This window comes from Gilvimarinus polysaccharolyticus, from assembly GCF_001187555.1.
In the GTDB taxonomy this organism is placed as follows: Bacteria; Pseudomonadota; Gammaproteobacteria; order Pseudomonadales; family Cellvibrionaceae; genus Gilvimarinus; species Gilvimarinus polysaccharolyticus.
In genome coordinates this window covers 37,666-93,353 of the sequence record NZ_LFIJ01000003.1, presented here as the reverse complement: position 1 = coordinate 93,353, position 55,688 = coordinate 37,666, and the positions used below count along the sequence as shown (strand labels likewise).

The 55,688-nt window shown below is 49.5% G+C and carries 60 protein-coding genes (1 of these 60 running past the window's edge); 49 read left to right on the top strand and 11 right to left on the bottom strand.

Annotation, left to right across the window (positions count from 1 at the left end):
• The 11 genes from GILYN3_RS16190 to GILYN3_RS16140 all read left to right on the top strand — a co-directional run.
• Positions 1-1,637, top strand: partial view of an ATPase, T2SS/T4P/T4SS family gene (locus tag GILYN3_RS16190; RefSeq protein ID WP_084005591.1) — the 3' portion only. 37 nt of this gene lie to the left of the window's left edge; 1,637 of the gene's 1,674 nt are visible here — the last part of the coding sequence; its start codon lies beyond the left edge, outside the window; the stop codon is at positions 1,635-1,637.
• A gap of 8 nt (positions 1,638-1,645) precedes the next feature.
• Complete coding sequence (locus GILYN3_RS16185; protein WP_198147399.1) at positions 1,646-2,506, top strand: type II secretion system F family protein; 861 nt, start codon at positions 1,646-1,648, stop codon at positions 2,504-2,506.
• Positions 2,507-2,515: 9 nt separating this feature from the next.
• Positions 2,516-3,400, top strand: coding sequence for a type II secretion system F family protein (locus tag GILYN3_RS16180; RefSeq protein ID WP_049724073.1), 885 nt, complete (start codon positions 2,516-2,518; stop codon positions 3,398-3,400).
• On the top strand, positions 3,397-3,747 hold the full coding sequence (locus tag GILYN3_RS16175; RefSeq protein WP_198147398.1) for a DUF192 domain-containing protein: 351 nt from the start codon (positions 3,397-3,399) through the stop codon (positions 3,745-3,747). The genes GILYN3_RS16180 and GILYN3_RS16175 overlap by 4 nt, the downstream gene beginning before the upstream one ends.
• Positions 3,732-4,241: a tetratricopeptide repeat protein gene (locus GILYN3_RS16170; protein WP_049724072.1), complete on the top strand. Its 510-nt coding sequence runs from the start codon at positions 3,732-3,734 to the stop codon at positions 4,239-4,241. The genes GILYN3_RS16175 and GILYN3_RS16170 overlap by 16 nt, the downstream gene beginning before the upstream one ends.
• Complete coding sequence (locus GILYN3_RS16165; protein ID WP_049724071.1) at positions 4,228-5,055, top strand: TadE/TadG family type IV pilus assembly protein; 828 nt, start codon at positions 4,228-4,230, stop codon at positions 5,053-5,055. Before GILYN3_RS16170 ends, GILYN3_RS16165 begins: the two co-directional genes overlap by 14 nt.
• Before the next feature lie 413 nt (positions 5,056-5,468).
• Positions 5,469-6,446: a TRAP transporter substrate-binding protein gene (locus tag GILYN3_RS16160; RefSeq protein WP_049724070.1), complete on the top strand. Its 978-nt coding sequence runs from the start codon at positions 5,469-5,471 to the stop codon at positions 6,444-6,446.
• 15 nt (positions 6,447-6,461) lie between these two features.
• Positions 6,462-6,956 (top strand): TRAP transporter small permease, encoded by a 495-nt coding sequence (locus GILYN3_RS16155; RefSeq protein ID WP_049724069.1) that lies wholly within the window; start codon positions 6,462-6,464, stop codon positions 6,954-6,956.
• Positions 6,957-7,003: 47 nt separating this feature from the next.
• Complete coding sequence (locus GILYN3_RS16150; RefSeq protein ID WP_049724068.1) at positions 7,004-8,308, top strand: TRAP transporter large permease; 1,305 nt, start codon at positions 7,004-7,006, stop codon at positions 8,306-8,308.
• Between the two features lie 16 nt (positions 8,309-8,324).
• Positions 8,325-8,708: a VOC family protein gene (locus GILYN3_RS16145; RefSeq protein WP_049724067.1), complete on the top strand. Its 384-nt coding sequence runs from the start codon at positions 8,325-8,327 to the stop codon at positions 8,706-8,708.
• Between the two features lie 58 nt (positions 8,709-8,766).
• The gene (locus tag GILYN3_RS16140) at positions 8,767-10,023 is read left to right on the top strand and encodes a pectate lyase (RefSeq protein WP_049724106.1); all 1,257 of its coding nucleotides are present in this window, start codon (positions 8,767-8,769) and stop codon (positions 10,021-10,023) included.
• Between the two features lie 58 nt (positions 10,024-10,081).
• On the opposite strand, the gene GILYN3_RS16135 is transcribed toward GILYN3_RS16140, so the two are convergent.
• Positions 10,082-11,029: a sugar kinase gene (locus GILYN3_RS16135; protein ID WP_049724066.1), complete on the bottom strand. Its 948-nt coding sequence runs from the start codon at positions 11,027-11,029 to the stop codon at positions 10,082-10,084.
• A gap of 375 nt (positions 11,030-11,404) precedes the next feature.
• Between GILYN3_RS16135 and uxaC the strand changes: the two genes are divergently transcribed.
• From uxaC to GILYN3_RS16115, 4 genes are all read left to right on the top strand, one after another.
• Positions 11,405-12,820: a glucuronate isomerase gene (uxaC, locus tag GILYN3_RS16130; RefSeq protein ID WP_049724065.1), complete on the top strand. Its 1,416-nt coding sequence runs from the start codon at positions 11,405-11,407 to the stop codon at positions 12,818-12,820.
• 10 nt (positions 12,821-12,830) lie between these two features.
• The gene (locus tag GILYN3_RS16125; protein WP_049724064.1) at positions 12,831-14,303 is read left to right on the top strand and encodes a mannitol dehydrogenase family protein; all 1,473 of its coding nucleotides are present in this window, start codon (positions 12,831-12,833) and stop codon (positions 14,301-14,303) included.
• Positions 14,303-15,511 (top strand): pectinesterase family protein, encoded by a 1,209-nt coding sequence (locus GILYN3_RS16120; RefSeq protein WP_049724063.1) that lies wholly within the window; start codon positions 14,303-14,305, stop codon positions 15,509-15,511. The genes GILYN3_RS16125 and GILYN3_RS16120 overlap by 1 nt, the downstream gene beginning before the upstream one ends.
• 259 nt (positions 15,512-15,770) lie before the next feature.
• Positions 15,771-16,388 carry an energy transducer TonB gene (locus tag GILYN3_RS16115; protein ID WP_049724062.1) on the top strand — a complete coding sequence of 206 codons (618 nt, stop codon included), beginning with the start codon at positions 15,771-15,773 and terminating at the stop codon, positions 16,386-16,388.
• 102 nt (positions 16,389-16,490) lie between these two features.
• On the opposite strand, the gene GILYN3_RS16110 is transcribed toward GILYN3_RS16115, so the two are convergent.
• Complete coding sequence (locus tag GILYN3_RS16110; protein WP_049724061.1) at positions 16,491-18,179, bottom strand: carbohydrate-binding protein; 1,689 nt, start codon at positions 18,177-18,179, stop codon at positions 16,491-16,493.
• A 302-nt stretch (positions 18,180-18,481) separates the two neighbouring features.
• On the opposite strand from GILYN3_RS16110, the gene GILYN3_RS16105 reads away from it, so the two are divergent.
• Positions 18,482-19,345, top strand: a complete 864-nt coding sequence (locus GILYN3_RS16105) for a type 2 periplasmic-binding domain-containing protein (protein WP_049724060.1) — start codon at positions 18,482-18,484, stop codon at positions 19,343-19,345.
• A 131-nt stretch (positions 19,346-19,476) separates the two neighbouring features.
• Here GILYN3_RS16105 and GILYN3_RS16100 read toward each other — a convergent pair whose 3' ends face one another.
• The 6 genes from GILYN3_RS16100 to GILYN3_RS16075 all read right to left on the bottom strand — a co-directional run bounded on the left by GILYN3_RS16100 (position 19,477) and on the right by GILYN3_RS16075 (position 29,149).
• On the bottom strand, positions 19,477-20,274 hold the full coding sequence (locus GILYN3_RS16100) for a gluconate 5-dehydrogenase (protein ID WP_049724059.1): 798 nt from the start codon (positions 20,272-20,274) through the stop codon (positions 19,477-19,479).
• A 28-nt stretch (positions 20,275-20,302) separates the two neighbouring features.
• Positions 20,303-21,142 (bottom strand): 5-dehydro-4-deoxy-D-glucuronate isomerase, encoded by an 840-nt coding sequence (gene kduI, locus GILYN3_RS16095; protein WP_049724058.1) that lies wholly within the window; start codon positions 21,140-21,142, stop codon positions 20,303-20,305.
• Positions 21,143-21,154: 12 nt separating this feature from the next.
• A complete protein-coding gene (locus tag GILYN3_RS16090) occupies positions 21,155-23,653 on the bottom strand; it encodes a glycoside hydrolase family 88 protein (RefSeq protein WP_049724057.1) in 2,499 nt (832 codons plus the stop codon).
• 162 nt (positions 23,654-23,815) lie between these two features.
• Complete coding sequence (locus GILYN3_RS16085; protein ID WP_049724056.1) at positions 23,816-26,524, bottom strand: TonB-dependent receptor; 2,709 nt, start codon at positions 26,522-26,524, stop codon at positions 23,816-23,818.
• Between the two features lie 309 nt (positions 26,525-26,833).
• On the bottom strand, positions 26,834-28,243 hold the full coding sequence (locus tag GILYN3_RS16080; RefSeq protein ID WP_049724055.1) for a glycoside hydrolase family 28 protein: 1,410 nt from the start codon (positions 28,241-28,243) through the stop codon (positions 26,834-26,836).
• 138 nt (positions 28,244-28,381) lie between these two features.
• The gene (locus tag GILYN3_RS16075) at positions 28,382-29,149 is read right to left on the bottom strand and encodes a FadR/GntR family transcriptional regulator (RefSeq protein WP_049724054.1); all 768 of its coding nucleotides are present in this window, start codon (positions 29,147-29,149) and stop codon (positions 28,382-28,384) included.
• 207 nt (positions 29,150-29,356) lie between these two features.
• Between GILYN3_RS16075 and GILYN3_RS16070 the strand changes: the two genes are divergently transcribed.
• The 32 genes from GILYN3_RS16070 to rplQ all read left to right on the top strand — a co-directional run bounded on the left by GILYN3_RS16070 (position 29,357) and on the right by rplQ (position 48,122).
• Entirely contained in the window at positions 29,357-30,883 is a 1,527-nt protein-coding gene (locus tag GILYN3_RS16070; protein ID WP_049724053.1) for a UxaA family hydrolase, read from the top strand.
• Positions 30,884-30,968: 85 nt separating this feature from the next.
• Positions 30,969-32,144, top strand: coding sequence for a Re/Si-specific NAD(P)(+) transhydrogenase subunit alpha (locus tag GILYN3_RS16065; RefSeq protein ID WP_049724052.1), 1,176 nt, complete (start codon positions 30,969-30,971; stop codon positions 32,142-32,144).
• Positions 32,145-32,153: 9 nt separating this feature from the next.
• Complete coding sequence (locus tag GILYN3_RS16060) at positions 32,154-32,438, top strand: proton-translocating transhydrogenase family protein (RefSeq protein ID WP_049724051.1); 285 nt, start codon at positions 32,154-32,156, stop codon at positions 32,436-32,438.
• A gap of 8 nt (positions 32,439-32,446) precedes the next feature.
• The gene (locus GILYN3_RS16055; protein ID WP_049724050.1) at positions 32,447-33,847 is read left to right on the top strand and encodes an NAD(P)(+) transhydrogenase (Re/Si-specific) subunit beta; all 1,401 of its coding nucleotides are present in this window, start codon (positions 32,447-32,449) and stop codon (positions 33,845-33,847) included.
• A 393-nt stretch (positions 33,848-34,240) separates the two neighbouring features.
• Positions 34,241-34,552 carry a 30S ribosomal protein S10 gene (gene rpsJ / locus GILYN3_RS16045; RefSeq protein ID WP_049724048.1) on the top strand — a complete coding sequence of 104 codons (312 nt, stop codon included), beginning with the start codon at positions 34,241-34,243 and terminating at the stop codon, positions 34,550-34,552.
• 102 nt (positions 34,553-34,654) lie between these two features.
• On the top strand, positions 34,655-35,299 hold the full coding sequence (gene rplC, locus GILYN3_RS16040; protein WP_049724047.1) for a 50S ribosomal protein L3: 645 nt from the start codon (positions 34,655-34,657) through the stop codon (positions 35,297-35,299).
• Positions 35,300-35,319: 20 nt separating this feature from the next.
• Positions 35,320-35,934 carry a 50S ribosomal protein L4 gene (gene rplD / locus GILYN3_RS16035; RefSeq protein ID WP_049724046.1) on the top strand — a complete coding sequence of 205 codons (615 nt, stop codon included), beginning with the start codon at positions 35,320-35,322 and terminating at the stop codon, positions 35,932-35,934.
• Positions 35,931-36,227 carry a 50S ribosomal protein L23 gene (gene rplW, locus GILYN3_RS16030; protein WP_049724045.1) on the top strand — a complete coding sequence of 99 codons (297 nt, stop codon included), beginning with the start codon at positions 35,931-35,933 and terminating at the stop codon, positions 36,225-36,227. Before rplD ends, rplW begins: the two co-directional genes overlap by 4 nt.
• A gap of 13 nt (positions 36,228-36,240) precedes the next feature.
• Positions 36,241-37,068 carry a 50S ribosomal protein L2 gene (gene rplB / locus GILYN3_RS16025; RefSeq protein WP_049724044.1) on the top strand — a complete coding sequence of 276 codons (828 nt, stop codon included), beginning with the start codon at positions 36,241-36,243 and terminating at the stop codon, positions 37,066-37,068.
• A 33-nt stretch (positions 37,069-37,101) separates the two neighbouring features.
• Positions 37,102-37,380, top strand: a complete 279-nt coding sequence (rpsS, locus tag GILYN3_RS16020; protein WP_049724043.1) for a 30S ribosomal protein S19 — start codon at positions 37,102-37,104, stop codon at positions 37,378-37,380.
• Positions 37,381-37,407: 27 nt separating this feature from the next.
• Entirely contained in the window at positions 37,408-37,740 is a 333-nt protein-coding gene (rplV, locus tag GILYN3_RS16015) for a 50S ribosomal protein L22 (RefSeq protein WP_049724042.1), read from the top strand.
• A 13-nt stretch (positions 37,741-37,753) separates the two neighbouring features.
• Positions 37,754-38,431 (top strand): 30S ribosomal protein S3, encoded by a 678-nt coding sequence (rpsC, locus tag GILYN3_RS16010; RefSeq protein WP_049724041.1) that lies wholly within the window; start codon positions 37,754-37,756, stop codon positions 38,429-38,431.
• Between the two features lie 12 nt (positions 38,432-38,443).
• Positions 38,444-38,857, top strand: a complete 414-nt coding sequence (gene rplP / locus GILYN3_RS16005; RefSeq protein WP_049724040.1) for a 50S ribosomal protein L16 — start codon at positions 38,444-38,446, stop codon at positions 38,855-38,857.
• Positions 38,857-39,048 carry a 50S ribosomal protein L29 gene (gene rpmC, locus GILYN3_RS16000; protein WP_049724039.1) on the top strand — a complete coding sequence of 64 codons (192 nt, stop codon included), beginning with the start codon at positions 38,857-38,859 and terminating at the stop codon, positions 39,046-39,048. The genes rplP and rpmC overlap by 1 nt, the downstream gene beginning before the upstream one ends.
• A 2-nt stretch (positions 39,049-39,050) precedes the next feature.
• The gene (gene rpsQ, locus GILYN3_RS15995) at positions 39,051-39,317 is read left to right on the top strand and encodes a 30S ribosomal protein S17 (protein ID WP_049724038.1); all 267 of its coding nucleotides are present in this window, start codon (positions 39,051-39,053) and stop codon (positions 39,315-39,317) included.
• Positions 39,318-39,354: 37 nt separating this feature from the next.
• Complete coding sequence (gene rplN / locus GILYN3_RS15990; protein WP_041522380.1) at positions 39,355-39,723, top strand: 50S ribosomal protein L14; 369 nt, start codon at positions 39,355-39,357, stop codon at positions 39,721-39,723.
• 36 nt (positions 39,724-39,759) lie between these two features.
• Positions 39,760-40,074 carry a 50S ribosomal protein L24 gene (gene rplX, locus GILYN3_RS15985; protein ID WP_049724037.1) on the top strand — a complete coding sequence of 105 codons (315 nt, stop codon included), beginning with the start codon at positions 39,760-39,762 and terminating at the stop codon, positions 40,072-40,074.
• A gap of 5 nt (positions 40,075-40,079) precedes the next feature.
• On the top strand, positions 40,080-40,619 hold the full coding sequence (rplE, locus tag GILYN3_RS15980) for a 50S ribosomal protein L5 (RefSeq protein ID WP_049724036.1): 540 nt from the start codon (positions 40,080-40,082) through the stop codon (positions 40,617-40,619).
• Between the two features lie 10 nt (positions 40,620-40,629).
• A complete protein-coding gene (rpsN, locus tag GILYN3_RS15975; protein ID WP_049724035.1) occupies positions 40,630-40,935 on the top strand; it encodes a 30S ribosomal protein S14 in 306 nt (101 codons plus the stop codon).
• 31 nt (positions 40,936-40,966) lie between these two features.
• The gene (gene rpsH / locus GILYN3_RS15970; RefSeq protein ID WP_049724034.1) at positions 40,967-41,359 is read left to right on the top strand and encodes a 30S ribosomal protein S8; all 393 of its coding nucleotides are present in this window, start codon (positions 40,967-40,969) and stop codon (positions 41,357-41,359) included.
• Positions 41,360-41,370: 11 nt separating this feature from the next.
• Positions 41,371-41,904, top strand: a complete 534-nt coding sequence (gene rplF, locus GILYN3_RS15965) for a 50S ribosomal protein L6 (protein ID WP_049724033.1) — start codon at positions 41,371-41,373, stop codon at positions 41,902-41,904.
• 9 nt (positions 41,905-41,913) lie between these two features.
• Entirely contained in the window at positions 41,914-42,264 is a 351-nt protein-coding gene (rplR, locus tag GILYN3_RS15960) for a 50S ribosomal protein L18 (RefSeq protein WP_049724032.1), read from the top strand.
• 10 nt (positions 42,265-42,274) lie between these two features.
• Entirely contained in the window at positions 42,275-42,784 is a 510-nt protein-coding gene (gene rpsE, locus GILYN3_RS15955; protein WP_049724031.1) for a 30S ribosomal protein S5, read from the top strand.
• 37 nt (positions 42,785-42,821) lie between these two features.
• Complete coding sequence (gene rpmD / locus GILYN3_RS15950) at positions 42,822-43,007, top strand: 50S ribosomal protein L30 (protein WP_049724030.1); 186 nt, start codon at positions 42,822-42,824, stop codon at positions 43,005-43,007.
• Between the two features lies 1 nt (position 43,008).
• Positions 43,009-43,443, top strand: coding sequence for a 50S ribosomal protein L15 (rplO, locus tag GILYN3_RS15945; protein ID WP_049724029.1), 435 nt, complete (start codon positions 43,009-43,011; stop codon positions 43,441-43,443).
• Positions 43,444-43,452: 9 nt separating this feature from the next.
• Entirely contained in the window at positions 43,453-44,790 is a 1,338-nt protein-coding gene (gene secY / locus GILYN3_RS15940; RefSeq protein WP_049724028.1) for a preprotein translocase subunit SecY, read from the top strand.
• A 22-nt stretch (positions 44,791-44,812) separates the two neighbouring features.
• Positions 44,813-44,929 carry a 50S ribosomal protein L36 gene (gene rpmJ / locus GILYN3_RS15935; RefSeq protein ID WP_049724027.1) on the top strand — a complete coding sequence of 39 codons (117 nt, stop codon included), beginning with the start codon at positions 44,813-44,815 and terminating at the stop codon, positions 44,927-44,929.
• A 263-nt stretch (positions 44,930-45,192) separates the two neighbouring features.
• Positions 45,193-45,549 (top strand): 30S ribosomal protein S13, encoded by a 357-nt coding sequence (rpsM, locus tag GILYN3_RS15930; RefSeq protein ID WP_049724026.1) that lies wholly within the window; start codon positions 45,193-45,195, stop codon positions 45,547-45,549.
• A 57-nt stretch (positions 45,550-45,606) separates the two neighbouring features.
• On the top strand, positions 45,607-46,002 hold the full coding sequence (gene rpsK, locus GILYN3_RS15925) for a 30S ribosomal protein S11 (protein WP_049724025.1): 396 nt from the start codon (positions 45,607-45,609) through the stop codon (positions 46,000-46,002).
• Positions 46,003-46,014: 12 nt separating this feature from the next.
• A complete protein-coding gene (rpsD, locus tag GILYN3_RS15920) occupies positions 46,015-46,635 on the top strand; it encodes a 30S ribosomal protein S4 (protein WP_049724024.1) in 621 nt (206 codons plus the stop codon).
• A 26-nt stretch (positions 46,636-46,661) separates the two neighbouring features.
• Complete coding sequence (locus GILYN3_RS15915) at positions 46,662-47,651, top strand: DNA-directed RNA polymerase subunit alpha (protein WP_049724023.1); 990 nt, start codon at positions 46,662-46,664, stop codon at positions 47,649-47,651.
• A 75-nt stretch (positions 47,652-47,726) separates the two neighbouring features.
• A complete protein-coding gene (gene rplQ, locus GILYN3_RS15910; protein ID WP_049724022.1) occupies positions 47,727-48,122 on the top strand; it encodes a 50S ribosomal protein L17 in 396 nt (131 codons plus the stop codon).
• A gap of 83 nt (positions 48,123-48,205) precedes the next feature.
• Here the strand turns inward: rplQ and GILYN3_RS15905 are convergent, their stop codons facing one another.
• From GILYN3_RS15905 to uvrA, 3 genes are all read right to left on the bottom strand, one after another.
• The gene (locus GILYN3_RS15905; protein WP_049724021.1) at positions 48,206-49,183 is read right to left on the bottom strand and encodes a glutathione S-transferase family protein; all 978 of its coding nucleotides are present in this window, start codon (positions 49,181-49,183) and stop codon (positions 48,206-48,208) included.
• 202 nt (positions 49,184-49,385) lie between these two features.
• Positions 49,386-51,614: an NADP-dependent isocitrate dehydrogenase gene (locus tag GILYN3_RS15900; protein WP_049724020.1), complete on the bottom strand. Its 2,229-nt coding sequence runs from the start codon at positions 51,612-51,614 to the stop codon at positions 49,386-49,388.
• 291 nt (positions 51,615-51,905) lie between these two features.
• A complete protein-coding gene (gene uvrA / locus GILYN3_RS15895) occupies positions 51,906-54,761 on the bottom strand; it encodes an excinuclease ABC subunit UvrA (protein ID WP_049724019.1) in 2,856 nt (951 codons plus the stop codon).
• A gap of 171 nt (positions 54,762-54,932) precedes the next feature.
• Between uvrA and GILYN3_RS16945 the strand changes: the two genes are divergently transcribed.
• A partial coding sequence (locus tag GILYN3_RS16945; RefSeq protein WP_232305629.1) for an MFS transporter occupies positions 54,933-55,688 on the top strand: 756 nt, incomplete at its 3' end.

Below are 55,688 nucleotides of genomic sequence, written 5' to 3'. Positions count from 1 at the left end.
GGCAAGATTCAGTTCGTTGCGGTGCCGATAGCTGTGAGTTAGGTCGCTCTCGCGATGTTATTTTGCGTGTGCGTGGCTGGAAAGTGGCGCCAAAACATTTGCGCTTTGAAAAAGAGTTGTCAGGCGTGTTTGTGCTGGATATTAGTCGCGGCTCAGGTGTGACCGTAAACGGTAAAACCATTGAGCGGCACGGACCCTTGGCCGAAGGTGATGAAATTGGTTTTGGCGGTTTTATCGCTACGGTAACGGATCACAGCCCTGCCGAAGGTGCCGACGGCTTGCGCGACGATCTAGATTTAGAGCCGGATATCTCTGAGACTACAGTGCTAGGAACGCTCGCCGCTGGGGCCGATCAGCAAGAGCGACTGCGCAGCGAATACATGACGTGGGCCAAATACGTTCATAAAGAGCTGGTTAGGCAGATGGACCTAAAGCGTATGCACACAGATACGCTAAGTGATGAAGATGTTCGCAGTCAGTTGGGCGACATTATTGAAACCGTGCTGCAGAGCATTGGTCACAAATTACCGCAGGGGATGGATAAGTCGCGGTTGAAAAAAATTGTCTTGGATGAAACTGTCGGTTTAGGCGCGCTAGAGCAACTATTGGATGATCCGTCAGTCACCGAAGTGATGGTGAATGCTTTTGACGATATTTATATCGAGCGCGACGGCCAGCTGATTCGCTCTCCTGTTACTTTTACAAGTGATGAAGCGGTCATGGCGACTATTGAGAGAATCGTCTCGCCTTTGGGGCGACGTATCGATGAAAGTTCTCCGATGGTAGATGCTAGGCTGCGAGATGGTTCGCGGGTAAACGCTATTATTCCACCGCTGGCACTACGCGGGCCGTGCATAACTATTCGTAAGTTTTCAGAAAAGAAACTTACAGATCGAGATCTAATACGTTACGGGTCAGCCAATGAGGCGATGGTTACCTTTATGCGCATGTGTGTTGAGCAGCGCTCTAACATTATCGTTTCCGGCGGTACTGGCTCGGGCAAAACGACACTGCTAAATATTTTATCTAACTTTATTCCTATGGAAGATCGTGTCATTACTGTAGAGGATGCCGCCGAATTGCGCTTAGTGCAACCGCATGTGGTTTCGCTTGAGGCACGGCCAGCTAATATGGAGGGTAAAGGTCAGGTCACTATTCGGGAGTTGGTAAAAAACTGTTTGCGGATGCGGCCCGATCGAATTGTAGTGGGCGAGTGCCGGGGTGGCGAAGCGCTTGATATGCTGCAGGCGATGAACACCGGCCATGACGGCTCATTGACAACTGCGCACGCTAACTCGCCAAGAGATATGCTGCGTCGCCTTGAGGTGATGGTACTGATGGCGGGAATGGACTTACCGGTATCCGCGATTCGTGAACAGGTGGCTTCAGCGGTTGATATCGTTATTCAGCAAACTCGTTTTGGTGATGGTTCTCGTCGTGTTAGTTGTGTCTCTGAAGTGACCGGCATAGAAAGTAACACTATTCAGTTAACCGATATTTTTCGCTATCAACAAACCGGATTTGACGAAAACGGTAAGGTGGTTGGTCACTATGCAGCGACGGGTGTAGTACCGGCTTTTTATGAAGAGCTTCGCAGTCGGGGAGTCACAGTCGATATGAGCATCTTTCAATCATGAAGGCTGAAATGTCTGACCTAGGTATATTGGCGTTAGTGGTGGTGTTGGCGTTTGTCGCAGCTATGTGTTTGGCCGTTGCTGTAACACGTGGGGCTGGTGATTTTATGGGCTTTTATCGCCAAAAATTCACCTCTAATGCCAATCAAGAGCTGTCGGAGATGTTTATCTTTATGGACTCCTCGCAGCTATTTTTACTCAATCTGCTTGTTTTGATCTTGGTGCCTATAGGTGTACATGCCCTGTTTCAATTATGGGTAATAACCGCTGGAGTTTTTGTGGTGTTATTGATTGTCCCAGGCGCCATATGGGGACGCATGCGCAAAAAACGCTTGAGTAAATTTGAAGATCAGCTGCCCGATATTTTTATGATGCTATCGAGCAGTTTACAGGCTGGCGCGAGCCTAAATATGGCATTGGCCGATGTGGTTAAGCAGTCACCTGTGCCGGCCAGCCAAGAGTTTGGTATGTTAGTAAAAAGAATGCAGTTAGGCGTAACGCTAGAAGATAGCTTAATCGAGCTGGAAAAACGTATCCCACTACAAAGTTTTATTATGGCCAGCTCTGCAGTGCGCATCAGCCGTGAAGTGGGCGGAAATTTGGTTGAGACGATTCAAAGTATGGCAGAAACACTTCGCCGTAAAAAAACCATGGAAGGTAAGATCGACTCACTTACCGCGCAGGGCCGAGCACAGGGTACTTTTATGGCCATGCTGCCGGTAGCGCTGGCGGTACTGTTAAGTTTTATCGAGCCCGAAGCTATGCGCAAACTCTACACCACACGTGAAGGGCTGATGGTGCTAACAGTCATGGTGTTTATGCAAATTATGGGTTTTGTGTTTATTCGCAAAATCACCAGTATCGACAGTTGAGGTGAGATTATGATGAGTAACATTGTCGCACTCTCGGCCGGTGCTGCCGTGGCTGGTGCGGTTATAGCCTGTATTTATTTCTTTGCCGCATTAGCTTATTTGCTAACCGACGAAGAGCGGGCTTATATGGATGAGCCGCCAGCTTTTATGCGCCCGATCTGGCCACTGGTTCGTTTAGCAACTTATGTATTAGGAAGTAATTTGCCAAGCTCCTATTTAACCAAGGTCGATAATCAGCTGCAAAAAAATGGCGTAAGTTTTATGGTGACCGCTGAAGAGTATATCTCAGCGCGTTTTGTCATTGCTTTATTATTACCCTGTTTAGGTTGGATGGCGCTGGCGAGCTCTGGCGAGGTGGATCCACTGCTGTTAGTTTTGTTAGCTCTGGGTGGTTATTTTTTGCCGGTAGCTTGGGTTAAGGATACTCGTCGTAAACGTGATGCCGAATTAATTCGCTCGTTGCCAGTATATTTAGAGTACCTGACCATGTGTGTTGATGCGGGTCTTAACTTTGCCGGCGCTTTAAAACAGGCCGTAGAGAAAGGCCCGCGCGGCGCAATGCGTAATGAGTTTCGTATTGTTTTACGTGATATAAGCTCTGGCCAAACCCGAGGTGATGCACTTAACCGTTTAGCCGACAGGGTGGATCTTAAAGACATCTCGGTGTTTGTACGTGCTGTAGTCCAAGCCGAGAAAATGGGCTCAAGCATGAAAAACACGCTGCTTATTCAAGCTAAACAGCGGCTTAATGAGCGCTTTCAGCGTGCCGAAAAAATGGCAATGGAGGCGCCGGTAAAGTTAGTTATTCCGCTGGTGATTTTTATTTTCCCGTTAACGTTTATTATCTTATTGTTTCCGATTGTCGTTAAGTATATTGAGCAGGGCACCTTTTGATCGAGCGCTCAGTCGTGTGGCGGCGTAATAATCTGACGCTGGGGCAGACGCGAACTTATTTTGCCAATACCTATTGGCAAAGATTGCGTGGTTTGTTGGCGCGTCCGGCGCCACTGCCGGGCACAGCTTTATGCATACAACCGTGTAATAGCGTACATACATTTTTTATGGGTTACGCACTAGATGTTGTGTATGTCAGTCGTACGGGTAGTGTGATTAAAGTTGTTAGCAACGTTAGGCCTTGGCGTGTCAGCCAAGCCTTAGGGGCACGCAAAGTGTTTGAGTTTTGCGCCGGTGAACTCGAACGATTAGGTTTACAAGTGGGGGATCTATGTATCGTGGAATAATAGTAGCTCTGATATTCTTGCTCAGCGCGTGCAGTACTCAGCAGTACAGTGCCGAAGATGTTTTTGCGAACCAAGAGCGCGCCGAGCGATTCTATCAGCAAAGCAATTATCAGCCAGCGTTAACCGAGTATCGCAAAGTGATAGAGGCATTACCGCTACACATTCACAGCTGGCTAAGGGTAGGTAATTGCCTTGCTCAGCTTGGGCGATACCCAGAAGCGGTAGCGGCGTATGAGCGGGCTTTGAGGATTGACCCACAATTTACCAGCGCTTGGATTAACCTTAGCTATGTTCAGGCCCAAATCTTGACTCAAACGGTTGCCAGCATGCATGAACAAGTGCCTAAAACAGACCCACAAATAGAGCGTGTGCAAGTGTTGGTAAATTCGGTGTTAACGCCTTTTGGGCTTGCCCAGCAAAAAGCAAACAATAGCACGCCAGAGCTTCCAGACGATGGCGCCATAGATGTGATGAATGCTGATGAGCCACAGTAACCGCAGTCGTGGCCAAGCGATGGTTGAGTTCATCATCATTATTCCCGTGCTGTTGCTGCTGATTTTTGGTGCGATACAAATAGCGTTTATCTACTCGGCTAAAACCACACTAAATTACGCGACTTTCCAGGCCGCTCGAGTTGCAGCAACCAACAATGGGACCTACAGTTCTTTGCGCCGTGGACTTATCCGTGGCATGGCGCCATTGTTTACCAGTAATGCATCGCTGGGTGATATGCGTGATGACATATCGGCGGGCGTTGAGAGTGGGGGTACACGGCGTGATGCGATTTATGAGGTAGATAATTTCACGCGTTTTATTCGTATTAACCCAACCTCGGCTATGATTAATGCCGGTGGCTTTGGTGAGCCGACGGCCGATGGCATCATCGCCTTACCCAACGATAACCTAATGTATCGGCCTTCAAATGTCACTGTCGATGATGTCAATATTCAGGATGCCAACCTGCTTAAAATTCGTGTCCAATATTGCTATAAGCTAATGGTGCCGTTGGTGAATCGTATTATTGGCTCATTAAGCGAGCTGAATAATCGCAAAGACCCAGGCAGCTACCATGAGCATCACACGGTGGATGACCCTCGTTTTGCTGATGCGAACCGTGGGGAGGTTAACCAAGCCGCCGGGGTGACCGCGAGCTATGAAGAGTTGTGTGGCAGTCGTGCAAATGGCAAGGAAGGTTTTGTGATCTTTGCCGAGGCGACGGTGCGGATGCAGTCACCCACCTACAACGAAGATACCGATGATGTGTTTGAGGCCTTCATGTGTGACGGCACTAAAATGGCTTGTCTGTAGCAGCTAGGCCGCCAGATCGTTCCTTTCTGCTATCCCCCCTCATGCTGAATTGTTATGTCTCTATATACGGCTAATCTGCCGCAAGTCATTCAATGACTATAGAATTGGTCAGCCGCCCCTTGTTTTTGGTAGTCCAATATGCAATTATTACCTCAATTGGTCAGGCAGGTTGCTTGTTGTTAACTGTGTTGATGGTCTAGTCGCTCGGTAAATGACAGCCAATGATTACCGCTCCGATCAATTAATGTGGCTCTCCTAAGTCTCTGCTTGGGTTGTGCGGGTGGTTCAGGGCAGAATAATAGGCGCTCCTCATGGTTTAATAGCGCTGGCAATTTTTCTGATCGCCCGCTCTTTTTATACGCTGTATGACTTAGAATTTACGTAAATAAATATAAAAATCTGTGAGATGTAAGATGGGTAAGAGCTCGTTCAAGTCACTACTATTATTGATTTTATGTGTTTTGACTGCCGCTTGCGGTAAAGAGGCTGACGTTAAAACCCTAAAAATGGCTCACAGCCTTGATCAAACCCACCCGGTACACCAAGCCATCGTATTTATGTCTGATCGGCTTGAGATTATATCGGGGGGCAAGATGAAAATTGATATCTACCCCGGTGGTCAGCTTGGCGATGAGCGCGAGTTGATGGAGCTATTGCAGATTGGCTCGCTCGCTATGACCAAGGTTTCCTCCAGTCCCATGGAAGGTTTTGTGCCGGCCATGAAGGTTTTCAATATTCCCTACGTGTTTCGCGATAACGAGCATTTTTGGCGTGTTTTAAACAGTGCCGAAGGCGAGAGGCTGCTGTTGTCGGGCGACTCAGTTAACTTGCGCGGTCTAGGATATTTTGATGCGGGAAGCCGCAGTTTTTATACCACGGACACACCCGTATATTCACCCGAGGATCTTAAAGGGTTAAAAGTTCGTGTGCAGCAAAGCCAGACTGCGCTGCGTATGGTGCAGGCATTGGGTGGCTCTGGCACGCCGATTTCTTGGGGTGAGTTGTATACGGCATTGTCGCAAGGGGTGGTCGATGGTGCCGAAAACAACCCGCCAAGTTTTTACACTTCAAAGCATTATGAGGTCAGCAAGTTTTATATCCTCAATGAACATACCTATGTGCCGGATATCGTGTTGATCTCGAGCTATATCTGGAATCACCTGAGTGCTCAGCAACAGTTGTGGTTACAGCAAGCGATGGATGAAGCTGTGGTTTATGAGCGCAAGTTGTGGGCTGAATCTACCGCAGAAGCGTTAGCAGCCGTTACCGCGGCAGGTGTTACTGTTATCCGTCCAGATAAACAGCCTTTTATGGCGCGGGTCGAGTCAATGCATGAGTCGTATAAAGGCACCGAACTGTACGACTTGATTCAAACTTTTAAAGCTATGTAAGTGAAGACTCATCCCATGAAGCAACTAACCGCAATGATCGAAAAAATTCTTGGCGTCTTTCTAGGCCTACTAATGGCCGCTATGGTGCTGGATGTTACCTGGCAAGTGGCGACTCGTTTTGTGTTGCAAGAGCCAAGCTCTTACACCGAAGAGCTTGCCCGCTTTTTATTGGTGTGGATTGGTATTTTGGGGGCCGCATACGCTTACCGTAAAAAAGCGCATTTAGGACTAGATATTCTATCGCAACAACTCGAAGGTCTGGCTAAACGCAAGCTGGATATTTTTATCAGCTTGGTTTGCTCTTTATTTGCCTGCGTTATTATGATTTATGGCGGAGCTAAATTGGTGTTGTTGACACTCGATCTGGGGCAGATGTCTGCGGCACTGCAAATAAAAATTGGTTATCTCTACAGTGTTATTCCCCTCAGTGGTGTGCTGATTGTGCTGTTTTCAATCGATCGGATTCTTTATGGTGATCCAGCGCCGGATCACGTCGAGTTTTACGAATAAGCCGCGAATACAGCTCATTACAATAAACATAATTTGAGGTTAAAAAGATGGATGGCTCCGTTATTGTCTTGCTGGTGACCTTTGTGGTTCTGCTGGTACTGAATGTGCCGATCTCTATCGGTATTGGTATCGCAACATTTGCAGCCATGCTGTTTACCATTGATTTTGGTCCGGCGGCAGTGACTGTCGCGCAGCGCATGGTTGGAGGAATTAATAGTTTTGCACTTCTGGCAATTCCTTTCTTTGTGTTGTCTGGCCTGCTAATGGGGCGTGGCGGTATTGCTCACCGTTTAATCGAGTTTGCCAAAGTTTTAATCGGTATGTTGCCCGGCGGTTTGGCGTTTGTGAATATCATCAGCTGTACGTTGTTTGGCGCAATATCTGGCTCTGCAGTGGCAGCCACATCAGCCATTGGTGGTTTTATGATCCCCACTATGGAAAAAGAAGGTTACGATAAAAACTTTACCGCGGCCGTTACGGTTGCTTCATCGACTACCGGACTTTTGATTCCTCCCAGTAACATTTTAATTGTCTATTCCCTGGCCAGTGGCGGTGTTTCAATCGCTGCGCTGTTTATTGCCGGCTACTTGCCCGGTATTTTGGTGGCGCTGAGTTTGATGGCTGTGTGTGCTGTCTATGCCAAAAAGCACGGCTACCCTGTAGGTAAAGTACCTACGGTTAAAGAGGTGGCAAAGAAAACACTAGATGCCGTACCGAGCTTGTTTCTTATTGTTTTAGTGATTGGCGGTATTGTCGGTGGCTTTTTTACCGCGACCGAGGCTAGTGTTATTGCGGTGTTGTACTCGTTATTGCTATCGGTCTTTGTGTATAAAGAGGTTAAGCTGCCAGAGTTGCCAGAAATTTTTGTTAAAGCGGTGGAGACCACGGCAATCGTTATGTTGTTGATTGCCACCTCCACGGCAATGAGTTGGATGTTAAGTTACGAGAATATTCCACAAAATATTAGTGCAGCTTTAATGGGGCTCAGTGATAATCCTTTTATTATCTTATTAACGATTAATTTGATCTTATTGTTGGTGGGTATCTTTATGGATATGACGCCAGCAGTTCTTATTTTTACACCTATTTTCTTGCCTGTAGCCATGGAACTTGGCATGTCGCCACTGCACTTTGGCATTATGATGGTGCTTAATCTTTGTATCGGTTTGTGTACGCCACCTGTAGGCGCTGTATTATTTGTCGGCTGTGGTATTGCTAAAACCACCATTGCTAAATTAATAAAACCTTTGATGCCGATGTATGCGGCGATGGTCGTGGTGCTTATGTTGGTGGCTTATATCCCAGCTATTAGTGAGTTTTTACCGACCTTCTTTGGTCTCTATGAAAAATAAGTGGGGTTAAGTAACGATGCGAATTGAGCACTTTGCCTTTAATGTTAAAGATCCTATTGCGGTTGCCCAGTGGTACTGTGAGCACTTGGGCTTTACGGTTAAGCACAAATTTAGCAAACCACCACACACCCACTTTCTGGCTGACAGCAGTGATAAGGTGATGATTGAAATTTATAATAATCCGCCCGACGATGTGCCCGATTATCCGTTGATGAATCCGTTAACGTTACATTTAGCCTTCGTGTCTGAAAATTCTGACGTTGATGCGAAGCGGTTGTGTACAGCAGGTTGTAACGTTGTTGATGATGTTCGACTTAAGGATGGATCGGTATTGTTGATGCTGAAAGATCCCTGGGGTTTTGCGCTTCAGTTATGTAAACGCGGGGTCCCGATGGTTTAGCGCCGTAATGATTTTTCGTGTGGCGCCGGGTATCGCTCAATCTGTTGAGAGGTTTATTATGATTCGGCATTTTAGTTTATTAATATTGCTCCTCCTTACCTTTAACGTGCACGCTATAAACCTTAACTCTGTAACAGGCTTTGGTGTCGATACCACTGCGGGACTGGGCGGTGAAGTAATTAAAGTTACCAGCTTGGCCGCCGCAGGCCCGGGTAGTTTGCGTGCGGCGTTAAATCAATCGGGTAAGCGAGTGGTGGTTTTTGAGGTGGGTGGCATTATTAATCTAGCCGGCACCAATATTGATATTGTTGAGCCCTTTCTTACGCTTGCGGGTGAAACCGCTCCTGAGCCTGGCATTACACTGATTCGCGGCGGCTTAAGTGTGCGGACCCACGATGTTCGTATTAGTCATATTGCGGTGCGTCCCGGCACTAATGATATGCAGGCGTTGTCAGGTTGGGAGCCTGATGGTATTGGTGTGTCTCGCGCACAAGCGCGTAATGTTCATGTTGACCATGTCTCAACCAGTTGGGCCGTAGATGAAAATATGTCTGCCTCTGGTGAACGTTATGAGGGACCGGAGGCAACCTCTGGTAGAGTCACTTTTAGTAATTCTATTATTGCCGAGGCATTGGATTACGCAACTCATAAAAAAGGTAAACACTCTAAGGGGATTTTAATCCACGATTACGTGCAAGAGGTGGCGGTTGTGGGCAATTTATTTGCTCACAATGATCGGCGCAACCCTTATTTTAAAGCGCATGCTACAGGTGTGGTGGTTAACAACTTGATGTATAACTTAGGTAATGCTGCAGTACAGCTAGGGTATATTGCGCACGAGTGGGTCGGCCATAAATTTAAACCCGGCAACCCCAAAGTGGCGGTGGTGGGTAATGAGTTGCGCTACGGTCGAGATACCTATTCTGATTTGGCGTTGGTGTCTTATCAGGGGGATGTGTACCTGAGCGACAACCAAGTTTTGAATTTAACTGGCGGCGAAATGGCGCAGGTTCAAGGAGACATTCATTTTCTGGACAAAGCCCCAGTGTGGCCTACAGGTTTACAGCCGATCTCGTTGAGCGATGTCTATGAGCATGTTTTGCATAATGCCGGCGCAAGACCTTGGGCGCGGAATGACGTCGACCGACGAATTGTTGCGTCGCTACGTAACAAAAGCGGACGAATTATCGATTCACAAGAGGCCGTTGGAGGTTACCCTAATTACTCGCCCACTTACCGAGCACTGTTGGTGCCAAAGGATCCTCGTGATATTGCCGACTGGCTACAGAGTTTTATCCCTGTGGAATATCGGTAGTTTAGGTTGGCAGGGCTAAAGGTAGTGCTGAAAAACGGCGCCGAAACGCCGTTTGTTGTTAGGCGTTGGCCAGCTCGTTTAAGTAAAGCTCGCGATCTATTACCCCGCCACGATGCTGAATGATGACTCGAGCGCAGCGACACGCTTGTGCAGCGGCGGCCTCAGCTGACTTGCCAGTACTGCGGGCGGCCAAATAGCCCGCGTTAAAAGTATCGCCAGCGGCGGTGGTATCAACGATGTTTTCAACTCTGGGCACGGCTACTCGCGTTTGTTGGTTGCCATTCAGAATGATGACATCCTCGGCGCCGCGTTTTAATACGATCTCGGCAATGCCATAGTTGGCGTAGCGCAGCTTAACCGCTTCGATTGCGTCATCGTCATCGCCCCATAGCAGCTCTTCATCGTCAAGAGTCAGTAGCGCTAAATCGGTTACCGATAGTAGCTCGTTCATGGCTTGCTGCGCTTGTTCTGGGGTTTGCCATAGGCGAGGGCGATAATTACTGTCAAACGCAACTTTACCGCCGTGCTTTTTAAAGCGTCGTAAAAATGCCAGTAGCTGTTGGCGGGCTTCGGTGCTGATAATTGCTAAGGTTATACCCGATAAATAAATCATCTCGCAATCGTTGAGGGCTGTTTCTAGTTGTGCGATTTCTTGTTGCTGAGAAAACATCGCCCGAGCAGGAGCCTGCGAGCGCCAATAAAAAAACTCGCGCTCACCATCGGGGCTGTTATGAATCATGTAAAGTCCGGGTACCGCGCCTTCTTGGTGCACGATAGCTTGAGTGTTAATGTTCTCAGCTTGTAGGCGCGCGATAATCGCATCGCTGTAATGATCGTCACCCAAGCGCGTGACGTAAGTGGTATCAATAGCAAGGCGCGCTAGGGTGACGGCAGTGTTGTAGGTGTCACCGGCGTAAGATAACGCCTTGTACTCGCGGCCATTAGTGGTTGATTCGCTGGCGGCAAGTTCAATCATAACCTCACCGATACAGGCAATTTTTGCCATGGTATTTATACTCTCTATATTCTGGGGCCGTATATATTGCGGCCAAAATTTAAAAGCGATCGATTGTATGAAATTTTACAATTGGTCAGGCCGGTTTGCAAGTTGTTGCCGTTTCATGTAGTAATAACATGTTGGGTGCCACCACCCCTTGCCATAACCTAAAAACAATAATCGAGTTGGCTGGGCGCCTTAGCGTGGCAAACTTTCTATTGAACACTCTTAGTTGCGGTTATTTATAGGCTATCTGATGCGATGTGCCATTGACATAAAGGTGCTTATTTGCAACTATAAATTGGTCATACCTTATGGTAAAAAATATAGCGTCTGGTCAGACTGATTTTTGTCTAACTCCACAACAATGGTAATAATATCATCATGAGTGCACTGAATTTACATCCCGACCGCTTGTTTCCAGCGGACGAGACGACTCGCGCTATTGCGCGTCGACTGTATCAAGAAGTTAAAGGTCTGCCAATTGTCAGTCCGCACGGGCATACCGACCCGAGTTGGTTTGCTGACAACCAACCCTTTGGTAATCCCGCCGATCTACTGATCAAGCCCGATCACTACGTGTTTCGGATGCTCTACAGTTTAGGTGTTTCTTTGCCGTCGCTGGGGGTGCCTAGCAAAGCAGGGCTTGCCGTGGAGCAAGATCCCAAAAAAATCTGGCGCTTGTTTGCTGAGCATTACTGGGCGTTTCGCGGTACCCCATCGCGGATGTGGCTTGATTATGTTTTTAGCGAAGTGTTTGGGCTAGAGCAGCTATTAAGTGGCGCCACCGCAGATGCTTATTACGAGCGTATTAACAGTTGTTTGCAGAAGCCGGAGTTTTTGCCGCGATCATTGCTGGATAATTTCAATATTGAATACCTTGCGACCACTGAGTCGCCATTGGATGATTTGCGCCATCACAAAAAAATTCGTGAAAGTGGTTGGGGTGGCGGAGTGATTACGGCTTACCGTCCTGATCCAGTAGTGGACCCGGATTTTGAAGGCTTTGCTACAAATGTTGCCAAGCTGGGTGAAATTACCGGTGAAGACACCGGCCATTGGGCGGGGTATTTGGCGGCATTGATGAATCGTCGGGAGTATTTTAAATCCTTTGGTGCCACCTCCACTGACCACGGCCACCCTACGGCGACCACGTCAGATTTGTCGCTTGCTGAATGCGAAAAATTATTTGCCAAAGCCTTGGCGGGTAAGTGCAGTGCCGCAGAAGCCGAGCAGTTTCGTGGTCAGATGCTAACCGAAATGGCCGGCATGAGTATTGAGGATGGCTTGGTGATGCAAATTCACCCAGGCTCGTTTCGCAACCACAACCCAACGCTATTTCGCGATTTTGGTCGCGATAAAGGCGCGGATATTCCGTCGCAAACCGAATATGTTAACGCCTTAAAACCGCTGTTAGATAAATACGGTAACGACTCTCGTTTGTCGGTTATTGTTTTTACCTTAGACGAGACAGTTTACAGTCGTGAGCTGGCGCCCTTGGCGGGGCATTATCCCGTACTTAAATTGGGTCCCTCTTGGTGGTTTCACGACAGTCCTGAGGGTATGCGTCGTTTTCGTGAGCAAATTACCGAGACCGCCGGTTTTTATAACACCGTTGGCTTTAATGACGATACTCGGGCATTTTTATCGATTCCGGCGCGTCACGACGTGGCTCGTCGAATGGATTGTAATTTCTTGGCGCGCTTGGTGGCCGAGCATCGTCTGCCCGAGGATGAGGCCCGCGAAGTGGCCATCGACCTTACCTACAGGCTTGTTAAGCAAGCTTATAAGCTGGATTAAAGGACCGTTCATGCAACGCTTAAATAATCAAACCCTCGCTACCGCTGCCAACGTCGCGAGCACCCCGAATTATGACCGCGCCAATACTAACGCCGGCATTATACATTTAGGTATTGGCGCTTTTCACCGAGCGCATCAAGCGTGGTATACCGAAGCATTATTAAATAAAGGCGCGACGGACTGGCAGATTATTGGGGCGAGCTTGCGTTCGGCCACGGTAAAAGATCAGTTAGTTGCGCAAGATGGCTTGTACACGGTTGTCGAGCGTGGTGCTGATGGCGAAAAGTTTCAGGTGATTGGTGCGGTTAAAGATGTGCTAGTGGGGCCAGAATCCCCCGCAGCACTGTTGTCGGTTATGGTTAATGCCCAGATCAAGATTGTCTCTTTAACGATTACCGAAAAAGGTTATTGTCACGATCCTGCGAGCGGCAATTTAAACCTAAACAACCCTGACATTCAGCACGATCTGGCAAATCCCGCATCGCCCAAATCGGCTATTGGTTTTATTGTTGCGGCGTTAGATGTTCGCCGTCGTTCCGGTATTGATAGTTTTACCGTTTTAAGTTGCGATAATTTACCTAACAATGGTGCCGTGTTAGAAAAAATTGTGCTGCAATATGCCGACAAGGTGAGCACGCAATTGGCGACTTGGATACGTGCCAATACCACCTTTCCCTGCACCATGATCGATCGTATTGTACCGGCAACCACCGATGCCGATCGCCAAGAGCTGGAAGGAAAGTTGGGCTTGCGTGATGAGGGGATGGTGTTGGCCGAGCCTTTTAGTCAGTGGGTGATTGAAAATAAGTTTTGCTCGGCGCGCCCCGCGTGGGAAGACGCTGGGGCCTTGTTGGTCGATGATGTTCACGTTTACGAAATCATGAAGCTGCGCCTGTTAAACGGCAGTCATTCATTGCTGGCCTACTGTGGTTATTTGGCCGGTTTCGATTATGTTAGTGAGGTTATGCGTGAACCGGTACTGGCTAAGTTGTGTCAAGTTTTTATGGATAGGGAGGTCAGTCAAACACTGACAGTGCCAGCCGGCTTTGATATGGAGCACTATAAGGTGGAGTTGCGCGAGCGATTCTCTAACCCTGGGCTAAAGCATCGAACTTGGCAAATTGCGATGGACGGTTCGCAAAAAATCCCTCAACGCTGGCTACAAACACTGCAAGCTCAGCTTGATACCAAGGGCAATATTAATTTGTTGTGTTTGGCACTTGCGGCGTGGATTCGCTATGTCTCTGGTGTTGATGAAAAGGGGCAGACGATTGATGTACAAGATCCGCTGGCAGCAGAGTTAAAAGCATTGTGTGAGGCCAGCAATACTGCAGAAGAAACTGTTCGCGCGGTATTGGGGATGACGAAAGTGTTCGGCAATGCGCTTGCGGCTAACGCTCAAGTATTAGCCGCAACGACTCAGTGGCTTGATCGCATTAATGAGCACGGCGTACTTGCCGCCCTTAAGTCTGAGCTGGGCTAATGGTTTGGGTGGAGCGATTATTTGGCTACCGTAATATCGGTTGGGCCTGTGTTGTACCGTTTGTTTTGGTGATTATGGTAGTGCTGCTGGGGGTGGGTTTGACTCGGGCTGAACCTATTTATCACGCGCTGGTATTACCGGCATCGCTTACGAATGACACGACTATTCCTGCTGACTATCGTGACTTGCCACGCTTTAGCTCGGTGGCTGTCGCATTGCGGGCTGCCCCTAAAGCCGGACGTTATCGAGTTGCGTTGTTGGCCGGCGACTATTACGAGAAAATTACCATTGAGCGAGATTATGTATCGCTCATAGGTATTTCCATCGCCGAACAAAAACCGCGCATTTATTTTGATGCCTATGCCGGTATGGCGGGGCCATATCATCGCGATGACTGGGGAACCCCGGGCTCCGCGACGGTAACGGTTAATGCTCATAACACTGTACTTAGTAACCTACAGATTGAAAACACCTTTGATTTTCTCGCTAACGACGCCCTTCCTAAAGAGCATCCCGATCGAGTCCGTCACTCACAGGCGGTTGCACTGCTGCTTGATGTCGATAGTGATTTAACCTATATCAATGATTCCCGCATTGACGGTTTTCAAGATACCGTTTTTGCCGACGGAGGCCGCAGTTATTTTTATCAATCTATCGTTAGCGGCAATATTGATTTTATTTTTGGTGCTGGCTTAGCGATATTTGATCAGTGCGAGATACGCACGCGTGCACGTGGCAAACGGTTTAATGGTGGTGAATTGCAGGGGCATATCACAGCCCCTTCGACGAATATTACACAGCCGTTTGGCTTGGTGTTTTTACACTCACGGTTAACTCGCGAGTTGTCTGTGCCCGATAACAGCGTGTCGTTAGCTCGCCCATGGCACCCAACGACGACCTTCAGCGACGGCCGTTATGCTGATCCAAACGCGATCGGTTCGGCCATTTATGTCGAGACATGGATGGACGCACATATAGCCGTCGACAGCTGGGCAAGCATGAATGGTACCGCTCGCGATGGCAGCAAGTCTCGCGTTTTCACTCCCGCTGAATCGCGCTTCTTTGAACGTGATAGTAAGGGACCCGGTGCACAGCAGCAGGTTGAGCGAAAATCCTTATCGGCTGCAGACTATCAACAATTGCTGCGGTTGATTGAGCATATCCGTAAGCTGCTATCGCTTGAACCTCGTCTACCAACTAAACAATAAGCACGGCTTTTGGCTATCTAATGATGTACGCCATAAGCGCCATTAATCTTTTATTGTGCACATAACCCACTGACTGTATTGGCTAAATTAGTGGGTGCAGCTTGGATGTAGGCGGTCACTCTAAGTGTGTTAAATAACAAAGTGGCTATTTATCCTGACCTATTATTACTAAACAAACCTTGCGCAGTGTGTTTTTCTTGTCTAATGTTGTTGTGTAAATATATGTAAGCAAGTAACTATTGGCTTGAGGTAATGGATTATGACCACAGCAACTGTAATGCGCTTTACTGCGATTCCTTTAGGGTTACTAGCCACCTTGGCACTCCTGTTAGTAATGGCTACATTGGTGCAAACCGATTATGTTTTTACTGAGCCAGAAGCTTCTGTAGATATTGGCAAAATAGTTATGCCAGAGGAGACAATCACGGTTATACCTCGCGAGTTAACGCGTCCCGAAACCCCTCCAGTACCGCCAGAGACTCCCATCGTTGAAACTAAGCCTCAGATAGAAACAACTAAGCCTGAGGTGTTTGTATTTACCCCGCCAGTTATGACAAAAACTACTCTTGACTTAAACGGACCGCTTGCGGGTGATTACCTGCCTATTGTTAAAGTTGCACCTCAGTATCCACGCACAGCTTTGCAGCGCGGATTAGAAGGAGAGGTTGTAGTTGCTTTTACTGTAACCCGTAGCGGTGCCACGCGGGATGTGACTGTACTGCGTGCTGCCACTTTAGATGGCACACCTACCCGTGTATTTGATAAGGCTGCGATTAAAGCGGCGGAAGGATTTAAGTACAAACCCAGAGTTGAAAACGGTACACCACAGGAGGTGTATGGGGTGCAAAACCGATTTATTTTTGAGTTGGCGAAGTAGATAAGAAGCCGAGTAAAAAGAGGAGTAGGTGGTTGGTTTTAACTTAATTACTAGATTTATTTTAAGCAACAGCGGCCCTCATTGCGAGGGCCGCTTTACGTTTTATTGGTATACCCGAACGTAATCTACGTACATACGCTGAGTGCTAAAGTTGGTGTGGTCTGGGTCGCCCGGCCAGTTGCCACCAACGGCGATATTTAATAAAAACCAAAACGGTTGGTCGTATACCCATTGGCCGTATTGCTCGACTTGGGCGCGGCTGACACTGTAAAAATTTATATCATCGACAAACCAGCGAATACCGTTTGCATCCCATTCTACGGCATAGGTTTTATAGGACTGTTCAATCGGCGAGGCGTGGTCAAGGTGGCCGGTCAGCGGAGTGTTACCTGAATAACCTGGGCCGTGCAGTGCGCCGGAGGTAATGTTGTTGGTGCCTACATGCTCCATAATGTCTAACTCACCACCTTGCGGCCAGCCTTGGCTATTAAAGTTATCGCCTAACATCCAGAATGCAGGCCAAATCCCTTGAGTTTTAGGAAGCTTGAGTCGCGCTTCCATGCGGCCATATTTAAATGATTTTTTATAGCGAGTATTCATCCGAGTGGATGTGTAGCCACAGTTGCCGCCCCACCAGCAAGCGCTGCCGAGCTCTTTGCGCGCCTCCAAGACTAGTACATTGCTACCGGCTTGCGGGTCAAACTGAATCGAGGCGTTGTTGCCGTTGGTGTAGTCTTGCAGCTCGTTGTTCCCCCAACCGTTGCCGCCGGTTTCAAAGTTCCAAGTATTGAGGTCAATACTGTCAAATTCATCGCTCCAGGTGATTGAGCTCGGTGGATTGTTGTCCGAGGAGGAGGGGGTTGCTTTAATCCAGTTGAAGTTCCAGCCGCCGCTGGTAGCGTAAACGCCGAGGCTATGGTTGCCGACGTGGAGGTAAGCATTAAGCGTGACAGTCTGCCATGTTTGCCAGCCTCCGGTGGCCGGTACTGTAATCTCTCCCAAGGCGGTACTACCGCCATTTATATCCAGTGACAGGGTGCCACCATTAGCGCTAGCGACGCGAACGTCAAATTGATAATTGCCGGCCGTTGTTACATTTAAGTCATTGAATGCAAGCCATTCGCCCGAGTCGATCCAGCCGACATTGTAGCCGCCACCTTGATCCGTGGTCACTTCAATATCGACATTGCCATCGCGGTAAGCACCACCAATATTACCTGGTGTGTTGTCGCTGGCATTGGTGTAATCCTCGGCCTCAAAAGTTGTGCTATTAGCCCCGCCATTATTGCCAACAGGCTCTATTTCTAACCAATTGAAATTCCAACCTCCAGTGCTGGCGTATACCCCTAAGCTGTAATTGCCAGCGTTTAATTCCACTTCTTGCTCAACGGTTTGCCAAGTTTGCCAGCCACCGGTAGCGGGAATATTTAGCTCGCCCAAAAGGATAGAGCCTGCGTCTAAATCGACAGAAAGAGTGCCGCCGCTACTGCTGGCAACACGGGCCCGTAAGGCGTAGCGGCCGGAGGTAGGGATACTAAGGTTGGCGTAAGTTAGCCACTCGCCAGCATCAATCCAGCCGACGTTATAACCGCCTCCTTCGTCTTGGGTTGGTTCTATATCGACGTTGTCAGAGCGATAGACGCCACCGATATTGCCGCTGGTTGTATCGGCATAAGCGGTATAGTCTTCGGCCTGAAATCGTGTCGCTAAGGCCGATTGGCAGCTAAGTAGCGCACAGGCACACAAGGCTGCTGGCAGTAAAGTTTTCGAATGGAAGTGTCTTATTGTCATAATCTTTTCCCTGAGGTTAATATGATGTTATGAGCTATTTTTGTAAGCAGCCTCTAACGGTACAGTCGCAGCCTAGTGCGAGTTGCCTAGGTGGTCGCCTCACTTTACGTAATGATGAAAGAGGGACGTCCAAAATGAGTGATACTTCTCACTAAGCCTTGTGCTGTGAGGCTTTGAGGTGGTAGATGAGTTAGGAATATCGGCATCTTGTTTTATTTCAAGTGAGCGCAAGTCTTTAAATCACTATGCTATGATACTCATTACCTGCAGCGAACGTTTCCGAATCAAAGGCGAGACCGGGTATGGTGAAAATAAAGAATAAAAGTTTGTGCTGGGCAGTATTGATCTGTTTGCTCGGTCTTAGCCAAGCACCTGCATTAATTGCGGCTGAAGATGCCGCGGAGCTAGCCGCTAAGACGCCTGAATATCGACTGTGGGTGGGCGGTAATTCACCGGCTCGTGCCGAGCGTGAAGCCTGGGTGATTCAACAGGCATTGGAACGTACTAAAGCACATTACGGACCTTATCGGTTGGTGGTATCTCGAGAGAGCTCATTGGGCTCAGATTGGCGTCATCTGCTGACGGCAGGGGAGAAAGTACACATAGTGCCGACCTCGTATATGAGTTTCCCGCCCGACGAATTAACCTTGATACCCGTGCCGATTGCTGGTGGTAAGCTGGGTTATCGCCACGTTGTTGTACGCCAAGATCGGCTGGAAGAGTTTGCCGATGTTGAGCATGCTAATGATTTGCGTAAAAAAATGGCCGGACAAGGGCTTTATTGGCCCGATATGTGGGTGTACGAAGCGAATGGGTTGCCGGTTAAAGGCGGGCAAGATTTACCTGTTTTACTCCGTTTACTTGAGCGGGGTGAAATCGATTATTTGCCCTTAGGCGTGGATGAAACTGCCGCAATATTAGAAAAGTATGCTCACAATTCAAACCGTTTTAGTATTGTCCCCAATTTATTAATTTACTACCCTTTATCGAGTTCGCCGGTTGTTACGAATCAACGCCCAGAGCTGATAGCGCGCTTGAATGATGGCTTAGAAGCCATGCACGCCGATGGCAGCTTACACGTTTCATCTGCTACAAGTTTTACGCCTTCGCAAAGCCGCATCATTAAGCTAGAAAATCCTACCAGTTTATTTCCGGTTTTATATTAGGGGCGATACTTGTGTCGTCGGTTGTGGATCGACCGAGCGGAGATGCTGCACATGTCATGTTCATGACCGCGTTGTGTGCCCGAGCTTAACCGCTACAGCCGAGTAGACGACTGTAGCACCCGTGAGATTGGTTAAGACTCGTTGCTGGGGCGACCAATAGTTGCCAGTATCCCTCCGTCAACGTACACAATTTGCCCGGTAACAAAATTAGAGGCGTTGGCGGCAAGGAATATGGTGGCACCCTGTAAATCATCGGGATCTCCCCAGCGACCGGCGGGAGTGCGACTGATAATAAACTCGTTCATTGGGTTGCCGTCTACCCGAATGGGCGCGGTCTGGCTGGTGGCAAAGTAACCGGGGCCAATACCATTAACTTGAATATTGTGTTTGGCCCACTCGGTAGCCATATTGCGGGTTAGCATTTTAAGACCGCCTTTGGCCGCCGCGTAGGCACCCACAGAGTTGCGTCCCAGCTCGCTCATCATGGAACAAATATTGATAATTTTACCGCCCTGGCCGCGCTCAACCATGCGCTGCACAACGGGCTTAGTCATAGTGAAAACGCCGGTGAGATCAGTTTTAATCACCAGTTCCCACTCGGCCAAATCCATATCTAGTAGTGGTGTGCGACGAATAATTCCAGCGTTGTTGACTAAAATATCAATCGGACCGATATCTGCTTCAATGTTATTTACAGCGTTATTAACCTCGAGCTCATTGGTTACATCAAACAGATAACCGTGTGCGTTAATACCTGCGCCACGGTATTGCGCTAACGCGGCATCGACTTTTGCTTGTGACGAGTGGCCGTTAATCACCAGTGTCGCACCGGCTTTTCCAAGCCCCATGGCCATGGCCATACCTAAGCCGTGGGTAGCTCCCGTTACTAAGGCAATCTTTCCGGTTAATGAAAACAGTTCAGTAGACATAAAAATTCCTATTAACTCACGTGCTGTGTTACTTCAATGTGTTGGGGCTGTGAAAGTCCATATCGGTGTAGTCGAGGTTCTCGCCTGCCATGCCCCAAATAAAGGTGTAATTGGCGGTACCAACCCCTGAGTGCATGGACCAAGGTGGAGATACTACGGCTTGCTCGTTAGCCACCCAAATATGACGTGTTTCATCGGCCGGGCCCATAAAGTGACAAACGGCTTGTTGCTCGGGGATATTAAAATAAAAGTAAGCTTCCATCCGGCGACTGTGAGTGTGCACCGGCATAGTGTTCCAGATGCTGCCCGGTTGCAGCTCGGTCATGCCCATTTGTAATTGGCACGTCGCCACAACATCACTAATCAATAGTTGGTTAATTTTTCGCTCGTTGCAAGTTTCTGCTGTGCCCAGTTGCAACACTTTCGCGTCATTCATACCGACTTTTTTATGGGGGTAGGCATGATGTGCAGGTGCCGAGTTTAAATAAAACTTAGCCGGCGAGTCACTGCTGTCACTGGCGAACACAACTACTTTAGCGCCGCGGCCAATATATAGAGCTTCTTTATTGTCTAACTCAAAGCATTCGCCATCGACAGTAATAGAACCTTTGCCGCCGACATTAATAGCGCCAAGCTCGCGTCGCTCAAGGAAAAAGTTGGCTTTTTGCTGGTCAACGGGCTCAAGAGTGATTGCTTGGGTAACGGGCATGGCACCACCGACCATAACGCGTTCATAGTGAGTGTAAACAAATAATACTTCGTCGGTGGCAAAGATCTTTTCAATTAGAAAGTTCTTTCGCAACTTGTCTGTGTCGTAGTGTTTGTAATCGTCTTTATGAACCGCAAAGCGCTCTTCAATAATTTTCATGCTAGTACCTATTTACGGTTGTAGGAGTTTGTACATTTCAATTCCGGCTAAAATAAATGGCCCAGTGCCTTTAGGGTCATTTTGGTAAACGGGCTCGCTCATATAGTAGTCATAGCTACCATTGCGACCAAAACCTAAGCCTGCTACATAACAAATATTGGTTAGGCTAACTTCGTTGTCACTATGAACGGTAATAAATTCTCGTATTAAGCCATCGTAGGCTTGCTGTGCAACGGCTTTATATTCGTCGCCTAAATAGCCTTTGTGTACCGCCTTGGCATAAAAGTAAGTAAACATAGCGCTGGCGCTAGACTCTAGATAGTTCCCAGTAGCTTGCGGCTGATCCATAATTTGCCACCAAGTGCCGGTGGTGGGATCTTGGTAGTTTTTTAAATCGATTGCCATCTCTTGGATCATATCCAGCAGGGGCTGGCGCTGCTCGATATTGTTCACGGGAATGTAGTCCAGCACATCGACCAGCGCCATGGCTAACCAGCCCATGCCGCGCGCCCAAAAATAACCCGATAGACCGGTCTCTGGGTTGGCCCAATCTTGCTGTTTTTTTTCATCCCACGCGTGATAATAAAGACCGGTGTTGGCATCGCGTAAATACTTACGGGTTAGCTTAAATTCGTTAACGACATCTGTAATGCCGTGACCGTTCTCAAACAGCTGCGCGTAATGGGCTAAGAAAGGCATGCCCATATACACTCCGTCGAGCCACAGTTGGTGGGTGTATTTTTGTTTATGCCAAAAAGCGCCTTCAGAGGTTTTAGGTTGTTGTTCAAGTTGCTCGCGCAAGGTGTTTGCGGCAATTTTGTATTTCTCTTTGCCGGATTCTTCGTACAGGCGAATCAAATTTCGACCGGGGGCGACAGAATCGATGTTAAAGCTGTTAAATTGATAGCGAGCAATCTCGCCGTTATCGTTGATAAAACTGCCGGTAACCACGGGCATTACATCGGCGTACTTTTTGGCCGGAGCGACTTTGTTTAGTTCATCGTAAGCTAAGGGTAATAAGCCTACGATGTCGTATTCAAATTTAGGTAGGCGTTCACGGTTTACGTCCCAGCCATCTTTATGGTAACCCATGGTTTTGCGCTTTAGCTCAGAGTCTGCCAAACGTTTACTCCAGTTTAATGCGTCGGCAGCGGTTACTGGATAATTTTTTTGCGCTTCGCTGTGCTGGCTAATCATTGTTTCACGCAGCGGTAAGGTCAGCTTCTCGGCTTCGCGCTCAAGATACTCGATCAGTGCCTCACGGCTATTAATGCCGCTTTTTTCGCCTTCCCACGCGCCTAAAAAGTAGTAATCTATATCTTCGCCAGCAGCGTTCATAACCGAGACATAATTGTGTTCATCTACGGTTTGTTGGAGGCGGTCTGATTTTCTAAACAATAGCGCCATACCTAGTTGGTCATCGTTAAGAGATTGTTTTCCCCAACTGGCTACGTAGGTGTAGGCTTTGCCGGTAATATTGATTTCGCCTTCGATTAGCTCGGTGTTTGGGTGTTTCACAATTCCTATGGCTAGATTGTCCAGTGATTGGTCGAGCTTAAGTTGAGTGTGCACGAGTCGACTGCCACCGCGCATTGCCAGTGTGGCGTTTAGTTGGACGTTTTGATGATTGATCTTCCAGTCTTTGTAGTCGATGCTAAACGCAGAATAAAGATTGCCATTGTCCAAGATTCGAGTATCCCAGCCATTGACCTCAGAGACACGTTCAACACTCTTACCATTCCAAAACCCGTAACCGCCAGAGCCCACCGAGTTGCCTACCTTGAGAATATCCATGCCCCAGTCGGCGGGCTTGTGGTAGGAGTCAAAGCCGTCTTGGCCGATGTTCTGTAGTGCCATCTGGTGGGTGTGTTTACCAAAAATATCAAAACCATTACGCCAGTCGAGGTAGACGCGGTAGCCCACTAAATCTGATTCTATCCCCGGGCCTTCGTAGCGAATAAAATACGAGTGATCGGTATGTTGTGATGGTGGCGTCAGTTCACTTACATTTTCAAAGTGACCGCCGACATAAATTTGTTGGCCGGGTTTTTCTGGATCTTCTTGCCAGCTGCCGCCGGTTTTTCTTGAAATCTCGGCTTGGCTACGCTTGGCGCTGGCAACTGCCGGCATGCCGGCGTGAATGGTTAGAGTTACTTTTTGAGCGGCATCAATATCGAGCAAGGTAAACAAGCTGTCGGGACTGCCATTACCGTCTGCATCAATCGTTTGGCTGGGGATAGCGCGGCCATCAACTTTGATGCCGATTCCGGCGATCGACTGGCTCAGGCCCAACTGCTCGAAGCTGATACGATAAGGTTCATCGATCCGTTCAAACTCGGATGGGTTGCTTAGGGTGATGGTCGCTAGCGGAGCCTGGTTGTCGGCCGAGGATGTGTTAACTCGGCTCGGGGTGTCGCTGTTTGCGGAAATATCCAAGCTCTCTTTTTGACAGCCGGTTAACGCGGTTGCGCCGACGGCGATCAACAGTGCAAGTTGTGAAAATCTTGGCATAGTTGGTACCTATTATAAAAGTGGTGTGTTGCTGCCCGTCCGATGGATAGCGCTAACATTAAGAAAGCTTTGGTTAAAGCCTAAATTGCTAGGACTTAAGCAAAGTTTTCCTGATAGCAAAAAGGCACCGCTAAGCGGTGCCCATTGCTTGAATGTTCTAACTTAGAACTTGTATTGTGCGCCTACGTAAAACTGACGGCCAGTTGAATGATAATAAGACAAACGGTTACCGCTGGCATCAACCCATTGATCTTCTACTTGATCGGTTAAGTTCAGACCTTCGAGACTGATGGAAAAATTCTCGTTGAAGTCGTAGGAGATCGAGGCGTCGATATTAGTGGTGCCATTGGTACCCTCACGATCATTACCGTTACGGCCAGTTGCGTTGGTCAAATAACCCGAGCGATCAGTCATAGATACACGCGCTTGGAATGCACCGTCATCGTAGTACAAGGTTGCACTTGATGTGTCTTCTGACATACCGAGCAAGTCTTGAGTAGCTACCACCTCTCCGGCAGAGTTCAGGTAATCCAACTGCGCCTTAACGTAGGTGAAGTTACCAATGAAGCCTAAGTTGCTAAGCGGCCCAGGCAAGAAGGTAAAGGGTTGTTGGTAGCTGATTTCAAAACCGTATAATGGACCACCGGGGGCGTTGGTTGGGGCGGAGACCTCCCAATTAACGTTTTCGTCGCAACCTGATGTGCCGCCATAACCTGGGCCAGCTTCACAGGCAGCGACAGCTAGGTTAATTGGTAAGCCGGTTGCAGTGTAAGGCTTGGTTTCACGTACGCTCTGTACTTGGCTTTCGATGTCTTTATAGAACACTGCAAAGCTCATCATTGACTCGTTGTCGAAGTACAGCTCGGTAGACAAATCGTAAGTTTTAGCGCGTGTTGGCTCTAGTGTTGGGTTGCCGCCGCTAACGCTGCGTGAACCACCTGACACCGATACTGATACGTTAGGGCGCAAGCTCGCAATGCCAGCGCGCGCCATAACTTCGGCGTAACTTGCCCGAATCAATACGTCTTCAATGGGCTCAAACACAAGGTTTACCGAAGGTAAGGTTTCGGTGTAACTGTGATCGGCGGTAATAAAGTCGCCGGCAGAGTTTGAGTAGGCGGTAGATGATTGATCCGTTTCAACCCGGCGAACGCCAATGTCACCACGAACCGGTGTGTCACCGATTTGAGCGGAAAATACTAGTTGCGCGTAAACGCCTAAGCTTTCTTCTTCGGCAGAATAGTTATCAACTAAACGGTTCTCTTTGCTAACTTCAAACACGCCAGAGTTGCTATAAATACTATTGGCGGCGTTAATTGCAGCAATATCCGGTACGGCCCAGATGTTGCCGCCAAGTCCCGTATCGAGCACCATCATACTGCTGCTGTCGAGCACGACACCGGCATCATTTTCTGAGGCGCGACGAGCTTGGCCAGTTTCAAACTGGAAGTCTTTGTAAAGTAACCCACCTTTTAGTGTCAGATTGTTAGTCAAATCAAACTCTAAATCGACCGAGGCGCTGTCGAAGGTGTTGTCGGTGGTGATCGGGCGCAGACGAATGCCGCCGTTCTCCCAGCCGTTAACGTCACCCACTTCATTACCGAAGGTCAGTACAGGGTCGGAGCGATTATCGCCGCTGTAATCGTAAGAGAAATCGATGCCTTGTTTGCGGGCAATGATGGTGGTTTGAATTGGGTTTTCAAAGTTTGACTCAGAGCGACCCACCATACCGCTTAAGCGCATCCGGTCACTGAAATCGTGGCTAAAGTTTAGGTTAACCTGAGTGAATTCAGTGGAGAGTTCGTCGTAGCGATTCTCGGCTTGGATGGTTGCGTTTTCGAACGATGCGGCCGTTACCGTATTGGTATTGTCCAGTGTGTGGCTGAGGACATTCATGGCGCCGGCGTATGAGTTGTTGTTCAGTGCGGCGAGCATAAAGGTTTCTTGACGGCTCTGATCGAGCTTAGAGTAGAGCATGTCTACGCTGATTTCGGTGCTGTCAGAGGGTAAGAACTCGATAGATGCTGCAAGGCCGGTGCGCTCCATCTCGTGAGTATAATAATCGTAGCGCGGTAGGCGTGGGCGGAAAGCGTCATTTACTTCGGCCAAGCGTGGGTCGTCGGCGCTGCCCTGGTAGGTTCCAAAGTCGTTCGCATCGGCCCAACGCACAGTACTGGCACCTTCATCTAGCAGATTGCGCTCAGAGTAAGAACCGGCAAGCAACACCCCCACTTTGCCGTCGGCAAACATGTTGCTAACTAAAAAGGTAAGACGCGGATCGGTTTCTTCAGACAGATCATTGTAGCCAGCCTGCACCGATACTGACGCGGTGAAGTCGTCGTAATCTGAGGCGCGTACGCTGTCCATATCGACGGTAGCACCTAAAGAACCTTCTTCTACATCAGCCGAGGCGGTTTTACGTACCGCCAGATTGCCGAACAACTCGGAGGGGAAAACGTTAAAGTCAAAGCCACGCCCACGGTTAGCGCCGCCGGCAGCATCAGTACCACCGCTGGAGGACATGGCCTCCATGCCGTTGATACGAACCCGAGTAAACTCGGGGCCAAGGCCACGTACAGAAATTTGGCGACCTTCACCGCCTACACGGCTAATGGCAACGCCGGGAATCCGTTGCAGCGATTCGGCTAGGTTCATATCTGGGAAGCTGGCAATATCGTCTGCGACAATCGCATCGACTGAGCCGGTGGCTTCACGCTTTTGGCCCAGCGCTGATTCTAGCGATGAACGGAAGCCGGTAACTACGACCTCCTCTAGCATACCTTGATCAGCACTTTGCTCCTGGGCATAGGAGGACGCGGCTGCCGCCATGGCGACCGCGACGACAAGAGGTTTAAGCTTAGGATTATTCATTATTTTATCCCCATCATTCCGATTTTGTTGTTAAGCAGGTTGTATTGCATAGACCAATTATTCTGGTAGCTGAATGATACTCGCACAGTTTGGCAGACCAATCAATATCTTTTGCATTACCAAATTTGCATTAATTAACCTGTTCTGTATGACCGAATGGGCGGTTCCGGCTCTTTGAGTGAATCTTTTTTTGTTTGTAAAAATAGTTTTTGTGTCTGGCTGCCGCCTGCTGCAAGGGGAGGCGGTGGTTTACAGTGACGACAGCCATAGAAGGTTGATATTGGTCGGGCCGCTTTTCTTGGGTGGTAATTAGGTTTTAAAGGTTTTGCCGTTTATAAGTACGCTCTCGATGACTAGCTTGTCGACATTCTCGATAATTCCGGGGGTGTCGGCGCGTTTGAATTGACAGTTAATAAAGCGCAAATCTGTAATTGGGGCGCGCTCAAAGCCGCGCACCTGAAAAACTTGGCCCGCGTTTTCGCAACTGAGGTTGTTGACCTCGACGTGGCGTACTGTTGGGTCAAAGTTGCCAGCGTCTCCTTCTTCGTAATGAAAGTTGATGACTATGGCATTTTGTACGGTGCCAATGGAGCAGTTGCGCATGTATAAGTGTTCGAGTACGCCGCCTCGGATTGAGTTGGTTTTGATGCGAAAGCCGCGCTCTAGGTCGGGACTGCTCATGGTGTTTTTTTCGGCAAATACGTAGCGCACCCCGCCGGAGATCTCGCTGCCAATAACCACGCCGCCATGACCTGCCAGCATTTCGCAGTTGCGAATAACAACGTTTTCGGTAGGGGTGTTGATGCGTCGGCCGTCGGCATTGCGCCCGGACTTGATGGCGATACAGTCGTCTCCGGTGTCGAAGTGGCAGTTCTCGATAAGGATGTTTTTACAGCTTTCGGGGTCGCAGCCGTCTGAGTTTGGGCCCAAGCTTTTGAGGGTTACGCCGCGCACGGTGACGTTCTCACACAGTACGGGATTTAACAGCCAGAAGGGGGCCGCGACGATCGTTACATCTTCGATGAGAATGTTGTGGCAGCGGTAGGGTTGGACAAATGGTGGGCGAAAGTAATAGCCCTCGCCGTAGTGGCGATCCTCTGGCGGGACACCGGCCTCGGCATCGGCAAATAGCAGGTTGCGGCCCTGTTCTTGACTCGGAAAGCCAGGCTTGCCCCACTCTTGGTTACCTTTCCAGGGCCACCAGGTGGTTTCGTTGGCGCGGCCATCTAATATGCCTTTGCCAGTCACGGCAATATTATTTTGTTCGTAGGCGTAGATAAGTGGCGAGTAGCCCATAAACTCGACCCCTTCCCAGCGGGTAAACACTTCTGGCAGGTAGCGTTTAGGATCGGTATGGAAAGCAATAGTGGCGCCTTGGCTTACGTGTAAGTTAACGTTTGATTTAAGGTGAATGGGGCCTGAGAGAAAAGTGCCTTGTGGTACGACCACTCGTCCACCGCCAGCGTTATGGCAGGCCGTGATGGCGAGTGTAAAAGCCTGGCTGCAATCTGTGGTGTTATCGCCGACGGCGCCAAAGTCAGTGATAGTGAAGTCTTGATCTGGGAATTGAGGCGCCACAATATCGTTAGCGATCTTGTCTGCTAGGTGCCAGGGGGCTTTGGTTAAAGGGCTGGGAGTCTCTGGCTGGCGTGCTGCGCAGCCAATCAGAGGAAGTGCTGTCAGCCCTTTTAGGGTTGTGCGGCGTGTTAGCTGGTTCATGATTAATCCTGCTTTAGCGTGTTTGTTGATTTGCTAAGGTTAACGTAAAACAGGATTTTTTGGTAATACCAAAATATTTTTTTGTCAGATACCTTGGTGTGGGGTGGCGCTGTGCTGCGCCACTTTTTGCTGGGGCTGTTAGTCGATTAGGTTAAAGCGTTCTCGGCTATGCATAACTTTGCGTCGCGCCTCTTCAACAGCATCGGCTTCGGTAGCGTCTAACAGCTGTTGAATAACGCGAGTTAAGTGTTCGCGCATGGCTCGGCGAGCGGCTGGGCCGTCATGGTTCTCAAGCGCCTCTAGAATGTTGTGGTGTTCGTCAATGCGGGGCCTGGAGCCTGCTTGGCGCACTTTTTCTAAAATACGCGCTGATACCGGCGAGCTGTTGCGCAGCGCCCACAGGTGGCTACAGACAGAGATGATGGCATCGTTTTTGGTGGCGCGTGCGATCAACATATGAAAATTCTCATCCGCTTTTTCGCAAATTGGCTCGCCTTCGTTCTCCGTAACCATATCGCTTAGAGCTTGGCGTACCTCGGTTAGCTCTTCCTCGGTGATTTTTTTTGCGGCCAGTTCGGCGGCCTCTCCCTCAAATAGAATGCGGGCTTCAAGAATATCAAACGGCCCGACATCTAAAGTGCTGCTGGCAAGCTTGTCACTGCTGCCGTCGCAAATATAAACACCCGACCCGCCGCGCACCTCAACAAAGCCGGCCAGCTCTAGGGCAATAATGGCCTCACGTACGGTGGGGCGGCTAACTTCAAAGCGTTCGGCGAGTTTGCGCTCGGCTGGCAGGCGAGATCCGGGTGGGTATTCACCGCCATTGATAACCGCGGCGAGCTGCTCGGCAACTCTTTGGTAAAGTCGACCGCCTGTCATTCTGCCGGTGCTTATAGGTGCATTCATGGTTTTACGCTTCATATAGAGGGGAGATCGATAGATTCTAACAACAATGGCTATGCCACTCAAGTGACGCCCTTTGTTTTTCAGTCATACCAAATCTCTATTGCGGTCTTACCAATTTCCTGTTAACTTTATCTTTATGTTGTGGTGGGTAGGATGTGCTTCCTTGTCACCGAGAAATTTCAATACAGATAAAAGGTAGGGGGGGTTGTGAGTAAGTTTATTCACTTGCATCAAAACGATAATGTTGCCATCGCCGTCGTTGGTTTGATTGCTGGCGAGTCGCTAAAAGTTGCTGGGCACGCTCTCACCATTGAGGAGTCTGTTGTCGAGATGCATAAATTTGCTGTGGCGACCATTCGGCAGGGCGAGGCGATTATTAAATACGGCCAGTTCATCGGTTATGCCGCGACCGATATTAATGCCGGTCAGCATGTGCATACCCATAACTGCATCGTCGGTGATTTTGCCAAAGATTATGGTTTTTGCCGCCATGCGAAGGCGACAAGTTTTGTGCCTGAGGCAGAGCGCGCTCATTTTCAAGGGTATCGCCGAGCCAGTGGCAAGGTTGGTACCCGCAATTATATTGGTATTTTGACCACGGTTAACTGCTCGGCCACGGTCGCCAAGCAAATCGCAGCAAGCTATAGCTATCCGGGCGCTTTGGCCGATTACCCTAATATTGATGGTGTGGTTGCTTTGACGCATGAGTCCGGTTGTGGGATGCGAGCTGAAGGGGAGGGTTATGAGATTTTGCAGCGCACCTTTGAAGGTTATGCCACGCACGCTAATTTTGGTGGGGTGCTGTTGGTGGGGCTTGGGTGTGAAACTATGCAAGTTGATGGTGTTTTGGCAAAGGCTGGCTTGAGTGAATCGGAGTTGTTTAAAGCCTACAACATCCAAGGGGTGGGTGGTACCCGCAATGCGGTTGAGCAGGGTGTGGAGTATGTACGCGCTATGCTGCCCAAGGTTAATGAGTCGGTTCGTGAGTCTTGCTCGGCATCGGAGTTGATGTTGGCGGTGCAGTGCGGTGGCAGTGATGCTATGAGTGGTGTTACGGCAAATCCGGCGCTAGGTGTTGCCGGTGATATTTTGATTCGTCATGGCGGTACTGTTATCTATTCTGAGACGCCTGAGATTTATGGCGCGGAGCATTTGTTGACGCAGCGCTCGGCGACACCGGCGGTGGCTGAGCAGTTGCTTGAGCGAATTCGCTGGTGGGAAGAATATACTAGTGTCCACGGTTTTGAGTTAAATAATAATCCTTCGCCAGGTAATAAAGCGGGCGGTCTGACGACTATCCTGGAGAAATCCCTTGGTGCTCAGGCTAAAAGTGGTTCGACTACCATGACGGCGGTGTATCAGTATGCCGAGCCGGTGTTGGAAAAAGGTTTGGTATTTATGGATAGTCCGGGCTTTGATCCAGTGTCTGTTACCGGGCAGGTAGCCTCTGGGGCCAATCTTGTCGCTTTTACTACTGGGCGTGGTTCGGCATTTGGTTACAAGCCCGTGCCGAGCGTTAAGTTGTCGAGCAACACCGCTGTTTATCGTCGAATGCAGGATGATATTGATATTAATTGTGGCGTGGTGTCCGATGGTGATGAGACGTTAGAGACTTTGGGGCAAAAGATTTTTCAGCAGTTGCTGGGCATCGCCTCTGGTGAGCAAACTAAAAGCGAGCAGCTTGGTTACGGTGATGCGGAGTTTAACCCCTGGAAAATTGGGGCTGTGGTTTAGCTTTTTTCTCTCAATATGGCTGGCGAATATTCCTGCGCCAGCTACATTCAAATAGAGCGATCTAATAATAATCGAGGGTAAGTCTATGAAGATAGCCGTGCCAAGGGAGCGCCGTGCCTATGAAAGGCGCGTTGCCGTTACGCCGGACACTGTTAAAAAGTACATTGGTTTGGGGTTTGATGTTGTTGTCGAGTCGGGTGCTGGGCTTGAAAGTCAGGTGTCTGATGAGCTTTACGCGATTGCAGGTGCTGCGATAGAGGCCGATATCACCAAGGTGTATCAGGAGGCCGATGTGGTTCTTAAGGTGCAGCGCCCGCTTGTTGCGGCCGAAGGTGAGCTTGATGAGTTGGCGCTTATTCCTAGGGGGGCACTGTTGTTGTCGGTGCTTTCTCCATTTAACGCTCCGGAGTCTGTGCTTGCCTATGCGGCGGCCGGCGTCACTGCTATGGCGTTGGAGTTTGTGCCGCGTATTAGTCGGGCACAAAGTATGGATGTGCTCAGCTCGCAAAGCAATTTGGCAGGTTACAGAGCCGTGCTGGATGCCGCTTATGAGTATGACCGGGCGATGCCGATGATGATGACTGCAGCGGGCACCGTGGCACCGGCCAAGGTGATGGTGTTGGGAGCCGGGGTGGCGGGATTGCAGGCTATTGCCACGGCTAAGCGTTTGGGCGCGATCGTGTCGGCGACAGATGTGCGGCCTGCGGCTAAAGAGCAGGTCGAAAGTTTAGGCGGTCGCTTTGTGATGGTGGGCTCGGAGGAGACTCGCGAGGCGGAAACGGCCGGTGGCTACGCTAAAGAGATGAGCGATGATTTTAAGCGCCGTCAGGCCGAGTTGGTGGCGGCGACCATTAAAACCCAGGACATTGTTATTTGTACTGCTCTGATTCCCGGTCGCAAGGCGCCCATCTTGGTGAATGATGAGATGGTGGCCAGTATGCGCCCGGGGTCGATTGTTGTTGATCTTGCGGTCGAGCAAGGCGGCAATTGCAGTGCGTCTAAGTCCGGTGAGGTGGTTAATGTGGGTGGTGTAAAAGTGTTGGGGCATTTTAATGTGCCCAGTCGTTTGGCGGCCGATGCCAGCGCGCTGTACGCCAAAAACCTACTTAATTATCTGACGCCGTTGGTTAAGACTGACGAGGCAGGGGTGGCCAGTTTGGCGCTCAATTTTGATGATGAGATTTTGGCTGCCGCTACCTTGACTCACGATGGTCGGGTGGTTCATTCGGCGTTTAGTGTGCAGCCCGCAGAGCAATCATAGGAGGCGTTTATGCACGGTGATTTTATATCTCAGTTGTCCATTTTTGTTATGGCGGTGTTTGTTGGTTACTACGTGGTTTGGAGTGTAACGCCCGCGCTGCATACCCCCTTGATGGCGGTTACTAACGCCATTTCGAGTGTCATTGTGGTCGGCGCGCTTATTGCGGCGGGTCCAGAGGGGGCGAGCCTGGCTAAAACATTAGGTTTTGTGGCGGTGTTGCTCGCCTCGGTTAATATTTTTGGTGGTTTTGCTGTTACCCAGCGAATGCTGGCCATGTATAAAAAGAAGAAGTAGGGGGATTTATGGAGTTACAAGCTAATGTAACGGCACTTGCTTATTTAGTGGCTGCAGTACTGTTTATTCTCGCGCTGCGTGGCCTGTCTTCGCCCGAAACGGCCCGTGCGGGCAATGCTATGGGGATGTTGGGTATGGTGGTTGCGGTCGCTACCACAATCCTAAGTCCGCAGATTGAGTCCTATACGTGGATTTTAGTGGCGGTGGCGATTGGCGGTGCGATAGGTCTTGTGATTGCATCGCGTATTGCTATGACCGCCATGCCGCAACTGGTAGCGGCGTTTCACTCATTGGTTGGGTTGGCTGCAGTGCTGGTAGCGGGCGCAGCTTATTCGAGTCCGGCCGCTTTTGGTCTGCTTGATAGTGCGGGTGGTATTTTTATCTCCAGCAGGGTCGAGATGAGCCTTGGTGCGATGATTGGCGCCATTACTTTTTCGGGTTCTATAATCGCTTTTACTAAGCTGCAGGGGTTGGTGTCTGGACGGCCGTTAATCTTTGTGGGGCAGCACTGGCTTAATGCCTTGCTGGGATTGGTGGCTCTGGCATTAGTGTGTTACTTCTGTGTCGATCAGTCCGCATGGGTGTTTTGGGGGTTAGTGGCTTTGGCGTTTGTGCTTGGCTTCTTGCTGATTATCCCCATTGGTGGCGCCGACATGCCGGTGGTGGTGAGTATGCTAAATTCCTATTCGGGCTGGGCTGCAGCGGGGATTGGTTTTACTTTGCACAATAATGCCCTGATTGTAACGGGAGCGCTGGTGGGCTCATCGGGGGCTATTCTTTCTTATATTATGTGTAGGGCAATGAACCGCTCGTTCGTTAGTGTCATTTTGGGGGGCTTTGGGGGTGATTCGGCGGCGGCAGTGGGGTCGAGTATCGAAGAGCGACCGGTTAAGCAGGGCAGTGCGGAGGATGCTGCCTTTATAATGAAGAATGCCGGCTCCGTTATTATTGTGCCGGGCTACGGCATGGCTGTGGCGCAAGCCCAGCATGCATTGCGCGAAATGGTGGATGATCTAAAGAAGGCTGGCGTGAAAGTGAGTTACGCAATCCACCCTGTGGCTGGACGAATGCCCGGACATATGAACGTGTTGTTGGCTGAGGCAAACGTGTCGTACGACGAGGTGTTTGAGTTGGAGGATATTAATAGCGAATTTTCACAAGCAGATGTGGCATTTGTTATTGGTGCGAACGATGTAACGAATCCTGCGGCAAAAACGGACCCCGCCAGCCCGATCTTTGGTATGCCTATTCTGGATGTAGATCGGGCTAAAACCGTGTTGTTTGTTAAGCGTGGTATGTCGGCAGGCTATGCCGGCGTGCAGAATGAGTTGTTCTTTAAAGATAACACCATGATGCTTTTTGGTGATGCTAAAAAGATGGTGGAGAGTATTGCTCGCGCTATGGACTAGGGTTGGCTGGTGTCGCGATAGTTGCCACGAAAAACGCCCGGGCTAGATCCGGGCGTTTTGCCTAGTGTGTTTGCTGGGGTGCATAAGTGGCCTTTACGTATGTACGTATTAAAGATGCAGTAAGGATTGGCTTGCTTGGGTGCTGGCGTGAGTTAACGCTTTGCTTTTGCGTGTGGGTGCTGTATTGTCGCGGGCTGCCAATGGCTGGGCGACTGTTTGGCCGTTTAATCGCAGCACTATTTTCGAATTGGTTAAAATATTATCAGTTTTCACTGTTTTGCAGTTGACAGGGGGCTGGTGGATCATTAAGATTGCGCCTCCATTTTGCACGGACCCTGGTGGTCTTGCCGAGATGGTTTGTTCTTTAAAGTATATGACTGGAGTTTGGTTCACATGCAGAATCAACGCATTAGGATTCGCCTGAAAGCTTTTGATCACAAGTTGATTGATTCGTCGACTCAGGAAATCGTAGAGACCGCTAAGCGGACAGGCGCCCAAGTACGTGGCCCTATTCCTTTGCCGACTCGCAAAGAGCGCTTCACTATATTGGTATCACCACACGTCAACAAAGACGCGCGTGACCAATATGAGATTCGTACACATAAGCGTTTGCTTGATATTGTTGAGCCTACTGAAAAAACTGTAGATGCCCTGATGAAGCTAGATCTAGCTGCAGGCGTTGAGGTTCAGATTAGTCTCGGTTAGAAAGTAAATGTTGGGCCGGGCATTTCAGTCCGGTCGTGTGTAACGCTCTGAAATGGGCGGCCATAGCGGGTAACAGCCCCGTACACTATAGAGGTTAGTAAGATGACGATTGGTATTGTCGGCCGCAAAAGCGGTATGACTCGTGTGTTTACCGATGATGGTGTTTCCATTCCCGTGTCTGTGATTGAGGTAACCCCTAATCGCATCACTCAGGTTAAGAATGTAGAAACCGATGGTTACAGCTCCGTGCAAGTAACTGTAGGGTCTCGTCGTGCCTCCCGTGTTACCAAATCTGCTGCAGGTCACTTCGCCAAGTCTAATACTGAGGCTGGTCGTGGTTTGTGGGAGTTGCGTAACAACTCAGAAGAAAGTTTTGAAGCCGGTGGTGAGTTAACAGTGTCTACTTTTGAAGTGGGCCAAATCGTTGACGTTACTGGCACCTCCAAAGGTAAAGGTTTTCAAGGTGGTGTTAAGCGCTGGAATTTCAGCATGCAAGACGCTACTCATGGTAACTCGCTATCTCACCGTGCTCCCGGTTCTATTGGCCAATGCCAAACTCCGGGCCGCGTCTTTAAGGGCAAAAAAATGGCTGGCCATATGGGTGCTGAGCAGGTAACTGTTCAAAATCTAGAAGTGGTTAGAGTTGATGCCGAACGCAATCTGCTGTTAGTCAAAGGTGCCATACCCGGAGCTCCGGGTGGTGACGTCATTGTGCGTCCAGCAGTTAAAGCGCGCACCAACGCTTAGTTGTCCGAGGGGAAACGACCATGGAATTAAATATTGTAACTCCCGGCGGCGCCAACGGTACCTTGAAAGTATCAGAGGTGGCTTTCGGTAAAGAATATAACCAGGACCTGGTTCACCAAGCGGTTGTCGCCTATATGGCTGGCGCTCGTCAAGGTACCAAGGCCCAAAAGACTCGTGCTGAAGTCTCCGGTGGCGGTAAAAAGCCCTGGCGTCAAAAAGGTACAGGCCGCGCTCGTGCTGGCACAATTCGCAGCCCAATTTGGCGCAGCGGTGGTGTTACATTTGCTGCCAAGCCGCGTAGCTTTGAGCAAAAGTTAAACAAGAAAATGTATCGCGCTGCACTGCGTTGCATTTTGTCTGAGCTGACTCGCCAAGACCGTTTGGTGGTGGTTGAGGATTTCGATTTAGAAACTCCTAAAACCAAAGCTCTGGTGCAAAAGTTGGGTCAATATGGCCTGTCTGAAGCGCTGGTAGTCACTGAAAATGTTAGTGAGGGTCTGTACTTGGCTTCACGTAACCTGCACAAGGTTGATGTTTGCGATGTTGCTGCAGTTAATCCGGTTAGCCTGATTCGCTTCGACAAAGTAGTTGTGACCGTGCCTGCGATGAAGAAATTCGAGGAGATCCTGGGATGAATCAAGAGCGCATTTATAAGGTCTTGTTAGGCCCTGTGGTTTCTGAGAAAGCTGCAGCTGCTGGCGACACTGGCAACCAAGTGGTTTTTAAAGTCACTCCGGATGCTACCAAGCTAGAAGTTAAAGCCGCGGTTCAAGCGTTGTTCGATGCTAAAGTTGAGCAAGTTCGCATATTGAACGTTAAAGGTAAAACCAAGCGTACACGCTACGGTCTAGGCAAGCGCAGTGACTGGAAGAAAGCATATGTACGCCTTGAGCAAGGTCAAGACATCGACTTTGCGGTAGCTGAGTAAGGGGACTGTTGCAATGGCTATTGTAAAACGTAAACCAACCTCGCCCGGTCGCCGCTTTGTAGTAAGCGTTGTCAGACCGGACTTGCACAAAGGAGCGCCTCACGCGCCTCTGTTGGAAAAGAAATCCAAAACTGGTGGTCGTAATAACGCCGGTCGGATTACCACTCGCCATATTGGTGGTGGGCACAAGCAACATTATCGCTTGGTTGACTTCCGTCGTAACAAAGACGGTGTTCCAGCGACTGTTGAGCGTATCGAATATGATCCGAACCGCACAGCGTATATCGCTCTGGTTTGTTATGCCGATGGTGAGCGTCGTTACATTATCGCTCCTAAAGGTGTGGTAGCTGGTGATAAAATCGAGTCTGGTGATGCTGCGTCAATCAAAGTGGGTAACACTTTGCCATTGCGTAACGTTCCAGTCGGTAGTGTGGTTCACTGTGTAGAGCTTAAGCCTGGTAAAGGCGCGCAAATCGCACGCTCAGCCGGCACCTCTGCCAACTTGGTCGCCCGTGATGGCGCGTATGCCACTTTGCGTTTGCGTAGCGGTGAAACCCGTCGCGTACTTAGCGAGTGTCGCGCTACTTTGGGCGAAGTATCAAACAGTGAGCATAGTTTGCGCTCATTGGGTAAGGCTGGTGCTACGCGCTGGCGTGGTGTTCGTCCGACCGTTCGTGGTGTTGCCATGAACCCGGTAGATCACCCGCACGGTGGTGGTGAAGGCCGTACTTCTGGTGGCCGTCATCCGGTTTCACCTTGGGGTACTCCGGCTAAGGGTTATAAAACGCGCAAGAACAAGCGTACCGACAAGATGATTGTGCGTCGTCGCGATAAGCGTTAATTGACGACATAACAACCAAAAGAGGAAGCAACAGTGCCACGTTCACTGAAGAAAGGTCCTTTTATCGATCTTCACCTGATTAAGAAGATCGAAGCTGCGGTCGAAAAAAACGATCGCCGTCCGATCAAAACCTGGTCTCGTCGCTCCATGATTCTTCCGGAGATGGTTGGCTTGACTCTGGCGGTGCATAACGGACGTCAACATGTGCCAGTCCTGATCAACGAAGAGATGGTTGGGCACAAACTGGGCGAGTTTGCCGCTACCCGCACGTATCGCGGACACGTAGCAGACAAGAAAGCTAAAAAGCGCTAAGCGCTAAGTGCCTAACGAGGTAATACGATGGAAGTAGCAGCAAAGTTACGCGGTGCTCATCTGTCGGCGCAAAAAGCGCGTTTGGTCGCAGACCAAATTCGTGGAAAAGGCGTTGAAGATGCTCTTGATATTTTGGGCTTTAGTCCAAAAAAGGGCGCTGCGATAGTTAAGAAGGTGCTTGAATCTGCTATTGCTAATGCAGAGCACAATGAAGGCGCTGATGTTGATGAGTTGAAAGTATCTACAGTTTTTGTAGATGAGGGTGTGAGCATGAAACGCATCATGCCTCGTGCTAAAGGTCGTGCTGATCGCATTATCAAGCGCACTTGTCACATCACCGTAAAAGTAGCCGACCAGTAAGAGAGCAGGCGTTATGGGACAGAAAGTACATCCGACAGGTATTCGTCTGGGTATCGTCAAAAGCCATACCTCAACCTGGTATGCAGGCAGTGGCGATTACGCAGATAAACTCAACACCGACCTGAAAGTACGTGAGTACATTCAGGAGAAGCTGGCCAGTGCATCGGTTAGCCGCGTTGATATCGAGCGCCCAGCTAATACTGCGCGTATCACTATTCACACGGCTCGTCCGGGTATTGTGATCGGTAAGAAAGGTGAAGATGTTGATAAGTTGCGTGCTGCCGTTAGCAAGCTAATGGGCGTACCTGTCCATATCAATATTGAAGAGATTCGCAAGCCTGATCTGGATGCGGCTCTGGTAGCCCAGGGTGTTGCCTCTCAGCTTGAGCGTCGTGTAATGTTTCGTCGTGCTATGAAGCGCGCCGTACAGAACGCTATGCGTCAAGGTGCCGAGGGTATCAAGATTCAGGTGGGTGGCCGTCTTGGAGGTGCTGAGATTGCACGCTCTGAATGGTACCGCGAAGGTCGAGTGCCGTTGCACACATTGCGTGCCGACATCGACTACAACACCGCAGAGGCGTCAACGACCTACGGGATCATTGGCGTTAAAGTTTGGATTTTCAAGGGCGAAGTTATCGGTGATGTTGAGCCGGAAGCTACACCTAAGAAAAAAGGCTCAAAGTCTAAGTAAGGGGTACGCAAGATGCTGCAACCGAAGCGTACGAAGTTTCGCAAGCAACAGAAAGGCCGCAACCGCGGTTTAGCCCATCGCGGCTCCAAAGTTAGCTTTGGCGACTTTGGTCTAAAAGCCATTGGGCGCGGTCGGATTACTGCACGTCAAATTGAGGCGGCCCGTCGTGCAATGACCCGTCACATCAAACGTGGCGGTAAAATTTGGATCCGAGTTTTCCCGGATAAGCCTATTACTGAAAAGCCTCTGGAAGTTCGTCAGGGTAAAGGTAAAGGTAACGTGGAATACTGGGTGGCACAGGTTTGTCCAGGTAAAGTCCTGTATGAGATGGATGGTGTTAGTGAGGAGCTTGCTCGTGAAGCCTTTGCTTTAGCCGCGGCAAAATTGCCTATTACTACAACATTTGTTAAACGTTCGGTGATGTGATGAAAGCTTCAGAACTCCGGGAAAAGTCCGTTGAAGAGCTGAACAACGAGTTGCTTGCACAGCTAAAAGGGCAATTCAAGCTACGCATGCAAGCGTCTACTGGTCAGTTGACTCAGACGCACCTGTTGACGCTAGCTCGTAAAGATATTGCTCGCATCAAGACGGCGCTTAGACAAAAGGCAGGTAACTAACGATGACTCAGGTAGAAAAACTGGCTCGTACGCTGACCGGCAAAGTTGTCAGCGACAAGATGGATAAAACCATTACTGTGCTGGTCGAGCGTCGTGTTAAGCACGCGCTTTACGGCAAGTATGTGAGTAAGTCATCTAAGCTTAAAGCGCATGACGAAAACAATGAGTCCAAGATGGGTGATACTGTGACTATCGCAGAATCTCGCCCACTGTCTAAAAGCAAATCTTGGGCTTTGGTAAAAATCGAAGAGCGCGCTACTGAAATCTAACGATTTCTAGCGACCTAAATAGTTTCGGAGACGGACGATGATTCAAACAGAATCCTACTTAGATGTAGCTGACAACAGCGGCGCACGCCGTGTCATGTGCATCAAGGTGCTTGGCGGCTCTCACCGTCGTTATGCAGCCGTGGGTGACATCATCAAAGTTACCGTAAAGGAAGCAATTCCTCGCGGTAAAGTGAAGAAAGGCCAGGTGATGAAGGCGGTAGTAGTACGCACCAAAAAAGGTGTGCGTCGTCAGGACGGTTCATTGATCAAGTTCGACGATAACGCTGCTGTGCTACTGAACGCCCAAGATGCTCCAGTTGGTACACGTATTTTCGGACCCGTGACTCGTGAGTTGCGTGGCGAGAAATTTATGAAAATCATTTCTCTGGCACCTGAAGTACTTTAAGTACTTATACAGAGTCGGAGAGTCGAGGGCAGACAAATGCGCAAGATTAAAAGTGATGACGAAATAATTGTTATCGCCGGTCGCGATAAAGGCAAGCGTGGCAAAGTTGTTCGCGTTATGCCAAACGATAAAGTGATCGTTGCTGGTATTAACATCGTCAAAAAACACCAGAAGCCTAACCCGCAAATGGGTGTTCCTGGTGGGATTGTTGAGAAAGAAGCCGCTATTAATGTTTCCAATGTTGCGATCTATAACGCAGCCACTGGGAAAGCTGATCGCATTGGCTTTAAGGTTGAGGGCGACAAGAAAGTGCGCGTCTTCAAATCCACTGGCGAAGCCGTAGGGGCGTAAGTGATATGGCTAGGCTTAAAGAAGTATACAGCAAAGAGCTCGCTCCCAAACTGAAAGAAGAGTTGGGGCTGGCAAATGTAATGGAAGTGCCGCGCATCACCAAGATCACCATTAATATGGGTGTTGGTGAAGCTACGGGTGATAAAAAAGTCCTTGATAACGCCGTTGGCGATCTGGAAAAGATCGCAGGTCAAAAGGTTGTGGTAACTAAAGCACGCAAATCTATTGCAGGCTTTAAAATCCGTGACGGTTGGCCAATCGGTTGTAAAGTGACTCTGCGTCAAGATCGCATGTATGAATTTTTGGATCGTTTGATTTCTATCTCGATTCCACGGATTCGCGATTTCCGCGGTATCAGTCCTAAGCAGTTTGACGGCCGTGGCAACTTCTCGATGGGTGTGACTGAGCAAATTATCTTCCCAGAAATCGACTACGATAAAGTTGATAAGCTGCGCGGTTTGGATATTTGTATCACCACATCAGCACGTAACGACGACGAAGGTCGCGCTTTGTTAAAAGCGTTTAACTTCCCGTTCAAAGGCTAAGGGTAGAGACATGGCTAAAAAATCAATGATTGCGCGCGAAGCAAAACGTGCTCGTCTAGTCGAGAAGTACAGTGCTCAACGTGCTGAGCTGAAGGCGATTGTTTCGAGCCCTGCTTCATCTGAAGAGCAAGTGTGGGAAGCGCAAGCTAAACTGCAGAAACTGCCGCGTGATGGCAGCCCCGCTCGTCAGCGTAACCGCTGTCGTATCACGGGCCGTCCACACGGTGTTTATCGTAAGTTTGGTCTTTGCCGTCATAAGTTGCGTGAAGCAGCTATGCGCGGTGATGTCCCGGGTCTGGTTAAAGCGAGCTGGTAAGCTCAAGACCCATTTATAGGAGCAGATTCAGATGAGTATGCAAGATCCGTTAGCAGATATGCTGACTCGCATTCGTAATGCGCTGCAAGTAGGTAAGACTGACGTTACCATGCCATCGTCCGGCCTTAAGGTGAGTGTTGCCAAGGTGTTGGAAGAGGAAGGTTACGTTACTGGTCACTCTGTGAGTGAAGGCCCTAAAGCCAACCTGACAATTGACCTGAAGTATTTTGAAGGCAAGCCGGTAATCGCCGAAATCGTTCGTATTAGTCGTCCTGGTTTGCGCAATTACGCTGGTAAAACCGATCTGCCGAGTGTACGTAACGGCTTAGGTGTTGCTATCGTTTCGACAAGTAAAGGTGTTATGACTGATCGTGCTGCCCGCGCCGCTGGCGTTGGTGGCGAAGTCCTCTGCACAGTATTTTAACGGGAAGAACCATGTCACGAGTTGCAAACAGTCCGGTTGAAGTGCCTGCTGCGGTTAATGTCTCCCTTGATGGGCAAGACCTTAGCTTAAAAGGCAGCAAGGGCACGTTGGCGCTGTCAATTCACGAGAAAGTTGAAGTAAAGCAGGACGAAAATGTTCTGCGCTTCACTGCTCGTGACGGCGCCAAGCAGTCCATCGCAATGGCAGGCACTATGCGTGCCCTAGTCGGTAACATGATGCGCGGCGTATCTGAGGGTTTCGAAAAGAAACTGCAGTTGGTCGGTGTTGGTTATCGTGTCAAAGCAGAAGGCAAAACTGTAAACCTGTCTTTGGGTTTCTCTAACCCTGTTATATTTACCCTTCCTGAGGGTGTAACAGTAGAGACCCCAAGCCAGACCGATATCGTACTTAAGAGCGCTGATAAGCAGCTGCTCGGTCAGGTAGCTGCTGAAATACGCAGCCTGCGTCCACCAGAGCCTTATAAAGGTAAAGGTGTACGTTTTGCCGACGAGCAAGTACGTCGTAAAGAAGCTAAGAAGAAGTAGGGCTAGGTTATGAGCGATAAGAAGCAATCTCGTCTTCGCCGTGCGCGCCGTGCCCGTGCCAAGATTCGTGAGTTGGGTGCGAACCGTTTAAGCGTGTTCCGTACTCCCCGTCACATATACGCGCAAGTTATCGCGCACGACGGCGCGAGTGTTTTGGCAAGTGCGTCGACACTGGACAAGTCACTGCGTAGCGGTAAAACCGGTAACGCAGAAGCCGCTAAGGCCGTTGGTGAGTTAATCGCCGAACGCGCTAAAGCCGCCGGTATCACCCAGGTGGCCTTTGATCGTAGCGGTTTCAAATATCACGGTCGCGTAAAGGCATTAGCCGATGCCGCGCGTGAAGCTGGTTTGGAATTCTAAGGGTAAAGACATGGCTTTTACTAAGAAAGATGACAGCAATAACGAAGGCTTCCAGGAAAAACTGGTTCAGGTCAATCGTGTTGCCAAAACTGTTAAAGGTGGCCGTATCTTTGCCTTCACCGCGCTGACTGTTGTTGGTGATGGTAATGGTAAAGTTGGCTTTGGTCGGGGTAAAGCGCGCGAAGTACCAGTAGCTATTCAAAAAGCTATGGAAGCGGCTCGTCGTAATATGATCTCTGTAGATCTAAACGGTGATACACTGCAGTACGCCACTAAGGGCCGCCACGGCGCCTCTAAGGTTTATATGCAGCCAGCCTCTCAAGGTACCGGTATTATTGCCGGTGGTGCGATGCGTTCAGTACTTGAAATTGCCGGTGTACAGAACGTTCTGGCTAAGTGCTACGGTTCTACCAATCCTGTAAACGTGGTTCGTGCTACGTTCCAGGCGCTTAAGTCTATGGTCTCTCCTGAGTCTGTAGCTGCTAAGCGCGGTAAGAGCGTAGAAGATATTCTGAACTAATTGGCATTGTCCGATTACTAGAAAGCGGTATACGAGCATGGCTAAGAAAATGATTAAAGTGACTCAGTTAAAGAGTACTGCGGGCCGACTGAAGAACCATCGGGCTTGTGTTACTGGTTTAGGGCTGCGTCGCATCGGTCACACTGTAGAGGTTGAAGATACTCCATCTACGCGTGGCATGATTAACACTGTGAACTATCTGATTAAGGTAGAGGGAGAATAAGATGCGTCTTAATACGCTGAGTCCCGCTCCTGGTAGCACCCATAGCAAAAAACGTGTTGGCCGTGGTATCGGTAGTGGTTTAGGTAAAACCGCTGGTCGAGGTCACAAAGGTCAGAAAGCACGTTCTGGTGGTAGTGTGGCCCCGGGCTTTGAAGGCGGTCAGATGCCTTTGCAAAAACGCTTACCAAAATTTGGTTTCACCTCACGTATTGGTCGCGTAACTGCGCAAGTACGTTTGAATGAGCTGAACTTGGTTGACGGCGAAGTTATCGATCTGGAAACCTTGAAGCAAGCCGATGTTATCGGTTCGCACATCAAACGTGCCAAGATCTTTGCTTCTGGCGAAGTGAAAAAAGCCGTTACAGTGAAAGGTCTTGCTGTAACAAAAGGCGCCAAAGCTGCCATTGAAGCGGCTGGCGGTAAAGTCGAAGAGTAAGAGGTGCCAATGGCAACTCCCGGTAATCAGCCGCTAGTAAATCGAAAAGGATTGGGCGAGCTTTGGGCTCGCCTTCGTTTTCTGTTTTTGGCAATTGTGGTGTACCGTATTGGTACCCACATTCCCGTTCCAGGTCTTGACCCAGAACGAATTGCCGATCTGTTTAATCAGAATCAGGGAACGGTACTTGGCCTGTTTAATATGTTCTCGGGCGGTGCTCTTGAGCGGATGAGTATTCTTGCTTTGGGTATTTTCCCTTATATTTCAGCGTCGATCATCATGCAGTTAATGACCGCCGTGACTCCTTCATTGGAGCAGCTGAAAAAAGAGGGTGATGCTGGACGCCGCAAGATTAATCAGTACACTCGCTACGGAACCGTAATACTTGCTACCGTTCAAGCGATGGCAATGTCGGTAAGTTTCTCTGGTTTTGCCTACGGCGGTGAACCTGATTTTGCTTTCCACTTTATTGCGGTTACCTCCTTGGTTACCGGCGCCGTCTTTATGATGTGGCTGGGTGAGCAAGTGACCGAGCGCGGTATTGGTAATGGTATATCCATGCTGATTTTCGCTGGTATCGTTGCAGGGTTTCCTACAGCGATTGGCGCCACCTTTGAAAGTGCGCGTCAAGGCGATCTACACATGTTGATGTTGTTGGTTATTACGGCTGTTGCCATGGGCGTGATTTGGGCTATTGTCCGAATCGAACGTGGTCAGCGTCGTATTACAGTGAACTATGCGAAGCGTCAGCAAGGTCGTCAGGCCTATGCCGCCCAAACAAGTCACTTACCGCTCAAGATCAATATGGCAGGTGTTATTCCAGCAATTTTTGCCAGCTCCATCTTGCTATTCCCTGCATCTATTGCGCAGTGGTTTGGTGATGGCGGTGAAGGAGTTGTGAGTAACTTCTTGCAGGACTTCGCTTTGGCGATTGGCCCCGGCCAGCCTTTGAATATTCTGTTGTTCTCTGGCTTGATTGTTTTCTTCTGTTTCTTTTATACGGCGTTGATGTTTAACCCAAAAGAAGTGGCAGATAACCTGAAAAAATCAGGTGCTTATATACCAGGGATTCGTCCTGGTGAGCAATCAGCCAAATATATCGATAGTGTCCTAACCCGGTTGACAGTGGTAGGCGCCATCTATATGTCGTTAGTGTGCTTGATGCCTCAGTTCTTGGTGGTGGCCTTTAATGTGCCATTTTACCTCGGCGGCACTTCACTACTCATTGTAGTAGTTGTTGTGATGGACTTTATGTCTCAGGTTCAGTCTCACTTGATGTCCCATCAGTATGAATCACTGATGAAGAAATCAAACTTAAAGGGATACGGCAGCGGCAACGTTCGCTAATCCCGGATTTAAAGGTAGGATCATGAAAGTTCGTGCTTCTGTTAAAAAGATTTGCCGCAACTGCAAAATGGTACGTCGTAACGGTGTTTTGCGAGTTATCTGCACCGCCGAGCCACGCCACAAGCAGCGTCAAGGCTAAGCAAGACAGCTGAGCAACTTTTGGTTGCCGGTTGGCCAGAAAAGGTGGCATAATATGCCGCCTTTTCTGTCAGCTGAATTACTTAAGATTTATATCGGCTGGCTTGCACAATAGGGGGCGTTGACTGTCGTTCAGTGAGAAATCGCTGGGCTATTGCTTTTTTGTGTTTTTACCGCTATCCTTCCGCGCCTTTTATCATAGTGCGTAGGGGTGGTGTTAGATCACGTCAACGCTGCAATTTTAGAGTTACTGGAGTAATTTGAATGGCCCGTATTGCTGGTGTAAACATACCAGACCACAAACACGCGGTTATATCCCTGACTTATATTTATGGGGTAGGCCGGACCACTGCCAAGCAGATTTGTTCTGCTACAGGCATTGCGGAAGATACCAAAATTGGTTCGCTTAGCGAAGCTCAAGTGGATGAAATCCGTAATGCAGTGGGCAAGTTCACCGTAGAAGGTGACCTGCGTCGTGTTGTGTCTATGAACATTAAACGCTTAATGGATTTGGGATGCTACCGTGGTTTGCGCCACCGTCGTAGTTTACCTCTCCGTGGTCAGCGTACTAAGACTAACGCACGTACCCGCAAAGGTCCGCGTAAGCCTATTAAGCGTTAATTCGCAGGCTCTCGCTCACATTCAAGTACGGTAACAACTGTTAGGAAGAGAATTGCTATGGCCAAGCCAAGTAATAAAACTACGACCAAAAAGAAGGTCAAAAAGCAGGTTGTGGATGGTGTTGCACACATTCATGCCTCTTTTAATAATACGATCATTACGATCACCGATCGCCAGGGTAATACCCTGACTTGGGCAACTTCAGGTGGCTCAGGTTTCCGTGGTTCACGTAAAAGTACCCCATTTGCCGCTCAGGTAGCTGCAGAACGTGCCGGTGAAGCCGCTAAAGAATACGGCTTAAAGAACCTTGACGTAGAAGTAAAAGGCCCAGGGCCCGGCCGCGAGTCTGCCGTGCGCGCCCTGAATAACGTTGGTTATAAAATCACCAACATCACAGACGTGACGCCGATACCACATAATGGCTGTCGTCCGCCGAAAAAACGTCGAGTGTAAGGGGGCAAACTAATGGCACGTTATATTGGACCAACATGTAAGCTGTCCCGTCGCGAAGGTACCGATCTCTTTTTAAAGAGTGGAGCACGCGCGCTGGACTCAAAGTGTAAACTGGAATCTGTACCTGGCCAACATGGTCAGCGCCGCGGTCGTTTGTCGGATTACGGTATTCAGTTACGCGAGAAGCAAAAAGTACGTCGCACCTATGGTGTTCTAGAGAAACAGTTCCGTGGCTACTATAAAGAAGCCGCTCGTCGCAAAGGCGCGACTGGTGAGAACCTGTTGAAATTGCTGGAATGTCGCTTGGATAACGTGGTTTACCGCATGGGTTTTGGCGCTACTCGCGCAGAATCTCGTCAGTTGGTATCTCACAAAGGCATTACTGTTAATGGTCAAACCGTTAACATCGCTTCTTATCAAGTAGCGGAAGGTGATGTGGTTGCGGTTCGCGAAAAGGCTAAAAAACAACTGCGTATTCAGAATGCTTTGACCTTGTCTGGTCAGCGCGCTGATGTCGAGTGGGTTGAAGTCAACGTTGAGAAGAAGGAAGGCACTTATAAGCGTGTTCCTGATCGCAGCGATTTGCCGGCTGAAATCAACGAAAACCTTATCGTAGAGCTTTACTCCAAGTAAGGGATTAACCGTTAACAGGTGTGGCTATGCAGACTGCAGTAAACGAATTTTTGACTCCGCGTCATATCGACGTTACCGAAAACAGCCCAACTCACGCTCGAGTTGTGCTGGAACCGCTGGAGCGTGGTTTTGGACATACTTTGGGCAATGCATTGCGTCGCATTTTGCTTTCGTCAATGGCCGGTTGTGCTGTTACTGAAGTAGAAATCGATGGTGTATTGCACGAGTATAGTGATATCGAAGGGGTCCGTGAGGACGTCATCGAAATCCTGCTGAACCTCAAAGGCGTTGCCGTGGTAATGCACGGTAAAGATCAAGCCGTACTGACGCTGACCAAAAAAGGTCCTGGTGTTGTAACCGCAGGTGATATTCAAGTAGACCATGATATCGAGGTGAAAAACCCCGATCATGTGATCGCTAATATCACTGGTGACACTACACTGACTATGCGTTTGACGGTTGCACGTGGCCGTGGTTATCAGCCTGCTGATGCACGTCGCCAAGAAGACGATGAAAGTCGTGCTATTGGACGCCTCCAATTGGATGCTTCTTATAGTCCAGTTCGTCGTGTTGCTTATAGCGTCGAAAGCGCTCGTGTTGAGCAGCGCACCGATCTGGATAAGTTGATTTTGGATCTTGAGACCAACGGTACCATTGATCCTGAAGAAGCTATTCGTCGTGCGGCAACTATCTTACAGCAGCAGTTGGCTGTGTTTGTTGATCTGGAAGGCGAAAAACTGTCACAACCGGAAGAAAAAGAAGAGGCGATTGACCCTGTTCTATTGCGTCCGGTAGATGATTTAGAGCTGACCGTTCGTTCGGCAAACTGCCTGAAAGCGGAAAATATCTACTACATCGGTGATCTGATTCAGCGCACAGAAGTTGAGCTGTTAAAGACCCCGAACCTGGGTAAAAAGTCTCTCACCGAGATTAAAGATGTACTCGCCTCGCGCGGTTTGTCTCTCGGTATGCGTTTGGAAAACTGGCCTCCGGCTAGCTTACGCAACGAAGACTGATTAATAGACTGTTCCGCGCTTAGCGCGGACTAACACGATTGCTGTGAAGCAATCATAAGTGAAGGATTTAGCGTCATGCGTCATCGTCATAGTGGCCGTCAACTGAATCGTAACAGTTCACATCGCAAAGCCATGTTTCGCAATATGATCGCGTCACTGGTAGAGCACGAACTGATTAAGACTACCTTGCCTAAGGCCAAAGAGCTGCGTCGTTTTGCCGAGCCTTTGATCACCTTAGCTAAAACAGATAGCGTTGCAAATCGTCGTTTGGCATTTGCTCGTCTGCGCGACCCTAAAGCTGTTGGTAAGTTGTTTACCGAGTTAGGTCCACGTTTTGAGAGTCGTCCAGGTGGTTACCTGCGTATTCTTAAGTGTGGCCTGCGTACCGGTGACAAAGCTACCATGGCTTATGTTGAGCTGATGGATCGCCCTGTTACAGGTGCAGTTGAAGAAGCGGTCGAAGCCGAGTAACCACTACTCGCTTTATCGTAAAACGCAAAAAAGCCGGCTTGCCGGCTTTTTTGCGTTTTTGCATGTCAGTTTTTTATGCAGCTCTATAGCGTGTCTCGGCCGTGAGGCGCATTAAGCTCTAGCAGTGGGCCGTTGGGGATAATGGCGGTGGGGTTGATCATCGTATGGCTGCGGTAATAATGTTCTTTAATGTGGTCAAAATTCACCGTTTTTGCGACACCCGGCCATTGGTATAGCTCGCGGGTATAAGCCCATAGGTTGGGGTAGTCAACGATACGTTTTAAGTTACATTTAAAGTGGCCGTGATATACCGCATCAAACCGTATCAGGGTGGTAAACAGCCGCCAGTCGGCCTCGGTAATTTCACCTCCTGTTAGGTAGCGTTGTTGGGCCAGTAGTGCCTCTATCTTATCTAAGCTGTCAAACAGAGTTGTTACCGCTTCGTCATAGGCCGATTGTTCTGTGGCAAAGCCGGCTTTATACACTCCATTGTTAATTGTGTGATAAACCTGATGATTGATTTCATCGATGTTAGTTTGCAGTGCGATAGGATAGTAATCACCTTTAAGTGCCCCTATATGATCAAATCCAGAGTTTAAAATACGAACAATATCGGCCGATTCATTGTTGACGATGCGCTCGCGTTGTTTATCCCACAAAAGCGGTACTGTCACTCGGCCGCTATAGTTAGGGTTGTCGCGAGTGTACAGCTGGTGTAAAAAATCAGCTTGATAGACTTGATCGCGACTGCTGCGGGTGTTGGACGCAAAGCTCCAGCCGTGCTCGCGCATCAGCGGGTTAACTACCGAGACACCGATCATCTCCTCTAAGCCTTTTAGCGTGCGAAGAATGAGTGTGCGGTGGGCCCAAGGGCAGGCCAGAGAGACATAGAGGTGGTAGCGCCCAGGTTCTGCTTTAAATCCGTCTGTACCGGTTGCTCCAGCGCTACCATCCGGGGTGATCCAATGGCGATACTGAGCCTCGCTGCGGATAAATTTACCGCCTGATGTTTTAGTGTCGTACCACTGGTCGTGCCAGATTCCATCTATTAATAAACCCATAACAACTCCTTTCGTTGTCTGTTAACTTTTTTGCTGCTGATGTGATTACTCTAGCGTTGCGGCGCAGTTAAGAACAGTTGGCGCAGTGGTATAGATTGATTGATATATTCGATGATAAATGTCGACCACAAAAAAGGGCGACCTGTTAGGGACGCCCTTTTTTATCCAGTAGCACTTAAAAGTTTAGGTGCTGTACACAATCTTACAAAGCATTAATGATCTGGTTTAGAGTGTTGCTCGCACGCATGGCAGCAGCGGTTTTGGCGTCGTCGGTTTGATAGTAACCACCGATATCAATGGGCTTACCTTGAGCGGCGTTAAGCTCGTCCATAATGGTTTGCTCGTTAGCCGACATTTCACTGGCAAGCTTGCTAAAGCGGGCTTTTAGGTCGCTATCACTGTCTTGCGCAGCCAATGCTTCGGCCCAGTACATAGCTAGATAAAAGTGGCTGCCACGGTTATCAATTTGTCCAACTTTACGCGATGGTGATTTGTTGGTATCCAAAAATTTACCGGTGGCTTTATCGAGTGCATCACCCAAAATTTTCGCTTTTGGATTGTTGTTCACATCGCCAAAATGCTCTAGTGATGCAGCTAAGGCTAAAAATTCACCCAGTGAATCCCAGCGTAGATGACCTTCATCGACAAACTGCTCAACGTGTTTCGGTGCCGAGCCGCCTGCGCCTGTTTCAAATAAGCCGCCGCCGTTCATTAGGGGAACGATAGAAAGCATTTTTGCACTGGTGCCCAACTCTAAAATTGGGAATAAGTCGGTGAGGTAGTCGCGCAATACATTGCCAGTTACCGAGATGGTGTCTAGGCCATCTTTGGTGCGTCGCAGCGTAGCTCGAGTTGCTTCCTCTGGTGAGAAAATCTGAATATCTAATCCGTCAGTATCGTGTTGCTGTAGGTAAGTCTCTACCTTTTTAATCAGCTCTGCATCGTGAGCGCGATTTTTGTCTAGCCAAAAATAGGTTGGGTTACCTGTAGCGCGAGCACGGTTTACGGCCAGTTTTACCCAGTCTTGCACTGGGGCATCTTTTACCTGACAGGCGCGGAAAATATCACCTTGTTCCACGCTTTGTTCTAACAATACGATGCCGTCAGCGTCGATGATGCGTACGGTACCGTTGGTTTGCATTTCAAACGTTTTGTCGTGCGAGCCGTATTCTTCGGCCTTTTGAGCCATCAAGCCTACGTTGGGCACGCTGCCCATCGTGGTCGGGTCAAAGGCCCCGTTCTCTTTACAGAACTGGATGGTCTCTTGATAAACACCGGCATAACAGCGATCAGGAATCGTGTACTTGGTGTCGTGTAGCTTGCCGTCCGGACCCCACATTTGACCAGATGAGCGGATGGCTGCTGGCATGGAGGCATCGATGATGACATCGTTAGGTACATGTAAGTTAGTGATGCCTTTATCTGAGTTCACCATGGCGATCTCTGGGCCGGCATCGTAGATGGCTTTAATGTCGGCTTCGATGGCCGCACGTTTGTCGGCTGGCAGCTTTTGAATGCTAGATAGTACGTCGGCAAAACCGTAGGTTGGATCTACGCCTAGCTCGTCAAACTCTGTTTGATACTTTTCGAACAAGTCTTTAAAAAATACCGTTACTGCATGACCAAAAATAATGGGGTCAGAGACCTTCATCATGGTTGCTTTCATATGCAGAGAAAAGAGTACGCCTTCTTCTTTGGCGTCGGCAATGGCTTGTGCTAAAAAGCTGCGCAGTGCGCGCGCGCTTAATACCGCAGCGTCAACAATCTCGCCAGCTTGCAAGGTTAGATCGCCTTTTAAGATTTGCTTGCTGCCATCGGCTTTTTCAAACTCAATTTTTGCACGGGTAGCGGCGGCTAAGGTGACAGATTTTTCACTGCCAAAGAAATCGCCTTCGGTCATGTGTGCTACATTCGACTTAGAGTCTTTAGACCAAGCGCCCATCGAGTGGGGGTTTTTGCGAGCGTATTCTTTTACCGATGGCGGTGCGCGACGGTCAGAGTTGCCTTCACGCAGTACCGGGTTTACCGCGCTGCCTTTAATTTTATCGTAGCGGCTCGCGATGTTTTTTTCTTCATCGGTGCTCGGCTCGGCAGAGTAATCTGGTAGGGCGTAACCCTTGTCCTGTAGCTCTTTAATGGCTTCTTTTAACTGCGGGATAGACGCGCTAATGTTGGGCAGTTTGACGATGTTGGCGTCAGGCTGTTGGGCCAGTGCGCCCAGCTCGGCCAGCGCATCGCTTTGGCGTTGCTCTTCTTTCAGATATTCCGGAAAGGCGGCGATAATACGGCCAGCTAAAGAGATGTCTTTTAACTCTACGCTCACGCCAGATACTTGGGTGAAGGCTTCGATAATAGGCAGTAAAGATTGTGTGGCAAGCGCAGGGGCTTCGTCGGTTTTGGTGTAGATAATTTTAGAGTCTGATGTAGCCATTCTTTTACCTATGGTTTTAAGAGGGTATCTTCAGAGGCCGGGCGGGTACTGCTTGCAAACGGGGTCAGCTAATGACAGCTGGGTACGGATAAGTGCCTTCCCGTGCAAGTGCCACCAACCCTTTATCGGCAGCTTTTGGCCGCCAATCAATTCGGCACACAAGCCTCTGCATTGGAGGAGGCGGCATTATACCAGCTACCGCGGCTCTGGAGTAGAGTGCCGCGTTGTTAGCCGCGTAAGCTAGGTTGGCGGCCTAAACGCTTAAAGTTGCCGTTGCGCGGCCTTAAGTGTTTAGGCGTTTCTGGCTTTGGCGCGCTCGCGGGCGATTTTGAGCATGGGAGCTAAAAATTGTCCGGTATAAGACTTTTTAACCTTAGTGATATCTTCCGGTGTGCCTGTGGCGATAATCTGCCCCCCGCCACTGCCGCCTTCTGGGCCTAGATCAATGACCCAATCGGCGGTTTTAACGACATCTAGGTTATGCTCGATCACGACCACCGTGTTGCCATGATCACGCAGCCGCTGCAATACGGTTAGCAGCTGTTGGATGTCGTAAAAGTGCAGGCCAGTGGTGGGCTCGTCCAGAATATACAGAGTTTTTCCGGTGTCGCGTTTAGACAGCTCTTTAGCGAGCTTCACCCGCTGCGCTTCACCGCCAGACAGGGTAGTGGCGGCTTGGCCTAAACGAATATAAGACAGCCCCACATCGATTAAGGTTTGTAGTTTTTTGGCGATGGCGGGAATAGCATCAAAAAATTCGCGGGCGTCTTCTACGGTTAGGTCGAGCACCTCGTGAATATTTTTGCCTTTGTATTTAACCTCTAAAGTTTCACGATTGTAGCGCTTGCCTTTGCATATATCGCAGGGGACGAACACATCGGGTAAAAAGTGCATCTCAACCTTGATAACTCCATCGCCTTGGCAGGCTTCACAGCGGCCACCTTTGACGTTAAAACTAAACCGCCCGGCTTTGTAGCCTCGCGAGCGGGCCTCTGGAGTGCCAGCAAACAGCTCGCGGGCTGGGGTAAAAATACCGGTATAAGTGGCGGGGTTGGAACGTGGTGTGCGGCCGATGGGGCTTTGGTCGATATCCACACATTTATCAAAAAATGTCATGCCTTCGATGCGCTCAAAGGGGGCTGGTTTGAGCGTGGTTGCGCCATTGAGTTCGGTGGCGGCTATCGGGTGCAGTGTGGCGTTAATTAAGGTGGACTTACCCGAGCCGGATACTCCGGTGACACAGGTCATTAAGCCCACGGGGAGCTCTAAATTAACGTTTTTTAAATTATTGCCACTGGCGCCAAATAGTTTGAGCATTTGTTTTGGGTCGGCTGGGGTACGCTTGGCCGGAACCGCGATTTCTTTGGCGCCACTTAAGTATTGTCCGGTAAGCGATCGCTCGCTCGCCATAATGTCGTCCACCGTGCCCTCGGCGATTACTTCGCCACCGTGCACCCCTGCGCCTGGGCCAATATCAATCACGTGGTCGGCAAGGCGAATAGCGTCTTCGTCGTGCTCTACCACAATCACCGTGTTACCTAAGTTTTTTAAGTGAGTCAGGGTGGCAAGCAGGCGGTCGTTGTCGCGTTGATGTAAGCCAATGGAGGGCTCATCCAAAATATACATTACCCCGACTAACCCGGCGCCAATTTGGCTGGCAAGTCGAATGCGCTGCGCCTCGCCCCCCGATAGGGTGTCAGCGCTGCGGTTAAGAGAGAGGTAGTTAAGGCCCACATCGACCAAAAAGCTAAAACGATCACGCAGTTCTTTTAAAATTTTGTCGGCGATACCGGCACGCGCACCGGTAAACGCGAGAGCGCTGAAGTACTTGTGCGCATCGCCTACCGGCATGTCAGTAATTTGCGGCAGACTGCGCTCGTCGACAAACACGTTGCGCGCCTCAAGCCGTAATCGCGCCCCTTTACAAGATGGACACGGTTGGGTCGAAAGAAACTTGGCCAGTTCTTCTCGCACAGTGGATGATTCAGTGTCGCGATAACGCCGCTCAAGGTTGGGCAGCACGCCCTCAAAAGTGTGCTTGCGCTGAATAATATCACCGCGTTCGTTAACGTAATTAAATGAGATGATTGCATCGCCCGAGCCGTCCAGCACCGCACGCTGTTGTTCGTGGGTTAGATCTTGCCACGTCGTGTCGACGTTAAAGCCATAGTGCTCGGCAATTGAGGTGAGCATATGAAAGTAATAAATATTGCGTTTGTCCCAGCCGCGTATAGCGCCTTGCGCCAATGAGGACTCTGGAAACAGCAGCACCTTGCTCTCATCAAAAAACTGTTTAATGCCCAATCCGTCGCAAGTGGGGCAGGCGCCGGCTGGGTTGTTAAACGAAAACAGCCGTGGCTCCAGTTCGCTTAAGCTGTAGTCGCATACAGGGCAAGCGTGTTTGGCCGAGAAAATACGGTCGTCTTGCTTACCGTCCATATCGCTAATGCCGGCCAGCCCTTCGGTTAAATTCAGTGCCGTTTCAAACGATTCTGCCAGTCGCACTTTTAGGTCATCGCGGACTTTAAAGCGATCGACTACCACATCAATTGTGTGCTTCTTCTTTTTATCAAGTGCGGGGGCATCGTCTAAATCAACCAACAAGCCGTCGATACGAGCGCGGATAAACCCCTCGCGTTTTAGGTGGTCTAGCGTATGTAAGTGCTCACCTTTTCGATCGCGAACAATCGGTGCAAGCAGCATTAGCTTGCTGCCTTCGGGCATCGCCAGCACGGTGTCGACCATTTCACTGACGGTTTGCGCTGTTAGCGGCTCGCCGTGTACTGGGCAGCGCGGTTCACCTACGCGGGCATAGAGCAGGCGTAGGTAGTCGTAAATTTCGGTAATGGTGCCCACAGTCGAGCGCGGGTTGTGGGAGGTCGATTTTTGCTCGATGGAGATCGCTGGGCTCAACCCTTCGATATGATCCACGTCGGGTTTTTCCATCATCGACAAAAATTGGCGAGCGTAGGTAGATAGAGATTCAACGTAGCGTCGTTGGCCCTCGGCGTAAAGTGTGTCAAACGCTAGAGATGACTTGCCCGAGCCCGACAGGCCGGTGATAACCACCAGTTTATCGCGTGGGATGTCCAGATCGATATTCTTGAGGTTGTGAGTGCGCGCGCCACGAACGTAAATCGTATCCAATCTATACCACCTGTTGGGGTTTTCTGCCCCTTCGCCTAAAAACTCGCCATTATACGGTATTTACGCACGCGCGGATTGGGTCTTGGCGCAGTTAGTGGATAAGGGTTGTAAAAAACGCGTTTTGCTTCGCGCTGTGGTAAAATTCGCGGCTTTTATCAATCAGGATTTCTTGTGTCCGTGCCTACCGCCTCATTTGAGCGCCGCGTTGTTATGGCGCTATCGTCACTCTATGCATTCCGCATGCTCGGTTTGTTTATGGTGTTGCCGGTGCTGACCCTTTATGGCGATGCTTACAGCGGTGCGACCCCCGCTTTGTTAGGCTTGGCCCTAGGCGCTTACGGGTTTAGTCAGGCGCTGCTGCAAATCCCATTTGGCATGCTGTCTGATCGCATTGGTCGTAAGCCCGTTATTGTGGCGGGGTTATTGATTTTTGTTGCGGGGAGTATTGTCGCGGCACAGGCCGATACCGTCTACGAGCTCGTGCTTGGGCGTGTATTACAAGGTGGCGGGGCGATTGCCAGTGCAGTCATGGCGATGGTTACTGACCTCACGGCCGATGAGAATCGCACCAAGGCCATGGCCAGCATCGGCGCTTCTATCGGTGTATCGTTCGCGCTGGCTTTAGTGGTTGGCCCGGCGTTAGCGGGTATTGGTGGTTTATCGCTGATATTTTGGGTCACCGCCGCGCTGGGTTTAATCGGCGTGTATATCATTATTTATCAGGTGCCGGCGGTTAGTCATGGCGGTGCTCAAGCGCGGCGGCGAGAAACCGGCGCGGTACCGGCGCTGTTGAGTAAAACATTGCGTAACGGCGAACTGCTTAGATTAGATGTTGGTATCTTTGCTTTGCACTGCGTGCTAACAGCCAGTTTTGTGGTGTTACCCAGTGTCTTGGTCGGCTCGCTTGGTGTAGGAAGGGCTCACCAA

Excerpts from the sequence above, each read along its gene's own strand:
- GILYN3_RS16160 (WP_049724070.1), top strand. The coding sequence starts at position 5,469 with ATGGGTAAGAGCTCGTTCAAGTCACTACTATTATTGATTTTATGTGTT.
- rpmD (WP_049724030.1), top strand. The coding sequence starts at position 42,822 with ATGGCTAAGAAAATGATTAAAGTGACTCAGTTAAAGAGTACTGCGGGC.
- rplF (WP_049724033.1), top strand. The coding sequence starts at position 41,371 with ATGTCACGAGTTGCAAACAGTCCGGTTGAAGTGCCTGCTGCGGTTAAT.
- rpsD (WP_049724024.1), top strand. The coding sequence starts at position 46,015 with ATGGCACGTTATATTGGACCAACATGTAAGCTGTCCCGTCGCGAAGGT.
- rplV (WP_049724042.1), top strand. The coding sequence starts at position 37,408 with ATGGAAGTAGCAGCAAAGTTACGCGGTGCTCATCTGTCGGCGCAAAAA.
- GILYN3_RS16065 (WP_049724052.1), top strand. The coding sequence starts at position 30,969 with ATGAAGATAGCCGTGCCAAGGGAGCGCCGTGCCTATGAAAGGCGCGTT.
- rplD (WP_049724046.1), top strand. The coding sequence starts at position 35,320 with ATGGAATTAAATATTGTAACTCCCGGCGGCGCCAACGGTACCTTGAAA.
- rpmJ (WP_049724027.1), top strand. The coding sequence starts at position 44,813 with ATGAAAGTTCGTGCTTCTGTTAAAAAGATTTGCCGCAACTGCAAAATG.
- kduI (WP_049724058.1), bottom strand. The coding sequence starts at position 21,142 with ATGAAAATTATTGAAGAGCGCTTTGCGGTTCATAAAGACGATTACAAA.
- GILYN3_RS16135 (WP_049724066.1), bottom strand. The coding sequence starts at position 11,029 with ATGGCAAAAATTGCCTGTATCGGTGAGGTTATGATTGAACTTGCCGCC.
- rpsH (WP_049724034.1), top strand. The coding sequence starts at position 40,967 with ATGAGTATGCAAGATCCGTTAGCAGATATGCTGACTCGCATTCGTAAT.
- GILYN3_RS15900 (WP_049724020.1), bottom strand. The coding sequence starts at position 51,614 with ATGGCTACATCAGACTCTAAAATTATCTACACCAAAACCGACGAAGCC.
- GILYN3_RS16165 (WP_049724071.1), top strand. The coding sequence starts at position 4,228 with ATGAGCCACAGTAACCGCAGTCGTGGCCAAGCGATGGTTGAGTTCATC.
- GILYN3_RS16170 (WP_049724072.1), top strand. The coding sequence starts at position 3,732 with ATGTATCGTGGAATAATAGTAGCTCTGATATTCTTGCTCAGCGCGTGC.
- GILYN3_RS16080 (WP_049724055.1), bottom strand. The coding sequence starts at position 28,243 with ATGAACCAGCTAACACGCCGCACAACCCTAAAAGGGCTGACAGCACTT.
- GILYN3_RS16075 (WP_049724054.1), bottom strand. The coding sequence starts at position 29,149 with ATGAATGCACCTATAAGCACCGGCAGAATGACAGGCGGTCGACTTTAC.
- rplP (WP_049724040.1), top strand. The coding sequence starts at position 38,444 with ATGCTGCAACCGAAGCGTACGAAGTTTCGCAAGCAACAGAAAGGCCGC.
- GILYN3_RS16140 (WP_049724106.1), top strand. The coding sequence starts at position 8,767 with ATGATTCGGCATTTTAGTTTATTAATATTGCTCCTCCTTACCTTTAAC.
- GILYN3_RS16090 (WP_049724057.1), bottom strand. The coding sequence starts at position 23,653 with ATGCCAAGATTTTCACAACTTGCACTGTTGATCGCCGTCGGCGCAACC.
- GILYN3_RS16120 (WP_049724063.1), top strand. The coding sequence starts at position 14,303 with ATGGTTTGGGTGGAGCGATTATTTGGCTACCGTAATATCGGTTGGGCC.
- rplO (WP_049724029.1), top strand. The coding sequence starts at position 43,009 with ATGCGTCTTAATACGCTGAGTCCCGCTCCTGGTAGCACCCATAGCAAA.
- GILYN3_RS16145 (WP_049724067.1), top strand. The coding sequence starts at position 8,325 with ATGCGAATTGAGCACTTTGCCTTTAATGTTAAAGATCCTATTGCGGTT.
- rplQ (WP_049724022.1), top strand. The coding sequence starts at position 47,727 with ATGCGTCATCGTCATAGTGGCCGTCAACTGAATCGTAACAGTTCACAT.
- rpsE (WP_049724031.1), top strand. The coding sequence starts at position 42,275 with ATGGCTTTTACTAAGAAAGATGACAGCAATAACGAAGGCTTCCAGGAA.
- rpsQ (WP_049724038.1), top strand. The coding sequence starts at position 39,051 with ATGACTCAGGTAGAAAAACTGGCTCGTACGCTGACCGGCAAAGTTGTC.
- GILYN3_RS15915 (WP_049724023.1), top strand. The coding sequence starts at position 46,662 with ATGCAGACTGCAGTAAACGAATTTTTGACTCCGCGTCATATCGACGTT.
- GILYN3_RS15905 (WP_049724021.1), bottom strand. The coding sequence starts at position 49,183 with ATGGGTTTATTAATAGATGGAATCTGGCACGACCAGTGGTACGACACT.
- rpsN (WP_049724035.1), top strand. The coding sequence starts at position 40,630 with ATGGCTAAAAAATCAATGATTGCGCGCGAAGCAAAACGTGCTCGTCTA.
- GILYN3_RS16105 (WP_049724060.1), top strand. The coding sequence starts at position 18,482 with ATGGTGAAAATAAAGAATAAAAGTTTGTGCTGGGCAGTATTGATCTGT.
- rpsJ (WP_049724048.1), top strand. The coding sequence starts at position 34,241 with ATGCAGAATCAACGCATTAGGATTCGCCTGAAAGCTTTTGATCACAAG.
- rpsK (WP_049724025.1), top strand. The coding sequence starts at position 45,607 with ATGGCCAAGCCAAGTAATAAAACTACGACCAAAAAGAAGGTCAAAAAG.
- rplX (WP_049724037.1), top strand. The coding sequence starts at position 39,760 with ATGCGCAAGATTAAAAGTGATGACGAAATAATTGTTATCGCCGGTCGC.
- rpsC (WP_049724041.1), top strand. The coding sequence starts at position 37,754 with ATGGGACAGAAAGTACATCCGACAGGTATTCGTCTGGGTATCGTCAAA.
- GILYN3_RS16180 (WP_049724073.1), top strand. The coding sequence starts at position 2,516 with ATGATGAGTAACATTGTCGCACTCTCGGCCGGTGCTGCCGTGGCTGGT.
- rplW (WP_049724045.1), top strand. The coding sequence starts at position 35,931 with ATGAATCAAGAGCGCATTTATAAGGTCTTGTTAGGCCCTGTGGTTTCT.
- GILYN3_RS16060 (WP_049724051.1), top strand. The coding sequence starts at position 32,154 with ATGCACGGTGATTTTATATCTCAGTTGTCCATTTTTGTTATGGCGGTG.
- GILYN3_RS16115 (WP_049724062.1), top strand. The coding sequence starts at position 15,771 with ATGACCACAGCAACTGTAATGCGCTTTACTGCGATTCCTTTAGGGTTA.
- rpsM (WP_049724026.1), top strand. The coding sequence starts at position 45,193 with ATGGCCCGTATTGCTGGTGTAAACATACCAGACCACAAACACGCGGTT.
- GILYN3_RS16185 (WP_198147399.1), top strand. The coding sequence starts at position 1,646 with ATGTCTGACCTAGGTATATTGGCGTTAGTGGTGGTGTTGGCGTTTGTC.
- GILYN3_RS16150 (WP_049724068.1), top strand. The coding sequence starts at position 7,004 with ATGGATGGCTCCGTTATTGTCTTGCTGGTGACCTTTGTGGTTCTGCTG.
- GILYN3_RS16110 (WP_049724061.1), bottom strand. The coding sequence starts at position 18,179 with ATGACAATAAGACACTTCCATTCGAAAACTTTACTGCCAGCAGCCTTG.
- rplC (WP_049724047.1), top strand. The coding sequence starts at position 34,655 with ATGACGATTGGTATTGTCGGCCGCAAAAGCGGTATGACTCGTGTGTTT.
- rplB (WP_049724044.1), top strand. The coding sequence starts at position 36,241 with ATGGCTATTGTAAAACGTAAACCAACCTCGCCCGGTCGCCGCTTTGTA.
- GILYN3_RS16100 (WP_049724059.1), bottom strand. The coding sequence starts at position 20,274 with ATGTCTACTGAACTGTTTTCATTAACCGGAAAGATTGCCTTAGTAACG.
- secY (WP_049724028.1), top strand. The coding sequence starts at position 43,453 with ATGGCAACTCCCGGTAATCAGCCGCTAGTAAATCGAAAAGGATTGGGC.
- GILYN3_RS16155 (WP_049724069.1), top strand. The coding sequence starts at position 6,462 with ATGAAGCAACTAACCGCAATGATCGAAAAAATTCTTGGCGTCTTTCTA.
- rplR (WP_049724032.1), top strand. The coding sequence starts at position 41,914 with ATGAGCGATAAGAAGCAATCTCGTCTTCGCCGTGCGCGCCGTGCCCGT.
- GILYN3_RS16055 (WP_049724050.1), top strand. The coding sequence starts at position 32,447 with ATGGAGTTACAAGCTAATGTAACGGCACTTGCTTATTTAGTGGCTGCA.
- rpmC (WP_049724039.1), top strand. The coding sequence starts at position 38,857 with ATGAAAGCTTCAGAACTCCGGGAAAAGTCCGTTGAAGAGCTGAACAAC.
- rplE (WP_049724036.1), top strand. The coding sequence starts at position 40,080 with ATGGCTAGGCTTAAAGAAGTATACAGCAAAGAGCTCGCTCCCAAACTG.
- uxaC (WP_049724065.1), top strand. The coding sequence starts at position 11,405 with ATGAGTGCACTGAATTTACATCCCGACCGCTTGTTTCCAGCGGACGAG.
- rplN (WP_041522380.1), top strand. The coding sequence starts at position 39,355 with ATGATTCAAACAGAATCCTACTTAGATGTAGCTGACAACAGCGGCGCA.
- GILYN3_RS16125 (WP_049724064.1), top strand. The coding sequence starts at position 12,831 with ATGCAACGCTTAAATAATCAAACCCTCGCTACCGCTGCCAACGTCGCG.
- GILYN3_RS16085 (WP_049724056.1), bottom strand. The coding sequence starts at position 26,524 with ATGAATAATCCTAAGCTTAAACCTCTTGTCGTCGCGGTCGCCATGGCG.